The 57,234-nt window shown below is 73.9% G+C and carries 50 protein-coding genes; 25 read left to right on the forward strand and 25 right to left on the reverse strand.

Annotated elements, in window-relative coordinates:
• Positions 1–122: 122 nt before the first annotated feature.
• Positions 123–626 (reverse strand): hypothetical protein, encoded by a 504-nt coding sequence (locus ACTEI_RS10605; protein ID WP_145830848.1) that lies wholly within the window; start codon positions 624–626, stop codon positions 123–125.
• 586 nt (positions 627–1,212) lie between these two features.
• On the opposite strand from ACTEI_RS10605, the gene ACTEI_RS10610 reads away from it, so the two are divergent.
• The 3 genes from ACTEI_RS10610 (at position 1,213) to ACTEI_RS10620 (ending at position 3,857) form a co-directional block, all read left to right on the forward strand.
• Positions 1,213–1,590 (forward strand): nuclear transport factor 2 family protein, encoded by a 378-nt coding sequence (locus ACTEI_RS10610; RefSeq protein ID WP_122977495.1) that lies wholly within the window; start codon positions 1,213–1,215, stop codon positions 1,588–1,590.
• Positions 1,591–1,953: 363 nt separating this feature from the next.
• The gene (locus ACTEI_RS10615; protein WP_122977496.1) at positions 1,954–2,994 is read left to right on the forward strand and encodes a LacI family DNA-binding transcriptional regulator; all 1,041 of its coding nucleotides are present in this window, start codon (positions 1,954–1,956) and stop codon (positions 2,992–2,994) included.
• A 515-nt stretch (positions 2,995–3,509) separates the two neighbouring features.
• Positions 3,510–3,857 (forward strand): hypothetical protein, encoded by a 348-nt coding sequence (locus ACTEI_RS10620; protein ID WP_122977497.1) that lies wholly within the window; start codon positions 3,510–3,512, stop codon positions 3,855–3,857.
• Between the two features lie 239 nt (positions 3,858–4,096).
• Here ACTEI_RS10620 and ACTEI_RS10625 read toward each other — a convergent pair whose 3' ends face one another.
• Complete coding sequence (locus ACTEI_RS10625) at positions 4,097–4,966, reverse strand: poly(ethylene terephthalate) hydrolase family protein (RefSeq protein WP_122977498.1); 870 nt, start codon at positions 4,964–4,966, stop codon at positions 4,097–4,099.
• Between the two features lie 116 nt (positions 4,967–5,082).
• Positions 5,083–6,042: an Lrp/AsnC family transcriptional regulator gene (locus ACTEI_RS10630; protein WP_122977499.1), complete on the reverse strand. Its 960-nt coding sequence runs from the start codon at positions 6,040–6,042 to the stop codon at positions 5,083–5,085.
• A 17-nt stretch (positions 6,043–6,059) separates the two neighbouring features.
• Between ACTEI_RS10630 and ACTEI_RS10635 the strand changes: the two genes are divergently transcribed.
• The gene (locus ACTEI_RS10635) at positions 6,060–7,565 is read left to right on the forward strand and encodes an MFS transporter (RefSeq protein ID WP_239082308.1); all 1,506 of its coding nucleotides are present in this window, start codon (positions 6,060–6,062) and stop codon (positions 7,563–7,565) included.
• 258 nt (positions 7,566–7,823) lie between these two features.
• The gene (locus ACTEI_RS10640; protein WP_122977500.1) at positions 7,824–8,384 is read left to right on the forward strand and encodes a DoxX family membrane protein; all 561 of its coding nucleotides are present in this window, start codon (positions 7,824–7,826) and stop codon (positions 8,382–8,384) included.
• A gap of 235 nt (positions 8,385–8,619) precedes the next feature.
• On the opposite strand, the gene ACTEI_RS10645 is transcribed toward ACTEI_RS10640, so the two are convergent.
• A complete protein-coding gene (locus ACTEI_RS10645) occupies positions 8,620–9,273 on the reverse strand; it encodes a TetR/AcrR family transcriptional regulator (protein ID WP_122977501.1) in 654 nt (217 codons plus the stop codon).
• 104 nt (positions 9,274–9,377) lie between these two features.
• On the opposite strand from ACTEI_RS10645, the gene ACTEI_RS10650 reads away from it, so the two are divergent.
• The 4 genes from ACTEI_RS10650 (at position 9,378) to ACTEI_RS10670 (ending at position 13,387) form a co-directional block, all read left to right on the forward strand.
• A complete protein-coding gene (locus ACTEI_RS10650) occupies positions 9,378–10,424 on the forward strand; it encodes a hypothetical protein (RefSeq protein WP_122977502.1) in 1,047 nt (348 codons plus the stop codon).
• 193 nt (positions 10,425–10,617) lie between these two features.
• Positions 10,618–11,352, forward strand: a complete 735-nt coding sequence (locus ACTEI_RS10660) for a (Fe-S)-binding protein (RefSeq protein ID WP_122982055.1) — start codon at positions 10,618–10,620, stop codon at positions 11,350–11,352.
• Positions 11,349–12,797: a lactate utilization protein B gene (locus ACTEI_RS10665; protein ID WP_122977503.1), complete on the forward strand. Its 1,449-nt coding sequence runs from the start codon at positions 11,349–11,351 to the stop codon at positions 12,795–12,797. The genes ACTEI_RS10660 and ACTEI_RS10665 overlap by 4 nt, the downstream gene beginning before the upstream one ends.
• Entirely contained in the window at positions 12,797–13,387 is a 591-nt protein-coding gene (locus tag ACTEI_RS10670) for a LutC/YkgG family protein (RefSeq protein ID WP_122982056.1), read from the forward strand. The genes ACTEI_RS10665 and ACTEI_RS10670 overlap by 1 nt, the downstream gene beginning before the upstream one ends.
• A 293-nt stretch (positions 13,388–13,680) precedes the next feature.
• Here ACTEI_RS10670 and ACTEI_RS10675 read toward each other — a convergent pair whose 3' ends face one another.
• Positions 13,681–14,097 (reverse strand): hypothetical protein, encoded by a 417-nt coding sequence (locus tag ACTEI_RS10675; RefSeq protein WP_122977504.1) that lies wholly within the window; start codon positions 14,095–14,097, stop codon positions 13,681–13,683.
• Positions 14,098–14,155: 58 nt separating this feature from the next.
• Here ACTEI_RS10675 and ACTEI_RS10680 point away from each other — a divergent pair, with 58 nt between their 5' ends.
• Genes ACTEI_RS10680 through ACTEI_RS10700 form a run of 5 tightly spaced genes read left to right on the forward strand, consistent with a single transcriptional unit; the run spans position 14,156 to position 18,988 of the window.
• A complete protein-coding gene (locus ACTEI_RS10680; protein ID WP_122977505.1) occupies positions 14,156–15,274 on the forward strand; it encodes an efflux RND transporter periplasmic adaptor subunit in 1,119 nt (372 codons plus the stop codon).
• A gap of 58 nt (positions 15,275–15,332) precedes the next feature.
• Positions 15,333–16,499, forward strand: coding sequence for an efflux RND transporter periplasmic adaptor subunit (locus ACTEI_RS10685; RefSeq protein ID WP_122977506.1), 1,167 nt, complete (start codon positions 15,333–15,335; stop codon positions 16,497–16,499).
• Positions 16,500–16,502: 3 nt separating this feature from the next.
• Positions 16,503–17,219, forward strand: a complete 717-nt coding sequence (locus tag ACTEI_RS10690; protein WP_122977507.1) for an ABC transporter ATP-binding protein — start codon at positions 16,503–16,505, stop codon at positions 17,217–17,219.
• Positions 17,216–18,400 carry an ABC transporter permease gene (locus tag ACTEI_RS10695; RefSeq protein ID WP_122977508.1) on the forward strand — a complete coding sequence of 395 codons (1,185 nt, stop codon included), beginning with the start codon at positions 17,216–17,218 and terminating at the stop codon, positions 18,398–18,400. Before ACTEI_RS10690 ends, ACTEI_RS10695 begins: the two co-directional genes overlap by 4 nt.
• Before the next feature lie 12 nt (positions 18,401–18,412).
• A complete protein-coding gene (locus tag ACTEI_RS10700) occupies positions 18,413–18,988 on the forward strand; it encodes a hypothetical protein (protein WP_122977509.1) in 576 nt (191 codons plus the stop codon).
• 1,382 nt (positions 18,989–20,370) lie between these two features.
• Here the strand turns inward: ACTEI_RS10700 and ACTEI_RS10705 are convergent.
• The 3 genes from ACTEI_RS10705 to ACTEI_RS10715 all read right to left on the reverse strand — a co-directional run bounded on the left by ACTEI_RS10705 (position 20,371) and on the right by ACTEI_RS10715 (position 22,241).
• On the reverse strand, positions 20,371–20,754 hold the full coding sequence (locus tag ACTEI_RS10705) for an MMPL family transporter (protein ID WP_122977510.1): 384 nt from the start codon (positions 20,752–20,754) through the stop codon (positions 20,371–20,373).
• Positions 20,755–20,805: 51 nt separating this feature from the next.
• A complete protein-coding gene (locus tag ACTEI_RS10710) occupies positions 20,806–21,066 on the reverse strand; it encodes a DUF3040 domain-containing protein (protein ID WP_122982057.1) in 261 nt (86 codons plus the stop codon).
• Positions 21,067–21,137: 71 nt separating this feature from the next.
• Entirely contained in the window at positions 21,138–22,241 is a 1,104-nt protein-coding gene (locus ACTEI_RS10715) for a M20/M25/M40 family metallo-hydrolase (RefSeq protein ID WP_122977511.1), read from the reverse strand.
• A 162-nt stretch (positions 22,242–22,403) separates the two neighbouring features.
• On the opposite strand from ACTEI_RS10715, the gene ACTEI_RS10720 reads away from it, so the two are divergent.
• From ACTEI_RS10720 to ACTEI_RS10740, 5 genes are read left to right on the forward strand one after another with little or no spacing between them, the layout of a single operon-like run.
• A complete protein-coding gene (locus ACTEI_RS10720; RefSeq protein ID WP_239082307.1) occupies positions 22,404–23,105 on the forward strand; it encodes a GNAT family N-acetyltransferase in 702 nt (233 codons plus the stop codon).
• Positions 23,102–23,746: a MurR/RpiR family transcriptional regulator gene (locus ACTEI_RS10725; protein WP_122977513.1), complete on the forward strand. Its 645-nt coding sequence runs from the start codon at positions 23,102–23,104 to the stop codon at positions 23,744–23,746. The genes ACTEI_RS10720 and ACTEI_RS10725 overlap by 4 nt, the downstream gene beginning before the upstream one ends.
• Positions 23,743–24,843: an o-succinylbenzoate synthase gene (gene menC / locus ACTEI_RS10730; RefSeq protein WP_122977514.1), complete on the forward strand. Its 1,101-nt coding sequence runs from the start codon at positions 23,743–23,745 to the stop codon at positions 24,841–24,843. The genes ACTEI_RS10725 and menC overlap by 4 nt, the downstream gene beginning before the upstream one ends.
• Positions 24,844–24,888: 45 nt before the next feature.
• The gene (locus ACTEI_RS10735) at positions 24,889–25,179 is read left to right on the forward strand and encodes a DUF4956 domain-containing protein (RefSeq protein ID WP_122977515.1); all 291 of its coding nucleotides are present in this window, start codon (positions 24,889–24,891) and stop codon (positions 25,177–25,179) included.
• A gap of 50 nt (positions 25,180–25,229) precedes the next feature.
• Positions 25,230–26,600 (forward strand): hypothetical protein, encoded by a 1,371-nt coding sequence (locus tag ACTEI_RS10740; protein ID WP_122977516.1) that lies wholly within the window; start codon positions 25,230–25,232, stop codon positions 26,598–26,600.
• A gap of 117 nt (positions 26,601–26,717) precedes the next feature.
• Here ACTEI_RS10740 and ACTEI_RS10745 read toward each other — a convergent pair whose 3' ends face one another.
• From ACTEI_RS10745 to ACTEI_RS10760, 4 genes are all read right to left on the reverse strand, one after another.
• A complete protein-coding gene (locus ACTEI_RS10745; protein ID WP_122977517.1) occupies positions 26,718–27,248 on the reverse strand; it encodes a NifU family protein in 531 nt (176 codons plus the stop codon).
• Complete coding sequence (gene feoB / locus ACTEI_RS10750; RefSeq protein ID WP_239082305.1) at positions 27,248–29,161, reverse strand: ferrous iron transporter B; 1,914 nt, start codon at positions 29,159–29,161, stop codon at positions 27,248–27,250. Before feoB ends, ACTEI_RS10745 begins: the two co-directional genes overlap by 1 nt.
• A gap of 38 nt (positions 29,162–29,199) precedes the next feature.
• On the reverse strand, positions 29,200–29,388 hold the full coding sequence (locus ACTEI_RS10755) for a FeoA family protein (RefSeq protein WP_239082304.1): 189 nt from the start codon (positions 29,386–29,388) through the stop codon (positions 29,200–29,202).
• 363 nt (positions 29,389–29,751) lie between these two features.
• Positions 29,752–30,315, reverse strand: coding sequence for a TetR/AcrR family transcriptional regulator (locus tag ACTEI_RS10760; RefSeq protein WP_122977519.1), 564 nt, complete (start codon positions 30,313–30,315; stop codon positions 29,752–29,754).
• A 120-nt stretch (positions 30,316–30,435) separates the two neighbouring features.
• On the opposite strand from ACTEI_RS10760, the gene ACTEI_RS10765 reads away from it, so the two are divergent.
• Positions 30,436–31,344 (forward strand): SDR family oxidoreductase, encoded by a 909-nt coding sequence (locus ACTEI_RS10765; protein WP_122977520.1) that lies wholly within the window; start codon positions 30,436–30,438, stop codon positions 31,342–31,344.
• Positions 31,345–31,651: 307 nt separating this feature from the next.
• Here ACTEI_RS10765 and ACTEI_RS36890 read toward each other — a convergent pair whose 3' ends face one another.
• On the reverse strand, positions 31,652–32,641 hold the full coding sequence (locus ACTEI_RS36890) for a YncE family protein (protein WP_164465908.1): 990 nt from the start codon (positions 32,639–32,641) through the stop codon (positions 31,652–31,654).
• Positions 32,642–36,790: 4,149 nt separating this feature from the next.
• On the opposite strand from ACTEI_RS36890, the gene ACTEI_RS10780 reads away from it, so the two are divergent.
• A complete protein-coding gene (locus ACTEI_RS10780; protein WP_164465909.1) occupies positions 36,791–37,753 on the forward strand; it encodes a hypothetical protein in 963 nt (320 codons plus the stop codon).
• A 474-nt stretch (positions 37,754–38,227) separates the two neighbouring features.
• Positions 38,228–39,142 carry a DUF389 domain-containing protein gene (locus tag ACTEI_RS10785; RefSeq protein WP_122977524.1) on the forward strand — a complete coding sequence of 305 codons (915 nt, stop codon included), beginning with the start codon at positions 38,228–38,230 and terminating at the stop codon, positions 39,140–39,142.
• Positions 39,143–39,330: 188 nt separating this feature from the next.
• On the opposite strand, the gene ACTEI_RS10790 is transcribed toward ACTEI_RS10785, so the two are convergent.
• From ACTEI_RS10790 to ACTEI_RS10825, 8 genes are all read right to left on the reverse strand, one after another.
• Positions 39,331–39,594, reverse strand: a complete 264-nt coding sequence (locus ACTEI_RS10790) for a hypothetical protein (RefSeq protein WP_122977525.1) — start codon at positions 39,592–39,594, stop codon at positions 39,331–39,333.
• A gap of 148 nt (positions 39,595–39,742) precedes the next feature.
• Complete coding sequence (locus ACTEI_RS10795; protein WP_145830850.1) at positions 39,743–41,170, reverse strand: helix-hairpin-helix domain-containing protein; 1,428 nt, start codon at positions 41,168–41,170, stop codon at positions 39,743–39,745.
• 11 nt (positions 41,171–41,181) lie between these two features.
• Positions 41,182–42,558, reverse strand: a complete 1,377-nt coding sequence (locus ACTEI_RS10800; RefSeq protein WP_122977527.1) for an APC family permease — start codon at positions 42,556–42,558, stop codon at positions 41,182–41,184.
• Between the two features lie 98 nt (positions 42,559–42,656).
• Positions 42,657–44,528, reverse strand: a complete 1,872-nt coding sequence (locus ACTEI_RS10805) for a glycosyl hydrolase family 28-related protein (RefSeq protein ID WP_122977528.1) — start codon at positions 44,526–44,528, stop codon at positions 42,657–42,659.
• Positions 44,529–44,698: 170 nt separating this feature from the next.
• The gene (locus tag ACTEI_RS10810; protein WP_122977529.1) at positions 44,699–45,382 is read right to left on the reverse strand and encodes a class F sortase; all 684 of its coding nucleotides are present in this window, start codon (positions 45,380–45,382) and stop codon (positions 44,699–44,701) included.
• Between the two features lie 12 nt (positions 45,383–45,394).
• Entirely contained in the window at positions 45,395–45,826 is a 432-nt protein-coding gene (locus tag ACTEI_RS10815) for a hypothetical protein (protein ID WP_145830851.1), read from the reverse strand.
• 198 nt (positions 45,827–46,024) lie between these two features.
• Positions 46,025–46,615, reverse strand: coding sequence for a DUF2510 domain-containing protein (locus ACTEI_RS37735; RefSeq protein WP_211344347.1), 591 nt, complete (start codon positions 46,613–46,615; stop codon positions 46,025–46,027).
• A gap of 195 nt (positions 46,616–46,810) precedes the next feature.
• Complete coding sequence (locus ACTEI_RS10825; protein ID WP_122977531.1) at positions 46,811–48,313, reverse strand: M28 family peptidase; 1,503 nt, start codon at positions 48,311–48,313, stop codon at positions 46,811–46,813.
• A gap of 239 nt (positions 48,314–48,552) precedes the next feature.
• On the opposite strand from ACTEI_RS10825, the gene ACTEI_RS10830 reads away from it, so the two are divergent.
• A complete protein-coding gene (locus tag ACTEI_RS10830) occupies positions 48,553–50,160 on the forward strand; it encodes an alpha/beta hydrolase (protein ID WP_122977532.1) in 1,608 nt (535 codons plus the stop codon).
• A 55-nt stretch (positions 50,161–50,215) separates the two neighbouring features.
• Here the strand turns inward: ACTEI_RS10830 and ACTEI_RS10835 are convergent, their stop codons facing one another.
• The 4 genes from ACTEI_RS10835 to ACTEI_RS10850 are packed head-to-tail and all read right to left on the reverse strand — an operon-like array spanning position 50,216 to position 53,529.
• On the reverse strand, positions 50,216–50,992 hold the full coding sequence (locus tag ACTEI_RS10835; RefSeq protein ID WP_122977533.1) for an ABC transporter ATP-binding protein: 777 nt from the start codon (positions 50,990–50,992) through the stop codon (positions 50,216–50,218).
• A gap of 10 nt (positions 50,993–51,002) precedes the next feature.
• Positions 51,003–51,779: an ABC transporter permease gene (locus ACTEI_RS10840; protein WP_122977534.1), complete on the reverse strand. Its 777-nt coding sequence runs from the start codon at positions 51,777–51,779 to the stop codon at positions 51,003–51,005.
• Positions 51,779–52,564 carry an ABC transporter permease gene (locus tag ACTEI_RS10845; protein WP_122977535.1) on the reverse strand — a complete coding sequence of 262 codons (786 nt, stop codon included), beginning with the start codon at positions 52,562–52,564 and terminating at the stop codon, positions 51,779–51,781. The genes ACTEI_RS10840 and ACTEI_RS10845 overlap by 1 nt, the downstream gene beginning before the upstream one ends.
• Positions 52,561–53,529: an ABC transporter substrate-binding protein gene (locus tag ACTEI_RS10850; protein WP_122977536.1), complete on the reverse strand. Its 969-nt coding sequence runs from the start codon at positions 53,527–53,529 to the stop codon at positions 52,561–52,563. Before ACTEI_RS10850 ends, ACTEI_RS10845 begins: the two co-directional genes overlap by 4 nt.
• Positions 53,530–53,630: 101 nt before the next feature.
• Between ACTEI_RS10850 and ACTEI_RS10855 the strand changes: the two genes are divergently transcribed.
• On the forward strand, positions 53,631–54,413 hold the full coding sequence (locus ACTEI_RS10855) for an IclR family transcriptional regulator domain-containing protein (protein ID WP_122977537.1): 783 nt from the start codon (positions 53,631–53,633) through the stop codon (positions 54,411–54,413).
• 34 nt (positions 54,414–54,447) lie between these two features.
• The gene (locus ACTEI_RS10860) at positions 54,448–55,830 is read left to right on the forward strand and encodes a WD40 repeat domain-containing protein (RefSeq protein WP_145830852.1); all 1,383 of its coding nucleotides are present in this window, start codon (positions 54,448–54,450) and stop codon (positions 55,828–55,830) included.
• The last annotated feature ends 1,404 nt before the right edge of the window (positions 55,831–57,234 follow it).

Here is a 57,234-nt window from a genome sequence, read left to right on the forward strand (position 1 = left end):
CGGTTGACCAGGTCGCTCATCCCGGACGGCGACGCGCCCCGCGGCCCGTGCGCGATCCCCGCGCGAGCGGCGGCACCCGGTGCGGCGGGCTGCCCGCCGGGGAGCGCGGTCGACGCCGGCGATCAGAAGTCGATGGTGGCGCCGGCGGCCTTGCAGGCGTCGGTCAGGGTGCTGCCGAGGCCCGCGAAGCCGGAGTCGGCGGCCGTGCCGATCGGGTCGTCGGCCGCGGCCGCCTTGGCGATCTCGTCGGCGACCGCCCGCGTCGCGGTGGCCACGTCGGTGTCGGGGGCGAAGACGAGCGCCTCGGTCACCGCGCGGTGGAACGTCGTGAAGGCGTCCTTCGCGTCGGCCGGGGCCACCGCGCCGTTCGCCTGCTGCGCGTCCGAGATGCTGCCCTTCATGGCGGCCGCCGCCGCGTTCACCGTGTCGCAGAGCGCCTTGTCGCCGGTGGCGCCCCCGGCGGACGGCGTCGTGGCGGAGGGTGTCGTGGTGGACGGTGTCGTGGTGGACGGGGAGGGCGCCGTGGCGCGCGTGCCGCCGGCTTCGGCATCCGCGTCGCCGCAGGCGGCGAGACCCGCCAGGCAGGCGCACAGCAGGACGGCGGGTACGAGACGGAAACGCATCACGACCACGGACGGTAGCCGACGACCCTGTGCGGGCGCGAGCGACGACGATCGGTGCGCTGCGCCCGGCGGGCTTGTCAGCGTTGCCCGGCGCGGTCCGGCGGGGCTGCCCGGCGCGGTCCGGCGGGGCTGCCCAGCGCGGTCCGGCGGGGCGGTCCGGCGTGGTCCGGCGGGGCTGCCCAGCGCGGTCCGGCGGGGCGGTCCGGCGTGGCTCGGCGCAGCCCGCGGGGCGGTCCGGCGTGGCTCGGTGCGGCCCTGCGGCGTGGTCCGGCGTGGCTCGGTGCGGCCCTGCGGCGCGGTCCGGGGCGGCCCGGCGGGCTGGCCAGTGGGGCCCTGCGGGGCTCCCGAGTGCCGAACCGGCGGGCTGGCCACTGACGAACCGGTGGGGCTCGATGACGTGGATTCCGGCGGTGTGGCGCTCCGCCACCGCGAGACCGTCGCAACTGGACGGGCGGTTGTTCGGATCGCTGGCCGGCGGGTCCGTGTCCGTCGGAATCATGCTGGCCGCCACGACGCCGGTGGGAGCGCCCCTGGGGTGTCTTCGCCCCGAGGTGGCGTGGGGCCGGCCGGGGCTTCCTATCCTGGGCGGATGAGTGAGCGTGATCGGGGCGGCGACCTGCTCGCCGCGGAGCGGCGCCTGCAGGACGCGCAACGCGCCGGCGACGTCGACGAGCTGGACCGGCTGCTGGACGACCGGCTGGTGGCCATCGGGCCGGACGGCGGGCGTTACACCAAGGCCGACGACCTGGACGCCTACCGGTCGGGCAGCTCGGTGATCGGCGAGCTGGCCCAGGTGAGCCTGGAGTCGCTGGTGGTGGGGACGACCGGGGTCACGTTCGTGGTGTGTGACGTGGCGGGGACCTTCGAGGGCGCGCCGTTCGGGGCGCGGGTGCGGTACACGCGTACCTGGGCGTACCAGGAAGGTGTCGGGTGGCGGGTGGTGGCCGCCCACATCGCGCAGGTCTGAGCGGCGCGCCCGGCGCGGGTGCGGGTGCCGTGGGTGGCGGTGCGCCCGCGGTGCGGTGCACTCGGGTGACGCGGCCTTCGCCGGTGGGGGCGCCGTAGGCGGTGCGGGCGCCGCGAGTGGGCGGAGCGGCCGGAGTGATGCCGCGCCGGGTATCGCGCGGGCTCGGCGCTATGCCGACCCTGGTGCGGCGCCTGGGTCTGGGGAGGTGCCGCCCCTGGTGCGGCGCGTGGACCCGGAGAGGTGCCGACTCGGGCGGTCGCTGGTTGAAATGTTTCATTCATGGTGTGACGCTGACGTTCCCGGGTCGGAGTGCTGGTCCTAGAATGCGTTTCAACGCACCGTTCAAGCGAGAGGGCAACGGGGTTGGCTCAGCAGCCGCGCAACGGCCGCGCGCCGTCGGTCAAGGACGTGGCGGCGGTCGCGGGCGTCTCCCTCGGCACGGTGTCCAACGTGCTCAACCGGCCCGCCGTGGTGAGCACCACCACCCGGGAGCGGGTCGAGCGGGCGATGGCCGAGCTCGGGTTCGTCCGCAACGAGTCGGCCCGCCAGCTGCGCGCGGGCACCAGCCGGGCGTTGGCGTACGTGATGCTCGACGGCGGCAACCCCTTCTTCCAGGATGTCGCGGAGGGTATCGAGATCGCCGCGGACGCCGCCGACCTGTCGCTGTTCGTCTGCAACAGCGGCGGCCGCGTCCAGCGCGAGTCCAAGCACCTCGACCGCCTGGTCCAGCAGCGGGTCCAGGGCATCCTGATCACCCCGGTCGATCCGGACGCGCCGCACCTGGCCGAGTTCGCCCGGCGCGGCATCCCGTTCGTCATGGTGGACCGGCTCAGCGGCTCCGGCGGGCACTGCTCGGTCGCCGTCGACGATGTGCTGGGTGGGCGGATCGCGGTCGAGCATCTGATCGATCGGGGTCACGAGCGGGTGGCGTTCATCGGTGGGCCGGACCGTATCGGTCAGGTCCGCGAGCGCTATCAGGGCGCCCGTGAGGTGTGGGCGGAGTTCGGCCGGCCGGCCGAGGACCTGATCCACCTCGCCACCGAGGCGCTCACCGTGAGCGAGGGCCGCTCCGCCGGGGAACGCCTGGCCGGGCTGCCGTCGCGGCGGCGGCCGACCGCCGCGTTCTGCGCCAACGACCTGCTCGCGCTCGGGCTGCTGCAGCACGCGGTGACCGCGGGACTGCGGGTGCCGGACGACCTGGCCATCGTCGGCTTCGACGACATCGATTTCGCGGCGGCTGCCGCGGTGCCGCTGACCTCGGTGCGGCAGCCGCGGCAGGAACTCGGCCGGACCGCGGCGCGCCTGGTGCTGGACGAGGCGACCAACCCGGATCACCGGCACGAGCAGGCGACCTTCGTGCCGGCGCTGGTCGCCCGCGCCTCGACGGGCACGGTGCGCCGCTGATCGGGTGCCGGGGCGGACGGGCGTTGCCCAGGCGTCGCGGGCGGCTTCGGCGACCGGCTGGAGGCGGCTTCGGTACTCCTGCCACCGGGATGGGGCGGCGGGCTCCGGGGTGTCGTTGCTCCACATGCCGGCGGCCCTGTCGACGGGGCGCGGTCCGAGGCGGGCCGCGCCTCTTCGAGGGGGCGCGGTCCAGGGCGAGCCACATGCGGTCCGGGACGAGTCGCGCCTCTTCGAGGGGGCGCGGTCCAGGGCGAGCCGCGTGCGGTCCGGGACGAGCCGGGCGGACCGGGACGGGCACGGGCCGGGACGGGCGCGGGCCGGGACGGGCGCGGGCCGGGACGGGCGCGGGCCGGGACGGGCGCGGACCGGGACGGGCACGGGCCGGGACGGGCGGGGCGTGGTCACGGACGGGGGTGGGCCGGTCGTACCGGGAAGGATGAAGCGTGCCGTGCCGAAAAGCGCCCACCCCGGCCCCGGTTGATCCGGTGTTTGCGGTGCTGGCAAGCTTTCCGGCTGTGGAAGCTCTCCGGTTGATCCTGCTTTTCGTGCATCTTGTCGGCTTTGCCCTGCTGTTGGGCGGGGCGATCACGCAGTTGTTGTCCGGGACGTTCCGGATCGGTCCAGCGGTGCTCTGGGGCTCGATCATTCAGCTGGTCAGCGGGCTCGGGCTGGCCGCGCCGCTGCGGGGCGGCGGTGACCACGAGCCGGACCCGATCAAGCTGGGCGTCAAGCTGCTGCTGGCCGTTCTGATCTTCATCATGGTGTTCGTTCCGCGGAAGCGGGAGGCGGTCAACAAGGGCCACTACATCGGCATCGTCGCGCTGACGCTGGCGAACGCGGCGGTCGCGGTCTTCTGGCGCTGAGTCGGCGCGGGCATCGCGCGTCGGGTTCGGGCATCGCGGGCCGGGCCCGGACGTCACGTCCCACGGCGCGGGCATCGCATCCCACGCCCCGGGCATCGCGGGCCGTGGCCGGATCCGGCGAGCCGCCGGATCCGGCCCGGACACAGGCGGTTGCCCGGGGTCGTGGGACACGGGCGGGTCGCCGGCGGCTCGCGCGAGCCGCCGGCGCCGGTCGTGCAGCGGTGTCTGTCCGCGTCGGATCAGGAGTGCGGGCAGGTGTCGCGGTACTCCTGGATGGCCGAGCCGGACGGGGCCGGGCAGAGGAACTGCTCGTAACGGGTGTCGTTGTCGATGAACCGCTTGAGCCAGGAGATGCTGTACTTGGCCACGGTGACGTTCGCCGATGTCGGCGCGGAGTGCGAGGCGTTGTTCAGCTCCAGGTAGGCCTTGTCGAGGGTGCTCGGCAGGCTGGTGTAGAACGGCTCGGCGTGTGACGCGACCGGGGCGACGGTGTCGCTCTCCGCGCCGATGATCAGGGTCGGCACCCGGTCGGTCGACCAGCTCTTGGTGGTGTGCCACGGGGCGAGCGGCACCGCCGCCTGCAGTGCCGGGCGGGTGCGGGAGGCGGCCAGGCTGCCACCACCGCCCATCGAGTGCCCCATCACGCCGAGCCGGGTGGCGTCGATGCGGGTGCGCACCGCGCTGGAGCCGGTCAGGTAGTCCAGGGCGGCCAGCAGTTGCGTGCCGCGGGCGTCGGGCTGGTCGTAGACGCTCAGCGTGTCGATGGTGATCACCACGAAGCCCTGCGAGGCGATCCGCGGGCCCAGCCAGGAGACCGAGGACTGGGACGCGGTGAAGCCGGGGGAGATGGCGACCGCGCCGAACGTGCCCGCGCTGGTGTCGGTGGGGTAGTAGACCGTGCCGCCGCCGAACCCGCTGACGCTGGAGCGGGCGACGGTGAGCTGGGCGATGGCGAACGGTCCGCGGGTGGCCTCGATGCTCGCGGTGGTCGGCGCCGGGCCCCTCTCGTACGGGTTGGCGGCCCGCGCCGGCGCTCCCAGGAGCGTGACGATCGCCGCGATCAGGGTGGTGGCTAGTGCGGATCTCCAGGTCTGGTGGAGGACGGACACAGGGGTACTCCCAGGGGGTAGGGGATGGGAGACCGATCTAGATCGACGTCTGTGAATATTTTTAACGGGTTGGTCATCGCTGGGTAATCCCGGTGGATACCTGTCGCGGCGGTATGTCAGCGCACCGCGCCCAGCTGCTTGACGTGCCGCAGCACCGGCGCCGACTCGATCCGCTGCACCCCGTGCAGCGAACCCAGCCGCTCGGTCACGTACCGGTAGAACGCCGGCATGTCCCGGCAGAGCGCGGTGACGTGCAGGTTCGTCGGACCGGTGGTGGCCGCCGCGAAGACCACCTCCTCATGCTCGCGCAGCGCCGCGCCGACCGGGGCGACCCGCGACGGCGTGACCGACAGCCAGAGCAGCACCGCCGCGCGGAAGCCGAGCAGCTCCGGCTCGATCTCCACGTCGGTGTAGAGCGAGCCGGAGTCGAACAGCTCCTGCATCCGGCGGCGCGCGGTCGACTCCGGCCACCCGGTCGCCGCGGCCAGCTCGGTGTAGCTGAGCCGCCCGTCCCGGGAGAGCGCCTCGATCAGCGGCGCGTCCGCGTCGGTCAGGTGCGCCGCGGCCCGGGCGCCGCCCGCCCGGGCCGGGCTCAGCGCGGCGATCTGCTCCGCGGTGAGGGCGTCGTCGCGGCGGTCCGGCCCGACCGCGCCACCGACGTAGTGATGGATCACGCAGTGCGCGCTGACCGCGACCAGGCGCGGCGTCCGCGGGAGCTTCTGCAGCAGCAGCGACTCGCGGTCGGTGGACGCCGGGACGCGGACGTTGCAGGCGATCTCCGTGCCGCCGGAGGTGATCGACACCCATCCGGTGTCCGGCCGGCGGGCCAGCGCCCCGGCGATCGCCACGGCGGCGTCCGGCGCGGCGCGCAGGCGCAGCACCCAGGTCTCGTACCCCAGCTCGATGGGGTTGGGCAGGCCGACCACCCGCAGGCCCGCCTCGTCGCGCAACCGGCGGTAGCGCCGGGCGACGGTCTGGTCGGAGACGCCGAGCACCGCGCCGATCTCGCGGTACCCGGCCCGCCCGTTGATCCGCAGCGCGTGCGTCACCTTCCGGTCCAGCTCGTCGATTCCCACCGGGCGAGGCTATCCGCATGTCGAGATCCGCAAGGATGGTCGCGCTGGTTCGTTACCCGGACGCGCCGGTCGGCATCCTGCTGGTCATGCGCAAATGGTCACCACTGATCGCCGTCTGCCTCGGCACCTTCCTGTTGCTGGTGGACGTCACCATCGTCGTCGTCGCCCTGCCGGCCATCGCCGGCAAGTTCGGAGCCGGCTACGCCGACCTGCAGTGGGTGCTCGACGGGTACGCCCTCGCCCTCGCCGCCCTGCTGCTGGGCGCCGGTTCCCTGGCCGACCGGTACGGCCGCCGCCGCACCTACCTGGTCGGCATCGGCATCTTCGCCGCCTCCTCGCTGCTGTGCGCGATCGCCCCGAACGAGCAGGCGCTGATCGCCGCCCGGGTGCTGCAGGGCGCCGGCGGCGCGGCCATGTTCGCCACCACGGCCGCCCTGCTCAACGTCACGTACCACGGCCACGACCGGGGCGTCGCGTTCGGCGTCTGGGGCGCGGTCAACGGCGCCGCCGCGGCCGCCGGCCCACTCGCCGGCGGCCTGCTCACCGAGCACTTCGGCTGGCGCTGGATCTTCCTGGTCAACCTGCCGATCTGCCTGGCCGCCGTCTGGTTCACGGTGCGCGGGGTGACCGAGTCCCGGGCGCCGTGGGGCGGCCGCTTCGACCTGCCCGGCACGGTCACCTTCACGGTGGCGGCGGGGGCCGCGACGTACGGGCTGATCCGCGCCGGCGACGCCGGCTGGAGCGACGGCGTGGCGCTGGCCGCGCTCGCCGCCGGCCTGCTCGCCCTGATCGCGTTCGTCGGGGCCGAGCTGCGCTCCGACCATCCGATGCTGGACCTGAAGCTGTTCCGCCGGACCCCGTTCACCGTGCTGATCATCGCCGCGTTCCTGACCCAGGCGGCCGCGTTCGGCTACCTGCCGTTCGCCACGGTGTGGCTGCAGCAGGTGCTCGGCAACGGCCCGGTCGACGCCGGCCTGGTGGGCGCGCTGCCGATGGCCGCCGCGTCCCTGCTCGTCGGCGCGGCCGCCGGGCGGATGCTGCAGCGGATCGCGCCGCGCTGGACGGTCGGCGCCGGCCTGCTGCTGATCGCGGCCGGTGACCTGATGCAGGCCCGGCTCGGCGCGGACAGCACCGGCAAGGCGCTGATCCCCGGCCTGATCGTGGTCGGCATCGGGGTCGGCTCGGTGCTGCCGTCGCTGTCGTCGGCGGTGCTCGGCCAGGTGCCGCGCGAGCGCAGCGGGATGGCCGGCGGGGCGCTGAACACGTTCCGGCAGCTCGGGTTCGCGCTCGGGGTGGCGGTGTTCGGCACGATCTTCGCCGACCACGTGGCGGACGGGCACGGGCAGCCGGCCGGGTTCGCCGCCGGGCTGAACGCGACACTGCTGGTCGCCGCGGGGACCGCCGCGCTGGCCGGGGTGCTGGTGCTGCTGTTCGTGCGGCACCGTCCGGCGTCCGTGGTGCACGGCGGGTCGCCGGCGGGCGCTTCCGCGCCGGGGGCGGTGGCCGCCCCGGCAGCCTCCTGATTCGTACCGCCTCGCCCGGGCCAGGCACCCGCCTCGCCCGGGCCAGGCACCCGCCTCGCCCGGGCCAGGCGCCCGCTGTGCCTGGGCGAGGCGCCCGCTGTGCCCGGCCCGGGCGCCCGTCGCGCCCGGGAAGGCGGGCGGCGGAAAAAGATGCGCTGATCGGGACCTTCGTCCTGCCCGATCAGGTGGTCGGACCCGGGCGCCCGGACCCGCGCCGGAGGAGTCTTGGAGCCAGAGAGATTGATGGAGGAGGAAGCGATGACAACCATCGGCCGCAGCCACGCAGCCCACCTGGAGCAGGTTGAGGCGCCGGGCTCGATGCTCACCAAGACCGCCGAGAGGGCGCTGGCCGTTCTGCGGGTGGCGACCGGATTCGTCTTCCTGTGGGCGTTCCTGGACAAGGTCTTCGGCTTCGGCTACGCCACCCCGTCGGCCAAGGCCTGGATCAACGGTGGCTCGCCGACCAAGGGCTTCCTGTCCAACGTCGAGGCCGGCCCGCTCAAGGGCATGTTCCACAGCCTGGCCGGGACCACCTTCGCCAACTGGGCCTTCATGATCGGCCTGCTCGGCATCGGCCTCGCCATGATCCTCGGCATCGGCCTGCGCGTCGCCTCGGTCTCCGCGGCCCTGATGATGGCCATGATGTGGCTCGCCGAGTGGCCCCTCGCCAGCGGCTCCAGCAACCCGATCGTCGACTACCACGTCGTCTACGCGATCAGCGGCGTCATCTTCGCCCTGACCTACGCGGGCCACACCTGGGGCCTGGGCCGCGTCTGGGCCAAGCTCCCGATCGTCCAGAAGAACCGCTGGCTGATCTGAGTTGACCGGCGCCGCGACCGACAACGTCAAAAGCAGACCGCCCGGGCCTTTCGGCCCGGGCGGTTCCGTCTGCGCCGGGCCTTCCCGGTACGCCTCGGTGGCCGGCGCGTGTGAGCACGCCCCACCCCTGCCGCTGGTCGTCGGGCGGGGGAGTGGTGCGGTGGGCGCTGCCCGCGGCGGTTCTGCCGCTCGTCGGGCCGGGCGAGTGGTGCGGTGAGCGCCGCCCGCACGAGTTCTACCGCTCCTCGCCGGGCCGCGCGTCCGGTGTGGTGAGCGCATCCAGCGCGGGTGCGAGCGCGGTCAGCGCCGCCCGCACGAGATGCGGCAGCGACCCGGACGGCACGACGAAACCGGGCATCGACGGTGTTGTGCCCGGCGACTGCAGCCACTGGGCGAGCGCCACCCTGGCCGCCGCGACGACGCCGGCCGACAGCGCCCGGACGGTCAGCGGCTCGACGCCCGGGCACCGTGCGGTGATCGCTTCGGCGAGCGGCTCCTCCATCGCGGTGACGGTGTCGACGTAGCAGGCGCGCAGGGCGGGGCTCGTGGCGATCATCAGCAGCGTGTCGCGCGGCTGCGCGCCCGCATCGGTGTACGCCGCCACGACGGCGTCGATGACGGCGTCGCCGAGGCCGACGCCGGCCGGGCGGGCCACCACGGCCGACGCGACCTGCGCCGCGCGATCCGCGGCGATCGCGGCGACGATCGCCTGCTCGCGGCTGGAGAAATAGTTGTTGTAGGTGCGGGGTGAGACCCCGGCGGCCTCGGCGATGTCCTCGACGCGCACGTTGCGCGGACCGCGCTCCAGCGCGAGGCGCAGCGCCGCGGCCTGCAGGGCCTCGCGGGTGGCCCGCTTCTTCCGCTCCCGCAGACTCGTCGCGCCGGTCATGCCCGGCACTCTGCCACAAATCATGCACGCTCGCAAAATTGCGTGCACGCAAGTTTTCGGTACGGTGATGGCGTACCTCACTCACCCGACCGGAAGGAACCGGCATGCGCGCCAAGGGCATCGCCTACAGCACCGGCTTCGTCAGCGACGGCGTCAACTCGCTGGACCGCCTCGACCCCGGATCGGTGCGGCGGGAGCTGACCGTCATCCGCGACGACCTGCACTGCACCGCGGTTCAGGTGATCGGTGGTGACGCCGATCGTCTGGAGACCGCCGCCCGCATCGCCGCCGAGCTGGGTCTGGAGGTCTGGTTCTCGCCGTACCCGCTGGACCTGACGCCGGAGCGGATCCTGACCCTGCTCCTGGACTGCGCCGAACGCGCCGAGCGGCTGCGCGCGGCGGGCGCCGAGATCGTGTTCGTGGCGGGCGTGGAACTGAGCATCATGAACCGCGGATTCGTCGACGGCGACCGGCTCGGCGACCGCCTCGGCCACCTGTTCGCCGATCCGCCGCGCCGCGCCGAGCGGATCGCCGAGACGCGCTCGCGCCTGGACGGGTTCCTGCGCCGGGCCGTGCCGGCGATCCGCGCGCGCTTCCACGGCAAGGTCACCTGTGCCGCGATCCCGTTCGAGGACGTCGACGGGGACCTGTTCGACTTCGTGACCCTGGAACTCATCCGGTCCGCCGAGGTCGCGGACGGCTTCCGCGACGCCGTGCGGGCTCTCGCCGCCGGGCCCAAGCCGGTCGCCATCACCGGTTTCGGCGTCGCGACCTGGCACGGCGCGGGCGCTGTCGCGCCGCGCAGCATGGACATCCTGGAGTACGACCCGGTCACCCGCGTGCCGTTGCGGCTCGACGGGGTGTACCGGCGCGACGAGGCCGGCCAGGCGGCGTACCTGCGTGAGCTGCTCGACGTCTTCGACAGCGAGGGGGTCGACAGCGCCTTCGTGTATCTGTTCGCGCTCCACGACTTCCCGCACCGGCCGGATGGCGACCCCCGTGCCGATCTGGACCTGGCCAGCCCCGGGATCGTCAAGGTCCTCGACGGTCGCACCGGCGACACGTATCCCGGTATGCCGTGGGAGCCGAAGGCCGCGTTCGCGGCGGTCGCCGAGCACTACTCCGGCCGGAACGCGCGGGCGAACCCGTAGCGCCCCGGCGGCGCCGGGCGGGCGCGCGCGCCCGCGTCGGCGACGTGCTCGTGCCGGCCCGCGCCGCCGTCGCCGTTCCGGCCCGGCTCGATGCGAGGCGCGCGCTGGTACGGCAGACTCAACGGATCGTGCGCTACGAGCCGCACGGCGACGCCGCCTGGCGGGCCGCCGCCGCGCGGGTGGGGAGGTGACCGTGCGGATCGCGCTGTTCGCGACCTGCCTCGCCGACACCCTGTTCCCGGAGGCGGCCAAGGCCACCGTGCGGCTGCTGGAGCGGCTCGGGCACGAGGTGGTGTTCCCCCTCGAGCAGACCTGCTGCGGGCAGATGCACGTCAACACCGGCTACCAGCGCGAGGCGTTGCCGCTGGTGCGGCGCTACGTGTCGGTCTTCGGCGGATTCGACGTGATCGTGGCGCCGTCCGGATCGTGCGTCGGATCGATCCGGCACCAGCACGAGACGGTGGCCGCCCGGGCCGGCGAGCGCGGGCTCGCCGAGCGGGCGCGCGACGTCGGCTCGCGCACCTACGAACTGTCCGAGCTGCTGGTCGACGTGCTCGGGGTGGAGGACGTGGGCGCGTACTACCCGCACCGGGTCACCTACCACCCGACCTGCCACAGCCTGCGGACGACCCGGGTCGGCGACAAGCCGCTGCGGCTGCTGCGGCGGGTCCGCGGCCTGCAGCTTGTCGACCTGCCGGCGGCCGAGCAGTGCTGCGGCTTCGGCGGGACGTTCGCGCTCAAGAACGCCGAGACGTCCACGGCGATGCTCGCCGACAAGATCAGCGGCATCCTGTCCACCGGGGCGCGGGTGTGCACCGCCGGGGACGTGTCCTGCCTGATGCACATCGGCGGCGGGCTGTCCCGGCGCGGCGCCGACGTGCGCACCGTGCACCTGGCCGAGATCCTGGCCGCGACGGAGGCGCCATGACCACCTTCCTCGGCATGCCGGCGACCGCGCCGCGTGGCGTCGGGCAGCTACGCGGCGACCGGACGTTCCCGCAGGCGGCGCACGCGGCGCTGGGCGACGCCCAGCTGCGGCGCAACCTGCGGCACGCCACCGCGACGATCCGCAGCAGGTCGGGCCGGGTGATCGCCGAGCTGCCGGACTGGCAGCAGCTGCGCGCGGCCGGTTCGGCGCTCAAGGCCGACGTCATGGCCCGCCTGCCGCAGCTGCTGCAGCAGCTGGAGGCCCGGGTGAGCGAGGCCGGCGGCGTCGTGCACTGGGCCGCCGACGCCCACGAGGCCAACGCGATCGTCACCGATCTGGTCCGGCGCACCGGCAGCGACCGGGTCATCAAGGTGAAGTCGATGGCGACCCAGGAGATCGGCCTCAACGAGGCCCTGGAAGCGGCCGGGATCACCCCGGTGGAGACCGACCTCGCCGAGCTGATCGTGCAGCTGGGCGACGACCGGCCCAGCCACATCCTGGTCCCGGCCATCCACCGCAACCGCTCGGAGATCCGCGACATCTTCCGGCGTTCGATGCCCGGCGTCGACCCGGACCTCACCGACGACCCGCCGGTGCTGGCCGCCGCCGCCCGCAAGTACCTGCGCGAGACGTTCCTGTCCACCACGGTCGCGGTCAGCGGGGCCAACTTCGCCGTCGCCGAGACCGGCACGCTCGCCGTGGTCGAGTCGGAGGGCAACGGCCGGATGTGCCTGACCCTGCCGGACACCCTGATCACCGTGATGGGCCTGGAGAAGGTGGTGCCCACCTGGGCGGACCTGGAGGTGTTCCTGCAACTGCTGCCGCGCTCGTCGACCGGGGAGCGGATGAACCCGTACACCAGCATGTGGACCGGGGTGACCCCCGGCGACGGGCCGCAGAACTTCCACCTCGTGCTGCTCGACAACGGGCGCAGCGCGGTCCTGGCCGACCCGGTCGGGCGGCAGGCGTTGCACTGCATCCGCTGCTCGGCCTGCCTCAACGTGTGCCCGGTCTACGAACGCACCGGCGGGCACGCGTACGGGTCGGTGTACCCGGGACCGATCGGCGCGGTGCTGTCGCCGCAGCTGACCGGGGTGGCCGACAACGCGTCGCTGCCGTACGCCTCGTCGCTGTGCGGGGCCTGCTTCGACGCCTGCCCGGTGAAGATCGACATCCCGTCGCTGCTGGTGCACCTGCGCAACCGGGCGCCGCACCCGCGCGCCGAGCGGGCCATGATGCGGGCCGCGGCGTACCTGATGGACCGTCCGCGGGCGTACGCGCGGGCGCAGCGGGCGGCGAAGCTGGCCCGCATCGCCGGGCGCCGGGGCCGCGGGCTGCCGCCGCCGCTGTCCGGGTGGACCGCGGGACGCGACCTGCCGCCACTGCCGGAGCAGACCTTCCGGGACTGGTGGGCGCGCCGCGCGCGGGCGGCCGAGGAGGCGTGATGAGCTCACGGGAGCTGATCCTGGGCCGGGTGCGGGCGGCGCTGCGGGACCGGCCGCGGCCCGGGCCGGTCCCCCGGGAGTACCGGCGCACCTTCCCGGCCGCCGACCTGGACCTGCTGGTGGACCGGCTGGTCGACTACCGCGCCGAGGTGCACCGGGTCGGCGAGGCGGACATCGCGGCGACGGTGGCGCGGATCGTGACCGGGGCGGTGCTCGTACCGGAAGGGTTGCCGGCGGCCTGGCGCCCGGCCGGCGCCGTCGTCGACGACCGCCTGGCGCCGGACCGGATCGCCGCGGCCGCCGCGGTGCTGACCGCCGCGGCGGTGGCCGTGGCCGAGACCGGCACCATCGTCCTGGACGCCTCGCCCGACCAGGGCCGGCGGATCATCAGCCTGCTGCCGGACGTGCACGTCGTGGTGCTGCGCCCGGCACAGGTCGTCGCGTCGGTGTCGCAGGCGCTCGCCCGGCTCGACCCGGCACGGCCGCTGACCTGGATCAGCGGGCCGTCGGCGACCAGCGACATCGAGCTGAACCGGGTGGAGGGCGTGCACGGGCCCCGCCACCTGCACGTCCTGCTGCTGGATCGGTAGCCGGCTCGCGGCGCGCACGGGAGGCGGCCGGGCCCGCCCGCAACGGCGGTGACCGCCGCGCCCCCGTTGCGTTGCCGCCGTCGCCGTCGCCGTCGCCGTCGCCGTCGCCGCCCCGCGGTCGTGGTCGCCGCCTGCGCCATCCGGCCGGGACCGCCGTGGTCGCCGCGCCCCGGCTACGCGGCTGCGGGCGCCGGCTCCGCACGCGGCCGTGGCGGCCGCCTCCGCCGCGCGGCCGCCTCCGCCACGCGGCCGGGGCCGCCGGCTTCGTCATGCGGCCGGGGCCGCCGGCTTCGTCATTCGGCCGGGACCGGCTGCGAGCCGGAGGGGACGCCGCCGGGCGTGCCGGGGGCATACCCGTGCAGGTTGGTGCCGCGCGGGATGAACGTGGGGCTGCCGGCCGGGGCGAGGGTGATGTCGCCGCCGCCGGAGCCGGAAGGCGGCGGCTCGTCGCAGTCGCGGCCCGCTCCGCTCGCTCCGGGATCCGCGGACCGCTCGCCGGGCCCCGTGCCGGACGGTTCGCCGCCGGGCGCGGCCGGTCGGGACACGCCGGTGGGCGGGCAGTGGGTGGGGGAGAACCGCGTACCGGCCGGGACGTCGCCGGTCGTGCCGCCGCCGGAGGAGTCGCCGCACGCGCCGGTCCACAGGGCCACCAGCGCGATCAGGGCGAGCGCGGCGTGGCGCGGATGCGGGGCGGGCTGCGGGCTCGGCACGGGGCTGCTCCTCGGATTCGGGTCCGTCCGGGTGGATGAACAGCCACAATCTACGATCATGAGCAAGTTGTCGGGCCAAAGCAGGTCGAAAGCACGCATTCGGTGGACAGGCGCCGCCATCGTCCTGACCGGGGTGGCCGCCGGCGTGCTGCTCGCCGTCGTGCAGGGGCGGCAGGACACCGACCGGGACGCCGCGGTGGTCGCGGTCGCCGTGGAGAAAGGCGAGGTCACCCTGGACGTGGCCACCACCGGCACGGTGCGGCCGGCCACCACCCGGGCGCTCGGGTTCGCGGTGACCGGCACGGTCCGGGACGTCGCCGTGCGGGCCGGCACCCGGGTCCGCGCCGGGCAGACCCTGGCCACCGTCGACGACCGCGAGGCGGCCGGCGACGTCAACGACGCCGAGGCGAGCCTGGGCGACGCGCGGGCCCGCCTGGACGCGGCCGAGGACGCCGCCGCCCGGGTCACCGCCTCCGCGACCGCCTGCGCCACCACCGGCCCCCGCGCGCCCGGCGCCCAGGTGGCCGCGGTCGGCTGCCCCACCCGGGGCTACCCGGACACCGGCGGCGACGCAATCCTCACCGCTGAGCAGGCCGTCAACCGTGCCGCGCGGGCGGTCGCGCAGGCCCGGGCGGCCCTGGACGGCACCGTGCTCAAGGCGCCGATCGCCGGCACCGTGGTCGCCGTCGCCGGCAGCGTCGGCGACCGGGTGACCGGTGGGCAGACCTTCGTCACCCTGGCCGACACGTACGCCATGCAGGTGCGGGCGGAGTTCCCGGAGGCCGACGCCGGCGCGCTGCGAGCCGGCCAGAGCGCCACGGTCACCCTGGGCGGCCACGACGACGCGCTCAACGCCACCGTGGTGCAGGTCGACCCGGTCGGCGCCGCCGACGGCGCCCTGGTCCGCTACGGCGCGCTGCTGTCGTTCGCCACGCCGCCGGGCGACCTGCTGGTCGGGCAGAGCGCGCAGGTGCGGGTCCGCGTCGGCCAGGCCACCGGCGTGCTGCGCGTGCCGTCGACCGCGGTGCACGACATCTCCGGCGGCAGCGGCACCGTGCTGGTGCACGGCGGCACGACCTCGGCGCGACGGACGGTGACCGTCGGCCTGCGCGGCGACCGATACACCCAGGTGACCGGCGGGCTCACCGCCGGGGAGCAGGTCGTACGTTCCTGGTGATCCGGGAATACCGCCGAACACCCCACCACGAACCGGTCGCACCGGACATGATGGCACTGTGAAAGCCCTTCGCAGGCCCAGCACGGTAGTGAACGCCCTGCTGGCGCTACTGATCGTCGGCGCCGCGATCTGGGGCGTCAACCTGGTCCGGGACACCTCGTCGGGGAACGGGGCGAACGCTACCGGCGTACGCACCGTCACCGTCTCGCAGGGCACGGTCACCCGCAGCGTCACCGCCGACGGCGCGGTGGAGAGCGCCGCCACCGCGGCCGCCACCTTCGCCACCCCCGGCACGGTCACCGCCATCGACGTCAAGGTCGGCGACCGGGTCGCCAAGGGTCGGCTGCTGGCCCGGATCGACGCCGCCCCCGCCCAGCGCGACCTGGCGCTGGCCCGGGCCGACCTGGACGCGGCCGAGGACGCCCTGGCCCGGGCGCAGGCCGCGGGCACCGACCCCACCATCGCGCAGAACGAGGTCACCTCGGCCCGGCTGGCCGTGGCCGACGCGCAGGCCGCGGTCGCCGGCACCCGGCTGACCGCCCCGATGGCCGGCACGGTCACCGCGATCAACGGCTCGCTCGGCGGCTCGTCGAGCCCGGCCGGCTCCGCACCGTCCCCGGCGACGCCCTCCGGCGGCGCCGGCGGATCGGCGGCCACCACCGCGTCCGGCGGCTTCATCGACCTGGCCGACCTGAGCAGGCTGCAGATCGGCGCGGCGTTCGCGGAGGACGACGCCACCGCGCTCAAGCCCGGGCAGTCCGCCACCATCATCTTCAACGCCCTCGACGGCGCGGAGACCACCGGCCGGGTGGTGGCCGTCGACCCGACCGCGACCACCACCGGCGGCGTGGTCACCTACGGCGTGACGGTCAGCCTGCCGGCCCCGCCGGACGGCGCCAGGCCCGGCCAGACGGTCAGCGTCTCGGTGGTCACCGGCAGCGTGGACAACGCCGTCAAGGTCAACCCGGCGGCGGTCGTGGTCAGCGGCCGGCGGTCCACCGTCACCGTGCTGACCGCGGCCGGGCAGCCGGAGACCCGGCCGGTGCAGGTCGGGCTGGAGGGCGACGACGCGTACCAGATCACCGCCGGGCTCACCGCGGGTGAGCGGGTGGTGATCCCGGTCGGCGCCGGACCCGGACCCGGCTCGCGCGGCGGCGCCGGGTCCGGCGCCGGCGGCAACCTCCGTGACGGCGGCGCGCCGCCCGGCGGTCAGGGCGGTCGTTGAACCATGCGGGCGACCCGGCCGGTCCTCGACGTCCGTGACCTGACCAAGGTGTACGGCGAGGGCGAGACCGCGGTACGCGCCCTCGACGGCGTGTCGCTGCGGGCCGACCGCGGCGACTACGTGGCCGTCATGGGGCCGTCCGGGTCGGGCAAGTCCACCCTGCTGAACATCCTCGGCTGCCTGGACGCGCCGACCAGCGGCACGTACCTGCTCGACGGCGTGGACGTCGGCCGGCTCGGCGACAGCCAGCTCGCGCTGGTGCGCAACCGGCTGATCGGGTTCGTGTTCCAGGCGTTCAACCTGATCCCGCGTACGTCGGCGGTGGCCAACGTCGAGCTGCCGCTGACGTACTGCGGGATGCGCGCCGCCGAGCGGCGCCGGCGCGCCATGTTCGCCCTGGACGTGGTCGGTCTCGCCAACCGCGCCGACCACGAGCCGAACCGGCTCTCCGGCGGCCAGCAGCAGCGCGTCGCGATCGCCCGGGCGCTGGTCACCGAACCGGCCCTGCTGCTCGCCGACGAGCCGACCGGGAACCTGGACAGCCACGCGACCGAGGAGGTGCTCAGTGTGTTCGACGACCTGCACGCGGTCGGCCGCACCATCGTCCTGATCACCCACGAGGCGGACGTCGGCGCCCGCGCGGACCGGCTGATCAGGCTGCTGGACGGGCGGATCGTCGCCGACGTCCGGCAGCACCGCCTCGGGCGGCACGCCGCATGAGACTCGCCGAGATCGTCCGTTCCGCGCTGCGTGGACTGGCCGCCGACAAGCTCCGCTCGGCGCTCACCATGCTGGGCATCCTGATCGGCGTGGCCGCGGTGATCCTGCTGGTCGCGGTCGGCAACGGCTCGGCGCGTTCGGTCGCCGAGCGGATCTCCGCGCTGGGCACCGACACGCTGACCGTGCTGAGCACCAGCCGGGGTGGCGGCCTCACCTTGCAGGACGCCGAGGCGCTGCACGACCCGGTGCTCGCCCCCGACGTCAGATCGGTGTCGCCGGTGGTCAGCACGCCCGCCACGCTCACCTACGAGGGCAGCGACCACGACGTCGGCTCGTTCGTCGGCACCACCCCGGACTGGTTCGGCGCCTCGAACTTCCCGGTCCGTACCGGCGCGCTGTTCACCGCCGACGACCAGGCGCAGGCGCGCCGGGTGGTGGTGCTCGGTCAGACCGTCGCCGAGGAGCTGTTCGGCGGCGTCGACCCGGTCGGCGAGCAGGTCACCGTGAGCGGCGCGCTGTTCACCGTGATCGGGGTGCTGGACGAGAGGAGCTCCAGCGGTGTCGCCGACGCCAACGACACCGCGGTCGCGCCGATCTCCGCGGTCCGCCAGGTCCTCGCCGGGTACGGCCCGCTCAGCTCGATCCTGGTCGAGGCCCGTGACTCCGATCGGGTGGACACCGTGGAGAGCGAGATCGCCACCATCCTGGACCACCGGGTACCGGCGACCGACGACGGGACCGCCGCGTACCGGATCCAGAACGCCGCCCAGCTGCTGGCGACGCAGACCGGGACCGCCGACACGTTCACCGCCCTGCTCGGGACGGTGGCCGCGATCAGCCTGCTGGTCGGCGGCCTCGGCATCACCAACATCATGCTGGTCACGGTGACCGAGCGGACCCGGGAGATCGGCATCCGCAAGGCCCTCGGCGCGCCCCGCCGGGTGGTGCTGAGCCAGTTCCTGATCGAGGCGACGCTGCTGAGCGTCGTCGGCGGCGGGCTCGGGGTGGCCGCCGCGCTGATCGGCAGCCGGTTCGAGATCGCCGGTGTGCAGCCGGTGGTGGTACCCAGCTCGGTCGCGCTCGCCCTGGGCGTCTCCGTGCTCATCGGACTCTTCTTCGGCGGACTGCCGGCGGCCCGCGCGGCCCGGCTGCGGCCGATCGACGCCCTGCGCTACGAGTGAGGACATCTCCGCATGAACGACAACACCGAGGTCCTGCCCCGCACCCCGGCCGAGGCCGAACAACAGGACCTGACCGGCGCCCTCGCACAGGCCGCCCCGAGGCGGTGGTGGAACCGCACCACGCTGGTGCTGGCCGGCGTGGTGCTGCTGGCCGGCGGCTTCCTCGGCGGGGTGCAGACGCACAAGCGGTGGGGCGCCACCGGCACCGCGGCGCCCGCCGGCTCCTCCGGCGGGGCCGGCATCGAGGCGCCCGCCGGCTCCTCCGGCGCGGCCGGCATCGAGGCGCCCGCCGGCTCCTCCGGCGTCGCCGGGCCGGGTGGGATGCCCAGCCCGGGGACCGGCTTCGGGCCGGACCGTCCGGCGGCGCCGGGCATCACCGCCGGCACCCTCACCCGGGTCGACGGCCACATCCTGTACGTGCAGACCGCGGCAGGCGAGACGATCACGGTACGGGCGTCCGGCACCACCGCGGTCAGCCGCACCGTGCCCGCGACCGTGACGGACCTGACCACCGGCGCGAAGGTGACGGTGCAGGGCGCCGCGGACTCGGAGGGCGTGATCACCGCGACCGCCATCACCGCCGGCTGACCGCCCGTGTGGTGAGCGCGAGCGGCGTTCAGCGGTCGCTTGTCGGAGTGAACGCAGCGGTGGTCAGCCGTCGCTTGTCGGAGTGAACGCAGCGGTGGTCAGCCGTCGCTTGTCGGAGTGAACGCGAGTGGTGTTCAGTGGTCGCTTGTCGGGGTGGCCGCGAGTGGTGTTCAGTGGTCGCTTGTCGGGTGGCCGCGATTACTGCTCACCGCTCGTTTGTAGGTGACCCTTTGCTGTGCCGCACGGGAAATACCTTCGGTTCGGGCTCATCATTCCTCTTGTCCGGCGCGAATTCGCCGAGTCCGACGGCCTCGGGAGGTTCCGCGCATGGTCGTCATGCGTCGGGAGAACGTTCACGAATGCGCGCCGGGTCACGGCCGTTCTTCAATCTCACCGTCGGGAGCGAGACCACGGGGACTTCCTCGGCGGTGTCGCCGGAAGTGCCGAAGCAGCGGCGATTTCATCGGCAATCAGCTACGTCGGAGGACCGCCTGGCGTGGCTTTCACCGGTGGCTTCGCCGCACGGGGCGGATCTGCGCGGCTGATGTCCGCGCGTTCACGACGTCGGGTCAGCCCGGTGCTGCTCCGCCGGGGTGGTTCCGCCGCCGGCCGTGGTGAGCGCGGCTGCGCTTGCGCCGGCTGGCGGGTGACGGGTCGGCGCGGCGGGCTGTGAGCGGGTGGGTACGGCGGGCTGTGGGTGGGCCGGTGCGGCGGGCTGTGGGTGGGTGGACACGGCGGGCTGTGGATGGGACGGCTGCTGCGAGGCCGGGACACGTGCCCGGGCCCGTCGCTCGGCCAAGGTCTGGTCGTCGCTGCCCTGGTCGTCGCCGGCGCGCGCGGTCCGGACCTGGGCGTGGGGCGGTCTGCTCGAGGCGGCGGGTTGTCAATGCCGCGTGTTGTTCCGCATCGATCATGGTGGGAGTCTGCTGGGTGCGCCGGGTTGGCGGGGGGTGTCGTCTGGGGCGCGGTGCGGTGAGGATCCGCGGGCCGCGTCCGGTTGTTGGTGGTGGCGGGCGCCGCCGGAGCCCCGGCGTGGTGCGGATCCGCTCGGCGCAGCCGGTCGGCGTGGCGGCGCTGCAAACCCCAGGCGCGGCGACACTCGTGCTCGCGGCGGAATGCGTCACCGGCGGCCGAATGCCTGCGAGACCTGGTCCGGTCGCGCATTTCTTGCAGCTCGGTCCTGCCGAACAACGATAACTGCCGCATGAATTCATTGTCCCGGGCCGAGGTCGCGCTCGACGGTATTCGATCATGCCATTCTGGGAAGCCGGCTCGGCCGTCGACGACGTCATATTCGCCGTGGTTGTCAACGCAATTCCGAGCGTCTTGTGCCATTCAGGTGGGTAATCGGTTCCGCGCTGGGCCCGGTGTTGTGCTGTCGATCATGCTGACGTGCGCCGGTGGCTGGCTGCGGGGCGTGGCGGCCAGCGCCCGCGAGAGGCGTCACGCGACGCCGTGCGGCCGGTCGTAGGTGGGGCCGGGTCGGCTTCGATTGAGATCTTCGGCAGCAGGGCGTGGAGCGGGCCCGGCAGCCGCCACTGCCGTTGCCCGATCAGGATCATCACGGCCGGGGCGAGCAGGCAGCGTACGACCGTGGCGTCGACCGCCACCGGCCGGCCCGGGCCGCACATCTTGACGATCGGGTTCGCGTTGATCAGGAAGCTCGCGAAGACCGCGACCATGATCAGCGCCGCGCTGCTGAGGATCTTTCCGGTGTCGGCCAGGCCCCGGCGTACCTCGCGGGTCGTGTGCCCGCACGGCCGGATGAGAGCAGCCCGACGACGGTGGCGGCTCCGGGGCGCCCGGACCGGCGGGGCTCAACGAGCCCGGCGGCGGAGCATGACGATGGCCATCGCGGCGGCGAACAGATCGACCACGACCAGCACGCCCGGCCAGCCGAACAGGAGCATGACCAGTGGAACGAGGATGAACAGCAGCGCGCACAGGACCGGCACGGCCGGGAAGACCGGCTCCGACCCGCCGCCGGCCGGGGCGGCCATCCGCGCGACGAAGTCGGCGTCGCCCTGCAGGTGGTGTTCCAGCTCGGCCAGGGTCCGGCGTTCGTGGTCGTTCAGCATCGACGTCACTCCCGAGGGTCGGCTCACCGGATTTACCCCGGGCCGCGGTCGGCGAAACGCGCTGCGAACAGTCACCAACGGGACAGGCCGCTCGCGGTGATCAGGGCGGTCAGCAGAGCGGTCCGTTCGGCGATGCCGGCCGCCGACACCCACTCGGTGCGGGCGTGCGCGCCGCCGCCGCGCGGGCCGAGGCCGTCCACGGTGGGCCGGCCCAGCGCGCCGGTGGTGTTGGTGTCGGCGGCGCCGTCGGCCGGGCGGCCGCTCAGGGTCTGTCCGAGCCCGGCCGCGACCGCCACGATCCGGTCCAGCAGCCGGTCACCGGCGGCGTCCGGCCGCCACGTCGGGCGGTGCGAGAGCAGCCGGGTGCGGACCGTGGCCCTCTCGCGGACCGGCCGCAGCGCGGCCAGCTCGCCGAGCACGGCCCGCTCGTCGTCCGGGTCGGCGAAGCGCAGGCCCAGATCGGCGTACGCCTGACCGGCCACCACGTTGGTGCGCCCGCCGCCGGCGACGGCGCCGGTGTTGACCAGCACCGGCCGCCCGGCGCCGATCCGCCGGACCCGCAGCAGCTGGTCGACCAGCTCGTCGATGGCGTTCACCCCGGCCTGCGGGTCGAGGGCGGCGTGCGCCTCCACCCCGGTCACCTCGATCCGGGCCCGGGTGCTGCCGCGCCGGCCGGTCTTCAGGTCGCCGCCCGGGTGCGGCGGCTCCAGCCCGAGCACCGCCGCCGCCCGCCGCGCCTCCGCCTCGACCAGGCCGGTCGCGGTGGGCGAGCCGATCTCCTCGTCGGCGACCACCACGACGCGGATCTCCGGGTGCGGTCGCGCCGCCGCGGCGACCGCCGCGAGCAGGGCCGCGATCCCGGATTTCGCGTCGTAGACGCCTGGGCCCCGCAGCACGTCGCCGGTCTGGGTCCAGGGCATCTCGGCCAGGGTGCCGACCGGCCAGACGGTGTCGTAGTGGGTGAGGAACAGCAGCGGGCCACCCGGTGCGCCGCCGGCCGGCAGGGTCCAGATCAGGTGATCGCCGGTCGGGTGGCGCTCGCGCGCGGTGTGCAGGCCGGCCGTGGCCGCGTCCGCCTCCAGCATCTCGGCCAGGGCCGCGAGAGCCGCCGGGTCACCGGTCGGCGACTCGGCCAGCGTGTAGCGGCGCAGCGCCGCGACCACGGGTGACGGCATATGTGAACGCTAAGTAGTGCCAACTTCGTTGTCAACGAGGCCGGATCTCGTCAGGATGACCGTTATGCGCGCGCTATCTTCGGCGCGCCGGATCCTGGCACGCCGGATCCTGGCGGGTCGGACCGGGCCGGGCCGGGTCGGGGAGGCGGAATGGATTGGACGGTGCGCGAGCTGGATCGGCTCGCCGAGTGGACGGCGGGCGCCCGGCTCTACCGCGCGGTGTTCGGGTACACCGAGCCCGAGTTCGGCCTCAGCCCGCGCCTGCTGGCCGGGCTGCGGGACAACGGCGGCACGGTGCTCGGCGCGTTCCGCGGCGACGGCGAGCTGGTCGGGTTCTGCTTCGGTTTCAGCGCGGTCTCCGGCGGCGAGCTCTACCACTACTCGCAGGCCGCGGTGGTCGCCGCCGGTGCGCGCGGCGCCGGGGTGGGCCGGCTGCTCAAGTACGCCCAGGCCGCCGCGGCCCGGCGCACCGGGGCGCGCACCATGCGGTGGGTCTTCGATCCGTACGCGCTGCGCAACGCGCACTTCAATCTCGCCGTCCTGGGCGCCACCGGCGTCGGCTTCCAGCCGGACTTCTACGCCGAGCCGGGCACCGACCGGGTCGTGGTGAGCTGGGACCTCGACCGCGCCGTCCCGGACGTGACCGGTCCGGCCCCGCTCGTGCGGGTGCCGACGGAGGCGCGCTGCTCGATCGTCGTCGCGGCGGGACAGCGGTACGCCGCCCCCGACCCGGCTGACCGGGCCTGGCTGCGGCAGGAGTTGCTGGCGCGGTTCGCGGCCGGCGCGCGGCTGGTCGGGGTGGTCCGGCTGGAGGCCGAACCCGGGCGGGCCGCCTACCTGTTCGAGCCCGGGGAGGCGGCGTGACCACGTCCGGAACACCCGCCGGCCGGTTCGCCCGCAACGTGCAGCGGCGGTCCGCGCGGGTCCTCAAGCAGCGAGTCCTGGAACAGCAGCGGGCCGAATTCGATCAGGCGCTGCGCTGGGCCGCGGAGCAGGATGCGATCGAGCGGGCCGCGGCGCTGATCGTGTCGGCGCGGCGGCGGTTCCTGATCGGCTACGGCAAGTCGCTGAGCTACGCGTCGCTGCTGGCCGCCGACCTGAGCGCCGGGCTGTCCGGGGTGCACCTGGTGGACGGGACGCCGATGCGGGCGCTCGACGTGCTCAGCGACATCCGGCGCGGTGATCTGCTGGTCGCCGTCTCGCTGGAGCGCTACCGCCGGGAGACCGTGGAGGTGGCCTCGGCGTACGCGCGACACGGCGGCGAGCTGGTGCTGGTCACCGATGCCGAGGACGCGCCGCTGGCCGGGATCGCCACGGCGCGGATCGTGGTGGGGGCCGGCAGCGCGTCGTACGTCAATTCGCCGACCTCGATCGCGCTGGCCCTGCACCTGCTCGCCACCCTGACCATCGCCAGTTCCAAGGGCGCCGGACGGCGCCTGCGCGAGCGTGACGCGCTCGCCGCCGAGCTGGGTCTGCACATCGGGCACCGGGCGGGCCGGGCGTGATCCGGATCCGGCACGTCGAGCTGCGGCGAGTGCGCCTGCCGCTGATCCACCGCTTCCGGACCAGCTCGCACGTCAAGCACGAGCTGGAGCACATCCTGGTCGGCGTCACCGACGCGTCCGGGGTGACCGGCTGGGGCGAGATCGCCTCGCCGAGCGGGCCGTACTACGGCGCGGAGACGGTGCAGAGTTGCTGGGCGGTGGCGCGGGATCACCTGCGGCCGCTGGTGCTGGCGGCGGCCTGGGAGCATCCGGCGGAGCTGGCCGCGGTGATGGGCCGGGTCCGGGGCAACCACTTCGCCCGGGCCGGGTTCGACATGGCGGCCTGGGCGCTGTGGTCCGCGCTGGACGGCTCGCCGCTGGCGGCGGCGCTGGGCGGGACCCGGACCCGGGTGGCGGCCGGGGTGTCGCTGGGCATCGAGGAGACCATCGACGAGCTGCTGGAACAGGTGGCGCTGCGGGTCGCCGAGGGATACCACCGGATCAAGCTCAAGATCGCGCCGGGGTGGGACGTCGAGCCGGTACGGGCGGTGCGGGCGGCGTTCCCGCGGATCCCGCTGCACGTCGACGCCAACGGCGCCTATCCGGCCTCGGAGCGGGCCGTGTTCGGCGAGCTGGACCGGGCCGGGCTGCTGATGATCGAGCAGCCGTTCGCGCCGCGCGCCCTGGTCGCGCACGCCGAGCTGCAGGAGACGCTGGCGACGCCGATCTGCCTGGACGAATCGGTCGAGGACGTGGACGACCTGGTCACCGCGCTGCGCCTGCGGGCCGGCCGGGTGCTCAACATCAAGGTGTCCCGGATGGGCGGCCTCACCCCCGCGGTCCGCGCGCACGACCTGGCCCACGCCGAGGGCCTGCCGGTGTGGTGCGGCGGGATGCACGAGTTCGGCATCGGCCGCGCCGCGAACGTGGCGCTGAGCTCGCTGCCCGGCTTCACCATGCCGTCCGACGTGTCCGGCTCGGACAAGTACTACGCCCGTGACATCACCACCTCGCCGGTGACCTGCCGCAACGGTTTCGTCGCCGTCCCGCGCACGCCGGGGCTGGGCTGGGAGCCGGACCTGCCGTTCGTGGCCGAGCGTACCGTCGCCCGGCTCTGACAGCTTCCGCACAGCACTCTGTGAGGTGTCTCTGAGGCCCCCACCATGCACCGGATCGCAGTGTTCGGGATGGATCTGCTGGCGGTCGGTCTGCTGGTCTTCGGACTGTACTTTCCACGGCACCGGCGACGGAATCTCATCGTCGCGTACCTCGGGGTGAACGTCGGGGTGCTCGCCGTCGCCGGGTCGCTCAGCTCCAGCGCGGTCGGCGCCGGCCTCGGTCCCGGGCTGCTCGGCGTGCTGTCACCACGGTCACCGCGGGCACCCGGTCCGGCGCCCGTCCGTGACCGTGCGGGTGGCCCCGGACCGTCGGGGCCACCCGCTCCTGGCTGGTGAGATGCCCTTCGATACATTCGACCGGCATTTCGCGATCGGAAGGAACAGACGTGACCGGCACGGGGGCTGACACCGGCGGCGACAACACGCCGGAGCCGACTTCGCAACCATCCAGCGGCCCACTGCCGGACCCGACGTTCGCGGCGCCGGACCGGCCGGTCGCGCCCGCCGCCGACCCGACCACTCCGCAGGACCAGGTGGTTGCGGGCGGCCCGGCCGTTGCCGGTGGCCCGGTGGTTGCGGGCGGCCCGGTCGGTCAGCCGGGGGAGGCCGTTTCCGAATGGGCTCGTCCGGCGGAGGGACCGCAGCCGCCGGTCCCGGCCGGACCGCCGACCCACCCGTTCCCGCCCTCCGGGCCGACCGCGGCGGGCGCGCCGACCCACCCGTTCCCGCAGCCGCCCCCGCCCTTCGCCGGCCCGTCCGCGGCCGGGCAGCCGGGCGCCTACCCACCGCCCGCGGGTCACCCCGTCCCGGGCGGTTACCCGCCGGCCGGCGGCCATCCGGCTCCGGGCGCGTACCCCGCCGGTTCCTACCCGGCTCCGGGCGCGTACCCCGCCGGCCCCTATCCGGCGCCCGGCGCGTACCCCGCCGGCCCCTATCCGGCGCCCGGCGCGTACCCCGCCGGCCCCTATCCGGCGCCCGACCCGCACACCGCGGCCGGCTGGCCGCAGCCCGGCGCCGCTCCCTCCACCGGCCCGCGTCGAGGCGCCGCCGCGGTCATCGCGGCCGTCATCGCCGTCGCCCTCCTCACCGTCGGCGGCCTCTACGCCCTGGCCCGCGACGACGACCCGCCGGCGACCGCGGACCGGCGCGCCGACCTGCCGTTCAGCCTGCCCTCCGACTTTCCCGCCTTCCCCACCGTGACCCCGGGCGTCCCGGGCATCAGCGAGGAGGCGGTCGACGAGGGCCCGCAGGCCAGCTCGTACCCGGCCGAGGACGCCGACGACCTGGACCGCGTCTGCGACGAGAACGTCTACTTCCCGGACTCGCCGAAGCGGTCCGGCAAGGCCCCGCACCCGGTGGTCCTGCTGAAGAAGGAGAGCCCCGACGACGTGCGCTACCAGGACCGCGTCTTCTACTTCCGGGACGAGGGCACCTCGGACGCGGACGAGCGGGTGTGGGGCAGCGACGACGCCAGCAAGGTGCAGATGGTCGCCTGCCTGGACCGCACCGGCACCGGTACGAAGATCCGCAACTGCAAGTACGACGACCCGAAGCCGGAGACCGTCGCCCTCTACCGGGCGAGCTGGCGCCTGCGGGTCTACGAGGTCGCCACCCGCCGCCTGCTGCTGGACAGGAAGCTGCCCGGCGACGAGCAGCAGTGCCCGTTCTCGGTCCTGATCGGCCCGGACCGCAAGACCTACGCCAAGGTCAGCGACCGCGCGGTGCTCGCCAAGCTGCGCAAGCTGGTCAAACAGTAGTCCCGGCAGGACGGCCCGCCACGGGCACCGCGCGCGCCGTCCCTGCCGGTCCGGATCGCGGGTCCGTGGAGGTTCGTGGTGGCGACGCGCACCGCCGGTCCTCCGGCGCGGGCTGTCTCAGCGTGCCGGACCGGCGTCGACGACGGCGCGCAGGCCGGGACACCGGCGGCGCAGCTGCTCCTCGACGCGCTGCCACAACGTGGACGCCGCCGCCGGGCATCCGCGGCAGGCGCCCAGCATCCGTACGGTGACGACTCCGTCCCGGGCGTCGACCAGCTCCATGCGGCCGCCGTGGGAGCGGGCGAAGGCGCCGGCCGAGCCGTCGAGCAGCTCCGCGGCGGCGGCATGCAGCCGTTGGTCGCCGTGCGGGTCGGCGGGCGCCGTCCAGCCGGCCGGTTCGTCCAGGGCGGCGTGCAGCGCGGACCGGATCCGGGCGCCGTCCCGGCCCCAGGCCCGCCCGGCGGCCAGGGTGGTGAGCACGGCCCCCGGCTCCACCCGTACCTCGGCCAGCGTGCCGTCGCGCAGCAGCGCGGCCAGCGGCGCGGGCACCGCGGCGGCGACGCCGGTGCCGGACAGCACGCCCGGCGGCAGGATCCAGCGGAGCCGGTCGGGGCGGCCCGGGCAGGACTGGGGGTGGACGGGGACCATCAGCCGCCCCCGGCCAGCAGGGCGGTGACCGTGTGCGCGGCGAACGCCATCACCCACGCCAGGGCGGTCAGGTACGTGAACGCCACGAGCGGCCACTTCCAGGTGCCGGTCTCGCGGCGGATGATGCCGACCGTGGCCATGCACTGCAACGCGAACGCGAAGTAGACCAGCAGCGCGGCGATCGTGGGCGCGGTGAAGACGCGCCGGCCGGCGTGCGGGCCGTCGGGGTACGTCATCGAGCGCAACGCCTGCGCCGGCTGTTCCGGGTCCTCGGCGGCGGCGACCTGGCCGAGGGTGGCGACGAAGGTCTCCCGCGCCGACTGCGCGGACAGCACCGCGATGTTGATGCGCCAGTCGAAGCCCAGCGGCGCGAAGACCGGCGCGACCAGGCGGCCCAGCCCGGCCGCGTAGCTGTGGTCGGCGGCGTACGCGGTCACGGCCGTCCCGTCACCCGGGTCGACACCGTGCGCGCGCAGGTCGGCGGCGGAGTGCAGGGGCAGGTTGAGCAGCAGCCACAGCCCGGCGGTGGTGACCGCGATGATGGTCGTGCACTTGCGGAGGAACGAGCGTGCCGAGTCACTCATCGCGATCAGCACCGAACGGGCGGTCGGCAGCCGGTACGGCGGCATCTCCATGTAGAACGGCAGCGTCGCGCCACGACCCCGGCCGATCCGCTGGAACGCCCAGGCGGCCAGCATCGCCGACACCGCGCCGAGCAGGTACATCGCCAGCATGATCAGGCCCTGCAGCCCGAACGGCCCGACGCGCGCCGCCGGGTCCACCAGCAGGCCGATCAGCAGCACGTACACCGGCAGGCGGGCGGAGCAGGTCATCAGCGGGGCGGCCATCATCGTGGCCAGCCGGTCCCGCGACGACGGCAGCGTCCGGGTCGCCATGATGCCCGGGATGGCACAGGCGAACGAGGACAGCAGCGAGACGAACGCACGCCCCTCCAGGCCGGCGCGGGCCATCACCCGGTCCATCAGGAATGCCGCCCGGGACATGTAGCCGACCCCTTCGAGCAGCGCGATCAGCAGGAACAGCAGCATGATCTGCGGCACGAAGACCAGCACCCCGCCGACCCCGCCGAGGAGCGCGTCGCCGAGCAGCCCGGCCAGCCACGGGCTGCGTACGTGTTCGGACACCATGCCCGACAGCCGGGCGAACAGCGTCTCGACGTAACCCTGCAACGGTGCGGCCAGGCCGAAGATGGTCTGGAAGAACAGCACCATCACCGCGAAGAAGACGACGGTGCCCCACACCGGGTGCAGCAGGACGGCGTCGACCCGCCGGGTGACGGTGTGCCGGCCGGGCGGGCGGTAGGCGGCGTACGTCAGCACCGATTCGATCCAGGCGTCCAGCTCGGCCGGGTCGGACGGGGGCGCCAGCACCGGCATCGGCCACGACTGCCAGCCGGCGAGCAGTTCCCGCAGGCGGTCGATGCCCTCGCCGCGGTTGCCCACCACCCGCACCACGGGCACGCCGAGCGCCTGCCCGAACGCGTCCAGGTCGAGACCGCCCTGGCGGGTGGCCAGCTCGTCGGTGAAGGTGACCGCGACGGCGGCCGGCAGCCCACGGCCGAGCACCTGCGCGACGAACCGCAGCGAACGCCGCAGCGTGGTGGCGTCGACCGCGATCAGCACGGCGTCGGGGCGCTGCTCGCCGTCGACCCGGCCGTCCAGCACGTCCACCATGATCTGCTCGTCCGGGCTGATCGGCTCCAGACTGTACGTGCCCGGCAGGTCCTCGATGACCAGGTCAAGCCGGCCGGTCCGGGCCGTGCCGACGAACCGGGACACCGTCACCCCGGGGTAGTTGCCGGTTTTCGCGCGCAGGCCGGTCAGCGTGTTGAAGATGCTGGTCTTGCCGGCGTTGGGGCTGCCGCAGAGCACGATGCGCGGTGCGCTGGTCACGACGGCGCCGGACCCTGCACCGTCGTGGCAGGACGCGCTCACCGTGCCGTCTCCGCGACCCGCAGGAGCGCGGCCTGCTCCCGGCGCAGGCACACCTCGTAGTCGCGGACCCGGTAGATCACCGGATTGCGCAGCGGCGCCCGGCGTACCACCTCGACCGCCGTGCCGGGCGTGAAACCGAGATCCGCCAGACGGCGCGCGGTGGTCTCCGGCGCGCCCGAGGTCACGCCGAGCACGGTGGTGCGGCTGCCCGGCCGCAGGTCCGCCAGAACGGCGCAACCGGGCGGGTCCTGCCGAGGGAACCGGGCGTGCCGAGGGAACGGAGCCTGCCGGGAGGACGGATCCTGGCGAGGGAACGGAGCCTGCCGAGAGGACGGGGCCTGCCGAGAGATTCGTGGTGCCACGCGCCCACCGTAAGTAAGGCTTTCCTAACCTGCCACGGCCGTTCGGCCCTGCGCGCCGGTGCGGCGAACTCCGCCTCACGCGGTCAGCCCGCCAGCCGGCTGACCGCCGCGACCGCCGGCGCGCCGGAGCGCCCGGCCGTCGCGCCGGCTACCGGCGATCCCGCGGTCTCCGGGTCGCAGACCTCCCTAGGCCGCCGACGTCACCGCCCGCAGCTCGGCGGTGACCTCGGCGATCAGGTCCGCCAGCGGCTCGGCGCCGGGCTCGGACACCCATCGGGCGAACGCCACCCGGAAGACCGTGCAGCCCGATTCCGCGGCCAGGGTCGCCGCGGTGTCGCCGACACCCTTCGCCCGCAGGGCCGCGGCCACCGCGGCCGCCAGCGAGGCCATCTTGTGCAGCTCCCGCTCGGTCAGCTCGGGGCTGGCCGCGATGATCGACTGACGGGCCCGGGCGAACTCGAGCCGATCGGCGAAGATCTCCCGCGCGACCCGGTCGAAGCCCGCCACGACGGCGTCGAACGGCGCGGCGTCCGACTCGGTCAGCGCCTCGACCACCATGTCCTGCAGCATCTGGCCGCCGCTGAACAACGCTTCCCGCTTGTCGCCGAAGAGCCGGTAGAAGGTGCGCTTGTCCAGCCCGGCGCGGGTGGCGATGTCGGTGACCGTGGTCTGGTCGAACCCCCGCTCGCGGAACAACTCCAGGGCGGCCGCCGCGAGGCGGTCGCGCGTTCCGGGCTGCCAGCGGGCCATGCGCGTGACAGTACTCACCGTCACTTCGCGACATCAAATCCGCCGCCGGGATGTCGCATGGTGACATCACGGGATATGGTGATGTCACAAGGTGACATCACGGTTCAGGAAGGAACCACCATGCAGGTATTCGTGACCGGCGCCTCCGGCCACCTCGGGTCCGCGGTCGTGCCGGAACTGCTCGACGCCGGGCACCGCGTCGTCGGCCTGGCCCGCTCCGACGCGTCCGCCGCCGCGATCGAGAAACTGGGCGCGGTGGCGTGCCGCGGTGATCTGTCCGACGGCGACCTGTTGCGCGCCCAGGCCGGCGCGTCCGACGGCGTCATCCACCTGGCGTTCCGCCACGACCTCATGCTCAGCGGGGACCTCGCCGGCGCCGCCGAGGCCGACCGGGCAGCGCTGGAGGCGCTGGCCGCGGGCCTGGAGGGATCCGGAAAACCCCTGATCAACACGTCCGGCACGGCCGTGCTCGGGCAAGGTGGCATCGCCGGGCGTACCAGCACCGAGCACGACGTGCTGGCCGGCGGCTACCGGACCGACGCGGAGAACTTCGTGGCGGGGCTGGCCGCACGCGGGATCCGTTCCGTCAGCATCCGGCTCACCCCCACGGTGCACAGCTCGCTGGACCACCACGGTTTCCTGCCCAGCATCATCGCCGCGGCCCGCGCCCACGGCTACGCCGCCTACGTCGGCGACGGCGCCAACCGCTGGCCCGCCGTGCACACCCGGGACGCCGCCGCCCTCTACCGGCTCGCCGTGGAGAAGGCCCCGGCCGGCTGCCGTCTGCACGCCGTCGACGACGAGGGCGTCCCGTTCGCCGAGATCGCCGCGGCGATCGGGCGCCACCTGAACCTTCCGGTTCGCAGCATCACCCCGGACGAGGCGGGCGCCTTCTTCGGCTTCCTCGCCGGCTTGGTCCAGCTGGACAACCCGACATCCGCCGCCGTGACCCGCGAGCTGCTCGGCTGGGCCCCCCGCCACCCGAACCTCATCGCCGACCTCGACGAGGGCCACTACTTCCGCGCCTGACCGCAGGCGCGGGACCGCGTCCCGAGCGGCCGCGGCGCCCGCTGTGGCGGATCATCCCGGCGCGGCGGGCGCCCGCTGTGGCGGAACATCGGGGCGCGGCGGGCGCCCGCTGTGGCGGATCATCCGGGCGCGGCGGGCGGCCCCGCCACCCCGGTCGGCGTGGCCTCGCCCGGCTCCGGTGGCTCAGTGCCCGGCCAGGCTCCGGTGGCTCAGTGCCCGGCCGCTGTCAGTCCGCGGTGTCCTCACTACCCGGCCGCTGTCAGTTCCCGGTGGCTCACTGTGCGGCTGCTGTCAGCCCCCGGTGGCCTCACTGCTCGGCCGCCTTCAGCACGGTGACCGCGCCGTCCCGTCCCGCGGTCACGTAGAGCCGGCGGCCGTCCGGGGAGACCGCGATCACCCGTGGACTGTCGCCGACCCGGACCGTGGCGGTCACCTGCTTCTCGATCAGGTTCAGCACCGAGACGGTGTCCGAGCCCTCATTCACGACGTACGCATGGACGCCGTCCGCCGACACGATCACCGCCTGCGGCAGTTTGCCGACCCGGTAGCGTTTCGTCAGTTTCAGGGTCTTGGTGTCGTAGGTCTCCACGGTGTTGACGTCATAGTTGGTGACCACCACGGTCGCCCCGTCCGGGGTGACCGCGACACTGTGCGGCGACCGGCCGACCGGGATGTTCGACAGCACCTTCTCACTCTTCGTGTCGATCACCGACACTCGGTTCGACTCGTGATCCGAGGTGTACGCCCGCGAGCCGTCCGGCGCGAAATCCACCCAGTGCGGATTCGGCGGCACGCTGATCTGCGACAGTTTGGCCAGCGTGCCGCCGTCGTAGATCTCCACCCGCGCGCCGTTGTGGATGGGCAGCCACACCCGCCCGTCCGGCGCGACCCCGGGCTCGAACGGCCGGGGGCCGGTCGTCACCGACATGACCACACTGCGTTTCGCGGTGTCGATCAGCGCCATCCCGTTGGCGCTGTAGTCGTTCTCGAACATCGACACGTACAGCCGCCCGCCGTCCTCGGACAGGGCCATGAACCGCGGCGTGATCGGCACCTCCAGGGCGGTGACCTTCCGGCTGCTCGCGTCGATGAAGAACACCCGCCGGGCGCCCTGGTCGGCGACGTAGACGGTCCGGTTGTCCGGGGCGACCACCACGCCCTCCGGCTCCCGCCCGACCCCCTCGATCGTGTCCACCACGACCGGTACGGCCAGGCTCGCCGGCACGGCCGGCGCCGACTCCGCCGGGCCGGCCGGCCCCGGCACGCTCCCGCCCTGCTGCGACGCTGGCGTCGGCACGCTCCCGCGCTGCTGCGGCGCGGCCGTCGTCGGAGCCGCACTTGGCTTGTCCTTCCCGGACACGTACCGGATGCCCAGATAGGCCCCCGCCGCGAGAACCAACGCCAGGATGAGGACGCCGGCAACGCGCAGGCGCCGCCGGCCCGCCGAGGGACTTTCCGCGTACGCCGCATCCCCGCCCGCCCCGGGCGGCGCCCCTCCCGGCGGCTGCCAGCTGGGCGAACTCGGCCATCCGGCCGGTGACGTGGGCCAGGCGGCATTGCCCCCGCCCTCCTGCCACGGGGGTGCCCCGGCCCAGCCGGCCCCGCGCCCACCGCCGGCAGGCCCCGGCCCGGTGGCGTTGTCGCCGGCAAGGCCGCCGCTCGCGGCCGGGCCGGAACCCGCCAAGCGTCCGCCCGCGAGGTTGCCGCCCGCCGGCGCGTCTCCGGCCGGCCAGGTCTCGGTCGGGTGGCTGCCCGCGAGGTTGCCGCCCGCCGGCGCGTCTCCGGCCGGCCAGGTCTCGGTCGGGTGGCCGCCCGCGAGGTTGCCGCCCGCCGGCCCGCCCCCGCCCGGCCACGTCTCGGCCCAGTGACCGCCCGACGGGTCGTTATCGGTCGGCCACGGCTGCGTGGTATGCCCGGCGGCAAAATCTTCGTTCGCCGGGCTGCCGCCGGCGGGTCCTGGCGCTGCGAAGTGTCCGCCCGCGAGGTCGCCGCCTGCCGGGCCGGGGAACGCGGGCCCCACGGCGTCGCGCTGCCCGCCGGTTCCATGTTCGCCGGGCCAGCCGGTCGCCCCGGCCGATGTCTCCCGGGGTCCGGCCGTGCCGGGGCCATGCTGGTCGGCCGCACCCGGCCACCGGCCCGCGCCGGGATGCGCGCCCGGCCATTCGCCCCCGCCCGCCGGCTGCGACCACCCGCTGCTGGCGGGCTGCGGCGGCCAGGCACTCGTGTCCTGCGGCCATCCCGGGTGCCCCGCTACTCCGGCGGGACCCTGTGCCCAGTCGTCCGCACCGTTCCACCCGCCGTGCCCGGGCAGCACTCCGGCCGGTCCCGTTCCCGGCGCGCCCAGCTCGACGCCGGATCCGGATGCCGCGACCGGTTCGTCACGTGTCCCCGGCGCCGCCGGTCCCGGCTGCTGACGTGGCCAGCCCCCGGCTGCGGCTGCCGCGGATCCGGCCTCCCACGGAAGCCCCGGCTGCCCACCCGCGTCCGCGACTTCTGGGCGGCCCGGCCAGGAGCCCCCCGGGACCCCGCGGCCGGGATCAGCCATTCCACCGTGACCGGGAACAGATCCCGCCGGCCATCCGGCATCGGGCTGGGTCTGCTCGGGGAAGCGGGCTCCGGCAGTCCGGTCATCGGGCTGGGTCTGCTCGGGGAAGCGGCCCCCAGCAGTCCGGTCACCCGGCCACGGCCCCGCAGGACTGCCTGAAGTCGGTGCCACATGCTCCGCGTCGCCCACCGGTTGCCCTCCACCCGCGATTGGATGAGCCGGCGCCGTGTCTCGGGTGCCACCGGGCCCGCGCATGCGGGCCGGATCCGGCACCGGAGACGCCGCCGTCTCCGCTCTCTCGGAGACCGGACCGGCACCCGGTTCCGGTCGGGAAACGTTGCGAGAATCGCTACCGCCCGCCGACTCGCCCGGGGACGAACCGGGGCGCGCCCCGCCGGTACCACCGCCGACGGCAGTGCCACCGCGGGTGGCAGTGCCACCGCTGGCCGGAGTGCCACCACGGGCGGGAGTGCCACCACGGGCGGGAGTGCCACCACGGGCGGGAGTGCCACCGTCGGAGGCATTGCCACCGCCACGGCCGCTGCCAGTGACGCTGCCGCTGCCGTTGTTCGTGACGGGGTGGGTGGCTTCCGTGTCGTGCCCGCCGTCGGTGGGCTGTCCGGCCTCCGGCGTGGCGGAACGCTTCTGCCGCTCTGATGGCGAGTGAAGCCAGCTGCCGATCAGCCCCCCGACGAATCCACCCGCCGCGGCTCCGGCCGTGGGGCCGCCACCAGCGCCGCTGTGCGGGAGGTCATCGCCCGCGGATCCCTCTCCCGGCGGCTCGCGTCGTACCGGAGTGCTCCCATTGCTTCCAGAATCCTCTGGTACGCCGGTAGCCGGTCCGCGCGCCGACGCATCCGACCGGGCCGGTGTGGCATCCGCCCGCGTCGCGGCGTCGTCGGCCCGGCGCCTGTCGGCCTCCGCCGGCTCGACGAACTCTGCGGCCGGGCAGCTGTCGGCCTCCGCCGGCTCGACGAACTGTGCGGAGTGGTCAATTCCGGTCAGCCCCGCGGTCGCCTCGGGATCGCTCCCACCCGCACCGTCCGCGGCGGCGCTGTTCACCGAACTTCGGAACGTGCCCCCGCCGTCGGCCTCGCCCGGGCTGTCCTCCCCGGCCGAGCGGTGAGGTTCGACCCCGCCGCTGGCTTGGACCGGTTCGCCGGGTCTCACGTTCCGGGTGGTGGGCGGGTGAAGCGGCTCGGCGTTTGGATCCGGCTCGGCCAGCGGCGACATCGGAGAGCTTGGCCACGGCCCGAAACTCTCCGCGCGTGTGGATGGTTCCGCCGGTGTACCGGGCCAGATGTCCGCGGACCGCTTCCCCGCAGATCCGGCCGCTTCGGAATCTGTGGTCCGCCTGACGTGCCGATCGGCTGCCTGCGTGGCGTCGGGAACCCCAAGGTGCGGCTGCGTGCTCCCGGGATCGCCGGTGGGCGGTGGGAATGCGGGCCCTGCGTTGCCGGGAGCGCTTGCGGACTGCGGGGATATGGGTTGCGTGTTCCGGGGATCGCTCGAGAGTGGTGAGGAAGTGGATCGCGTGCTCCGGGGATCGCTCGGGGGTGGTGGGGATGTGGGTTGCGTGCTCCGGGGATCGCTCGGGGGTGGTGGGGAAGTGGATCGCGTGCTCCGGGAATCCCTCGCGGGCGGTGAAGATGTGGGCTGCGTGCTCCGGGGATCGCCCGCGGGCGCTGCGGACGATGCGTGGCTTGGATCGTCGCTGGGCGGCCTGGACATCGGTGTGACCTGACCACTATCGCCAGTCACTGGGAGCCGGTCAGGATCGGTGCTGCCGCCGGTGGTGGTTCGCTGCGGGGTGGGGGAGCCGCTGGGCGTTCCCACCGGACCGCGGGCCGGGGACGCCGGATTCCGGTCCCGCGCGGTCTCCGGGGCCGGCGTCCACCACGTGCCGCTCAGCTGGTCCGGCAGGTCCTCAGTGGCTTCGCCGGACCAGGAACTAGGCGCCGCGCCGGGTCGCTGCGGCGGGCCGGACCAGGGGCCCCGGGCGGTCTGTGCGGGGGTCTGTGCGTTCGTGCCGCCCACAGCGCCGGGCGCACCGGCGGCCGCCGTGTGCCCGCCGGTGCCGGCATGCCGCTGCGTGGGCGGACCATCCGGCCGACCCGTGGATGCGCGGGGTGGCTCAGCGAACGGGTGCTGCGGCGGCGTGGACGGGACCGGGCCGGGCTGCGTCTGGTGCGGCACAGCGTGCGGGTAGCCGGGCTCCACCCGCGGTGCCGTCGGCTGCGCGCCGCCGGGTGGCAAGGCAAGGCCCGGCGCTCCGGCGGGGGTGTGCGGTGGGCCGGGCGGTGCCGGAAAGCCTTGTGCGGCAGCGGGCAGCGTCGGGCCCGGCCGGGCCGGGAAGGCGTGTGGTGGGCCGGGCGGGGTGGCGGTGGCTGGTGGCGTTGCGGGGAAGGCGTGTGGTGGGCCGGGCGGGGTGGCGGTGGCTGGTGGTGTTGCGTGGGAGGCGTGTGGTGGGCCGGGCGGGGTGGCGGCGGCTGGTGGCGTTGCGGGGAAGGCGTGTGGTGGGCCCGGCGGCGTCGGGACGGGCGGCGGGACGCCGGGGGACGCGGCCGGGGTTTGCCGGGGTCCGGACGCCGCCGGGAAGGACTGCGGCGGTCCGGGTCGGGACTGCGGCGGTCCGGGTCGGGACTGCGGCGGTCCGGGTCGGGACTGCGGCGCCGGGGGCTGCTCGGTGACGTCGTCGGAGACCTCGCCGGTGACGGTCAGACCGGCGCTGCCGGCGGGACCGTCCACGATCACCGTGCCGGTGAGCCGGCCCACGGTCGGGAACCAGGAGACGCGCAGCTCGTCACCCTCCAGCTTGGCGCGCAGGCCGTCGCCCGAGGCGGTCACCGTGGAGCGGGCGAGCAGGGGCGGGCCGGTGAGCGGGACGCGTACCGTCAATTGGTGGGTGCCGGGCGCGACCCGGCCGAAGTCGACCGCCGGCTCGGCGAGCCGCAGCGAGGTGCGCCGCAACGCCGCGGACGCGGCGGCGGCGACCCGGTCGTTTCCGGTCGCCAGCCGGCTCAGCGCGGCCCGGGCCTGCGCGGCCCGGTCGAGGTCGGCGGCGGCCGCGGCCGCCGCCAGTTCGGCGATCCGGGCGATCTGGTCGCTGCCGGGCCGGCGGACCCTCGCCACATACGGCTGGCGGCCGGAGTCGAACACCCAGTGCCGTACGCTGGGATCGCGTTCTCGCAGGTGGGCGTAGACCTCGTCGATCCCTGCGTAACCGTCCCGGTCACGGTCGGCGGACCCGCCGCGGAGGGCGTCGGCGAGCAGACCGGCGAACGTGGGCGGCTCCGGCCGGGCCGCCGCGGTGATCACCACCCGGCTGCGGCCCTCCGCGGAGCGCGCCGCGCGGAAGTAGGCGCCGGCGTCGACCGGGCCGCCGGTGCGTCCGTCCAGCAGGACCACGATCTGCCCGGCCTGGCTGCGGTGCATCAGCGCGTCGATGCGGGTCACGTCGACCGCGGTGTCGGCCGGTCGCTGCATGACCGTGTCCGCGGTGGCGAGATAGAGACCGCCGCCCGGGCCGGTGAGCAGGATGCCACGGAAGTAGACCAGCAGGCAGTCCTGCGCGGTCCGGCCGTCGCACAGCGCCTGCAGCCGTTGATAGGTGTCCCAGGTCTCCGGGTCCTGCAGGAAGTCCACGTCGAAGCCGCCCAGACCCGGATCGCCGAGGACGGCGGCGAGCGACCGCACGTCCGCCGACGGCACCGCATATCTGTGCAGGACGGGATCGTCGTGGTGCTCGACCGTCACCACAACCGCCAGCCGTCGCCCGCTCATCGCATCACCCTTGGTCCATGGTGCGACGTTCCGGGCCGCCCCGGAAGGCCTGACGGATTACGAACTGTTCCGGTCCGGTGACCTTCCGTTGTTGATCTTTGTCGGGGTTCCGGGCGTTCTGCGACGATCTAGCAGGTCCGATGTGGTCTTGTGCGGAACATCGCCTGGACGCGGCGGGGCGTGCCGTTCTCCCGAACGGGGGTGTCGGGCATCCGTCAGCGCGCTCGCCGGGCGTACCGGAAACGGCCGGAGGCCGCGGCGCCGCTCACCGGACCGCCCGCTACCGGCCGCCGGATCGCCGCGTCGTGCGTCGTGCGTCGCCCGCCGCGGGATCGCCGCGCCGTGCGCCAGCTGCCGACCGGATCGCCGGGCCGTGCGCCACCTGCCGCCGGATCGCTGCGTCGTGCGCCACCTGCCGCCGGATCGCTGCGTCGTGCGTCGCCCGCCGCGGGATCGCCGGGCCGTGCGCCAGCTGCCGCCGGATCGCCGCGCCGCGTGCGGTCCGCCGGTCGCGCCGGCCGCCACCTAGACTGACGGTCCGAGGTGGGAGATCGAATGCTTCACGTACGGGTGATCGCACCGGTAGCGGTGTCCGGTCAGGCCCAACGGCTGCTCGCCGCTGAGAAGGCGGTCACGCACCTGGTCGTGCTGCCCGGGGTGGCCGTGTCGCCGCGCGGTGACCTGCTGGAGTTCGACGTGGTCCGGGAGGGCGCCAGCGCGGTCCTCGACCGGCTGCGCGGCCTCGGCCTGGACCGTGACGGCTCGATTGTGGTGGAACGCGTCGACGCCACCCTGAGCGCGGCCGCCGACCGGGCCGCCCGGCGCACCCCGGGACTCGGGGTGGACGCGGTCGTCTGGCACGAGATCGAGCAGCAGACCGGCGAGGAGACCGTGCTGTCCGCCTCGTTCCTGGCCTTCATGATCGTCGCCACCGTCATCGCCGCCATCGGGGTGCTGCTCGACCAGCCGATCCTGATCGTCGGCTCGATGGTGGTGGGTCCGGAGTTCGGGCCGCTCGCGGCCCTCTGCGTCGGCCTGGTCCAGGGCAAGTTCCGGCTGGTCCGGCGCTCAGTGATCGCGCTCGGCGTGGGCTTCCCGGTGGGGATGCTGGTCACCGTGGCCGCGGTGTGGTTGCTCACCGTGACCGGTCTCGTGAACCGGTCGATGCTGCTGGCGGACCGGCCGCTGACCGATTTCATCTGGCGGCCGGACGCACTGTCGTGGGTGATCGGTTTCCTCGGCGGCGTCGCCGGGATCCTGTCGCTGACCTCGGCCAAGGCCGGCACGCTGGTCGGCGTGCTGATCTCGGTGACCACGGTGCCGGCCGCCGCGAACGCCGCGGTGGCGCTCGCGTACGGGGTGGCCGACGAGGCCGCCGGTTCGGCACTGCAGTTGGTGATCAACCTGATCGCGATCGTCGTCGCCGGGGTGCTCACCCTGCTCGTCCAGCGGCACGCGTGGCGCCGATGACATCCCGGACCGGTGCGTGCGGCGGTGTCCTCAGACGGTGACGCCCTCGGCCGGGCCGTGTGGCGGTGTCGTCAGGCGGTGGCCCTCGGCCGGGCCGTGTGGCGGTGTCGTCAGGCGGTGGCCAGCGGCCGGGGCGTGTGGCGGTGTCGTCAGGCGGTGGCCAGCGGCCGGGGCGTGCGGCGGTGTCCTCAGACGGTGACGTCCAGGGCGCGGCCGCGCGGCAGTTGCTTGACCTGGGTGGCCGCGGCGGCCTGGGCGGCGCGGGCCGCTTCGACCCGGGCGACCTCGGCCTCCGCGCCGGCGACGGCCGCCCGGTCGGCGGCGATGATCTGGGCGCTGGCCTGCGGCGGGGTGAGGTCGGCGGTCAGCTGGCGCCGGTACGACTGCAGGCGCACCCACGCAGCGTGGCTGCCCCAGGAAGTCGCGGCGGTGCCGGTGGTGAGGGTGACCATCGGAGCTCCCGAAGAACGTGTTGGCAACCGGACAGCCACCTCCATCGGCCGGACCGCTCCCGAGTTGCTACTTTTCCGGGTGACCTGCACGACAGCCGCCGTTTCGGGCGAGGGTGGTCCGGCCTCCGGGGAGACCGGACCGCAACCTTCAGCTCGCGGTGCCGGCCAGTTCGCGAGCCTTCGCCGGCCAGCTCGGCAGGCTGGCCGAGCCGCGCATACCGGCCGCGGCGATCGCCTGCTTGAGGCCGGCCACATCGGTGTCGGCGAGCTTGGCGTAGGTGGTGATGCCGGCCGCGGCCAGCGCCATCGCGACCTTGGGGCCGATGCCGGGGATCTTGGTCAGGTCGTCCGGCTGTTCGACGTCGGCCGGGACCGGGTCGCCCGCGACGACCGGCTCGACGATCGGCGACGCCTCCTCGACGACCGGCGACGCCTCCTCGGCGACCGGCTCGACGATCGGGGACGCCTCCTCGGCGGTCTCGGCGAGCGGCTCGTCGACGACGGCCGGCTCGGCGACCGCGACGGGCGCCGGCTCGGCGGTCTCCGCGACCAGTTCCGGCTCCGCGACGTCGGCGTCCTGAGGCGGCTTCGTGGTGGCCGCGTCCTGAGCGGGCTCCGTGGCGACCGTGACCGGCGCGGGCTCGGCTGCCATCTCCGCGTCCGGGTCCGCGACCGGCTCCGCGACGGCGGTGACCGGCTCCGGCGTGCCGATGGCCTCGGCGCCGACCGGCTGGGGTTCGCCGACCGGCGCGGTGACCGGCTCGGGTGCCGCGACGGGCTCGGGAGCCGCGACGGGTTCGGGAGCCGCGACGGGTTCGGGGGCCGCGACGGGCTCGGGCGCGGGGACCGGCTCGGCGACGGGGATGGGCTCGGTGATCGGCTCGGCAACGGTGACCGGCTCGGCGGGCGCCTCGGCGAACGCGGTGGGTTCGGTGACCGCGGCAGGCTCGGCGGCGACGGTGCCCTCTTGGACGGTCACGGCCTCAACGGCGACGGGCTCGGCGGCGACGGTGCCCTCTTGGACGGTCACGGCCTCAACCGCGACGGGCTCGGCGGCGACCGGCTCAGCGACGACGGGCTCGTCAACGACGACCGGCTCGGCGGCGACCGGCTCAGCGACCACGGGCTCGGCAGCGACGGCGGGCTCGGCAGCGACGACGGGCTCGGCAGCGACGACGGGCTCGGCAGCGACGGGCTCGTCAACGGCGACCGGCTCGGCGGTGACCGGCTCGCCCGTGACGGGCTCGGGTGCGACCGGCGAAGCCGGGACCGGCGCGACGACCGCGGTGTCGGCAGCAGGCTCCGATGCCGTCTCGGCGGACGCGGCACCCGAGGCGGCGGCGGAGGTGGTCGCGGCGGAGGTGGTCGCGTCCGGGGCGGTGGCCCGGATCGCCGCTGCCGGCGGGGAGGCCGTGTGAGCAGCCGCGTCGCGGCGGCCCCGGAAGATCCATCCGGCTACCAGGCCGACCACGAGCCCGGCCACAAGGGAGAAAAATGATGCCATATCCGGCCTCCGGGCGGGAGATGTGGGTGCATGTGGTAGCGCGCAGCTTCGCACATCACCTTCCGTAGCCACGACGAGGGTGCTCAGTCCGGCAGGCGGGTGGGATCGAGACGCGCCCGCTCGTGCCGGTCGTAGCGATTGACGGCGTACGTGATGGCCCACAGCACCACTCCGATCAGTAGCAGGATGCCCGCCACCCGGTAGTCCGCGGCGGCCCGCCCGCTGAGCGGACTGGCCAGGAAGGCGCAGGCGAGCGCGCCGAGCACCGGGATCGCCGTCGGCGCCCGGAAGTGCCGGTGCCCGACCCGGTCCCGGCGCAGCACCAGCACCGCCACGTTGACCACGGTGAACACGCAGAGCAGCAGCAGCGCGGTGGTCCCGCCGAGCGCGGCCAGGTCGGCGAACCAGATCAGCCCGAAGGCGATCAGCGTGGTGAAGACGATCCCCACCCAGGGGGTACGCCGGGTCCGGTGCACCCGTCCGAGGACGCGCGGCAGCACGTGCTCGTTCGCCATGCCGTACAGCAGCCGGCTGGCCATCATCATGTTGATCAGCGCGCTGTTCGCCACGGCGAACATGGTGATCCAGGCGAACAGCCACAGCGGGAATCCGGGCGCGCCGGCCTGCACCACCTTGAGCAGCGGTGTCTCACCCTCGCCGAGCGCGGCCGGTGGGACCAGGGCCACCGCCGAGATCGCCACCAGCACGTAGATCAGCCCGGTCAGCGAGATCCCGGTCAGCATCACCCTCGGGAAGTCCCGCACCGGGTCCCGGGTCTCCTCGGCCATGTTCACCGAGTCCTCGAAGCCGACCATGGCGAAGAACGCCAGCGCGGTGCCCGCGGTCACCGACAGCGCCACGCTCTCGCCGGGCGGGGTGGCGAAGTCGCCGAGCCGGGACAGGTCGCCCTCGCCGCCGCTCAGCGCCCACACGCCGACCCCGATCACGATCAGCAGGCCGGTCAGCTCGATGCCGGTGAGCACCACGTTGGCCTTGACGCTCTCGCCGACGCCGCGGAAGTTGACCAGCGCGACCAGCGCCATGAACGCGAGCGCGACGGCGGTCAGCGCGAAACCCCGGCCCAGCGACAGGTGCACCGCGGAGCCGAAGTTGCCGGCGAACGCCTTGGCCGCGCTGGACGCCGAGGTCAGCCCGGAGCACACCACCGCGAACGCCACCATGAACGTGACGAAGTGCAGGCCGAACGCCTTGTGCGTGTAGAGCGCGGCGCCGGCCGCCTGCGGGTACTTGGTCACCAGTTCGAGGTAGCTGAACGCGGTCAGCAGCGCGACCACGAACGCCAGCAGGAACGGCAGCCACACCGCCCCGCCGACCTCGGTGGCGACCTTGCCGGTGAGCGCGTAGACCCCGGTGCCGAGGATGTCGCCGACCACGAACAGCAACAGCAGTCCCGGCCCGATCACCCGTTTCAGTGACGGTTCGTCGGTGGTCGCGCTCATCGCACCTCCTCGGGGATTCGGTGCATGTACCCGGGCGTACCGGAACAGCAAACGCGGTGGTCACCGTCCAGCGGACGGTGACCACCGCGCGGTTCTGCTTACGGTACGGGGTATTCGTTCACATAGACCGGAACGCCCACCTTCGTGGTGTCGGCCGCGTCGCCCACGCCGTTGACCACGTGGTCGATCACGCCGGCGCTCAGGTTGACCGTCATGATGTGGTGCAGCTTGACGCCCGGGGTCTGCGGTACCTCGAAGCCGTTCTCGGTGTGGATCGACGGGTTGTTCTGGTTGAACACGTAGACGCCACCGCCGTACAGGTTGTGGGTCTTGACCTTGGCGCCGACCTTGTAGCCGGCGTAGCCCTCGACCGAGCCGTTCATCCAGTCCGCCTGCGTCGGCGGGTCGTACGGCAGCTCGTTCTGGTAGAGCACGGTCGTGCCGCCGTTGCCGTTCCAGACCGTGTTGTACTTCTGGAAGTGCTCGACGAACAGGCCGGTCGCGGTCACGTCGTCACCGTTGATCACCGCGCCGTACAGGCCGGTGTTGGTCTTCCACCGCTCGGTGTCGCCGCCGGTGAAGCCCTCGACACCGTGGTCGCCGCGCCACACCCAGGTGTGGTCGATCAGCACGTCGTCGCTGTTGACCTCGAGCGCGGTGGTGGTCCGGCCCACGTGCGGGCCGCCGACGCGGAAGTACACGTCCTGCAGCGTGGTCGGGTTGCTCGGGGTGGTGAAGCCGTGGCCGTGGGAGCGGCCGACGCGCAGCAGCGCGGAGGACCTCTGCAGGCCGGCGTCGATGGTGACGCCCGCGACCACCACGCCCGGCACGTCCTCGATCTGCAGCGGGGTGGAGCCCTTGACCGCGGTCAGCGTGGCCTGGCCGAGGCCCAGCACCACGGTGTTCGGCCGCCACACGTCGATGCTGCGGTCGATGTCGTAGACGCCCGGGGTGAACAGCAGGTGCTTGCCCAGCGCCAGGGCCAGGTTGATCTTCTTGGCCGAGTCGCCCGGCTTCGCGACGTAGAAGTCGGACAGCGGGACGGTACGGCCCGGGGAGTCCCAGGTGACGCCGGACGTGCCGCGCTGCGCGGCCGGCACGCGGACCTGCCACCTGCCCTTGGCGTCGACGAACAGGAACGGCTTCTGCCGGCTGACCGGCGTCTTCGCCAGCGTGGTGTACGGCGGGTTCGGGAACGCCGAGTCGTCGGGCGCGCCCACCACGCCGGCGAACACCTGGTTCCACACGCCGTTGGACCAGCTGGCCACCTCGCTGTTGCGGGTCAGCCACTGCTGCTGCGAGCCGTTCGTGGTGGCCGGCAGCTTGGCGTCGGCGATGAAGCCGCCGCTGCCGTACTGCGGGCCGGCGGTGCAGTAGTCCATCAGCGACAGGGTGCCGCCGGTGAACTGCACCCGGCGCAGCGACACCGCCTGGGAGACCGCCCAGAAGTTGGCGGTCTGCCGGCAGCCGTCCTGCCCGGCGCCGTTGATGTTGACGGTCAGGTTGGAGACCGTCCGCCAGAAGTTGACCAGCGCCAGGCAGTTGCTGGTGCCGCCACCCTCCAGGCAGCGGTTGTACACCTCCACCTTGCCGTTGATCACCACGTCGCCGGGGTTCGCCCCCAGGCCGGTGAGCTCGGTGTAGTAGCCGACCTTGACCTGCAGCGGCTGCTCGGCGGTGCCGTAGGTGCCCGGCTTGAAGAGAAAGGCGTACCGGTCGGTGCCCATCTCGTTGTCGACCTGCTTGGCGTTGGCCGCGTCCAGGGTGGCCTGGATCTGGCTGACCGGCATGCTCGGGTCGAAGACGGTGACGTTCTTGCCCAGGTCCGGCGTGGCGGAACCGGGTTGTGCGGCGGCCGGCGCGGCCTGCGCCGCGACGCCCGCGAGGGCCAGGCCGAGCGCGAGCGCACCGGCGGTGGTGCGGCGCAGCGGGGTACGGGTACCCGCGCCGAGCCGGCGGATTCTCGTCATACGGAGGAGCCCCTTCCGAAACAAGATCGCAATGATCCAGGTCACCGAAGCAATCGGTTGAGCTCCATGTCAAGCCCGGTGAAACGGCATACGCCTGCCAACCTGGGCAAGCCACCCAGGTTCCGGAACCAGAACGGCCGATCGGGCCCCGGAACCGGTCCCGGAATCGCTTACGGAACCGCGTCCGCGTACACCACGATGTTGCTGCGATAGCTGCCCCGTTCCCGGTCGAAGGAGCCGCCACAGGTGATCAGGCGCAGAGCCGGGCCGGGCGTGTGGCCGTACACCTCGTCGGCCGGGAACGCCTTCTTCGGATAGCTGGCGACCCGGGTGACCCGGAAGCGGGCCACGGTGCGGTCGGCCCGGCGTACCGAGACGGTGTCGCCCGCGTGCAGCTCGCGCAACCGGAAGAAGACCGCCGGGCCGTCCCGCGCGGTGTCGACATGCCCGACGACGACCGCCGGGCCGGGCTCGCCCGGGGTCGGCGAGCCCCGGTACCACCCGGCCGGCGCGTCGGAGCGCAACGGCGGCACGTCCAGGGTCCCGTCGGCACGCAGGCCGATCGCGGAGAGCGAGGTGTGCACGCCGATCGCCGGGACGTCCAGCCGGACCGGGACGGAACGGTGTCGCCCGCCGGCGCCCGCGGGCCGTCCGGCAGTGACACCGCGTGCCGGCGCCGGAACGTTCTGCCAGGCCGGCGCGGACGGTGGCGGCATGGCGTCCTCGGTCCGCACGCCGATCGCGGTGACGGTGGCCCCGAGCGCGGCCAGCACGGCGGACAACGCCGCGGCGCGACGGTTGCGTATCCGCAGCCGCCGCTCCCGTCCGGACCCGGCAATGCCCGGTCGGCTCATCGTCGGCATCGATCAGTCGCGGGCCGTGCGGCCGACCGCGTACCGCGCGGTGAACAGCGCTGCCAGCAGCAGGAACACGCCGGTGACCAGCAGCGCCAGACGCCGCCCGGGCAATCCGGCGCCACCTCCGGCGTCCACCCCGCCGCTGGGCGTCCGCGACGGCCCGGCCGTCGCCCGGACCGGCGTGGAGGTGACCGCCGGGGCGCCGGCCGGATCCTCGGTGGCCGGCCGCGCGCCGGTCGAGCGGGGGGACAGGGTGCCCGGCGACCCCGGCCCGGTCACCGGCGGCAGGGTCGAGGCGACGGCCGGTCCCGGCTGCGCGGCGCCGGTGGTGTCCGCGTCGCTGCCGCACGACGACAGCACCAGACCCAGCAGGACCAGCAGCAACGCCGCCGCGCCCAGGGCGACCAGCCAGTTCCGGCGTGCCGCTGAGGATACGGCCATGGTGGTGACCTCCCGGGGGACGCCGGCCGGGTGGTGATGCGGGTGCGCGGAGGAACGTCGCATCACGGATGGAGCGCTACGCTAGCGGCCGGCCCGCCCGGCCCGCACCCTTCTATCCGTGATCGGTCACTTCGGACGCCCACCGGCCGCCCCGGCCGGGCGCCGTCGGGTGGACCGCCCGGCCGCCGGGTCCGGACGTCAGCGCGTCAGCGTGACGGCGGCGACGGCGGCCAGCAGCACCGCGATCAGGCACGCCAGCAGGAGCGGACGGGTCAGCGGGCCGCCGGCGTGGCGGGCGGCCGGCCGCCGGTCCGTGCCGGGCGGCGCGGCCGGCGGGGGCGTGGCGCCGAACGCCGACAGGGCCTCGGCCGCCGACACGTCGGTGGCCGGCGGTGCGGTCAGCGCGGCCGACGCTCCGCCGAAGCCGGTGGGCAACGAGGTGGTCGCGGCGTCGACCGGCGGCATGGCGTACTCGATCTGTTCGGCGGCCGGGGCGGGAAGCGCCCCGCCGGGCTGCGTCGCGGCGGGCGCGGCCCCGGCGGCGGTGCTCGACCGGCTCGCGAAGATCTCCGCGGCCGCCGGGTCGGCCGGTTCGACGGTGTGCGGGCCGGGCACCGGCGGCCCGCTCGGCGCGGCCGTCGGGTAGTAGCCGCCCAGCCCCGCGGTCGGCGGCAGCACCGCCGGGCCGGGCTGGATGTGGTCGGTCCACTGCCGGCCGTCCCACCAGCGGGTCGCGGGCAGGCCGCTCGGGTCGGCGTACCATCCGGCAGGCTGCGCGGGACTGGTCATCGGTGCAGATCCTCGTTTCGGTTCCGGCCAGGACGGGGGTGCTCATCGGGCCGGGGCCCGCGGTCCTGAGAACTCCTGACGCTTTGTGGCCCGCACCGCGGATCGGCGGCGGCCGGGCCGCCGCGCCGGCACACGGGCGGCGAAACGGCAGGACCCCCGGCGGGTGGCCGGGGGTCCTGTGCGCGGGCCGGGTGCTCAGGACTTGGTGATCACCACGTTGTCGACCGCGGCCTCGATCAGCGACGCCGTGCCGGTGTCGGCCGCCTCGACCTGCAGCCGCACGGTCTGGCCGGCGTACCCGGAGAGGTTGGCGCTGGCCGTGGTCCACGCCGCGGCCTTGTTGCTGGCCGCCGCGCTGAGGCTGAGCACCGTCGTGCTGCTCGTCGCGCCGACCACCCGGACCCGCAGGTAGTCCGCGCTGGTGGCGTTGTTGAGGTACGCGAGGTACCAGGACAGGCTCAGCGTGAGCGTGCCGCTGGGCAGGGTGATCTGCGGCGAGGTCAGGGTGGTGACGCCGCCGTCCAGGTCGTTGGCGCCCGCGCTGGCGCCCGCGGCCGCCCCGGTGATCAGGCTGTACGTGCCGCCGGCCGCGGTGCCCAGCTGCGTGGTGACGCCGGAGCTGCTGGTCGCCTCCGGGTCGCCGCGCTCCAGCCGGCCGGAGGTGGCGGTGTCCGCGGCGCCGGCGGTCCAGCCCTTCGCGGTCTCGAAGTCGTCCGACCAGACCGTCGTGCCGGTGGGCGGGGTGGTGCCGTCGTTCGCCAGGGTCCAGACGGCGTACGCGATGGCGTCGGAGTTGCGGTCCAGCGCGGTGTCGTTGATGTTGGCCGTGGTGTCGCAGGACGCGTGGTAGCACGGGTCGAACGCGGTCGCGGTGCCGCCCCAGAGCGCGACCTGCGCGGACGTCTTGCGGCCCTCGGCGCCGGTGAAGATGCCGCCGGCCGGGATGCCGGCGCTGATGAACGGCCCGTAGTCGCTGCGCCCGTCGAAGTCGGTGCCGCGGGTCGGCACGCCGATCGAGGTGAAGTACGCGGCGAGGGTCTGCTCGATCTGCGCGGAGCCGGCCGGGCCGGGGCCGGAGCCGGTGTTGTCCGAGTTGTCGCCGTCGTAGAGGAAGTAGCCCGGGTTGGGTGATGCGACCATGTCGAAGTTCAGGTAGCCGGTGATCGCCGACTTCTGCGCGCTGGTCAGCGAGTTGACGTACGCCGTGGACCCGCGCAGCCCGAGCTCTTCCGCGCCCCACCAGCCGAACCGCAGGTGCCGCCGCGGCTGGAAGCCGGACCGGGCCACCTGCAGCGCCACCTCCAGGTTCGCCGCCGAGCCGGAGCCGTTGTCGTTGATGCCCGGACCGGCCGTGACGCTGTCCAGGTGCGCGCCGATCATCAGGGTGTCGCCGGTGTCGCCGCCGGGCCAGTCGGCGATCAGGTTGTAGCCGGTGGCGCCGTTGTAGGTGAAGCTCTGCTGGGTGGTGGTGAAGCCGGCCGCGTCCAGCAGGCCCTTCACGTAGGTCACCGAGGCGAGGTAGCCGGGGCGGCCGTGCGCCCGGTTGCCGCCGTTGGCGGTGGCGATGCTCTGCAACTGGGCCAGGTGGGCCTTGACGTTCGCCACCGGGATGTCCGGGGTGGCGGCCGCGGCCTGAGCGGGGGCGGCGGCGAGGCCGGTGATCAGCACGGCGGCGCCGATGAGGGGGAGTGGTCGCACGGGGTGTTCCTTCCTGTCAATGCATCGACGAGCATCTCAGGGCGCGACCGGTCCGCCATCATATCAATCAGTACCTATCTCCAAATCTCGCATCCCTTGATCCGCTCGGAAAATAGCCGTAACGGGGGTGCCACATCTCCATGTCTGAATGGCTAGTCTGCGAAGATCGCCCCGGCCGCGCTGTGCGCGAAACGCGTCCACTCCGGCCGGTGCGGCGTATCGACAACGGAAGGCAAGGGATGCGGAAATTCCTGGCGGCCACCGTCGCCGCCTCGGCCGGTCTCCTGATCGGTGCCGGCACGATCCCGGCTGCCGCGGCGGCCCACGGGGGCCACGCGAGCGGCTACACCCCACCACCCATCGACTGGGGCACCTGCACGCGGCCGAGCCTGCAGGCTCGTAACGCCGAGTGCGGCTTCCTGGTCGTCCCGCTGGACTACGCCAAGCCGAACGGCACCAAGATCAAGATTGCGGTGTCCCGGATCAAGCACAAGTCCAGCGACGCCCAGTACCAGGGCGTCATGCTCACCAACCCGGGCGGCCCCGGCGGCTCCGGCCTCGGCCTGCCGGTGATCGGCGAGTCGGTGCCCAACGGCGCCGGCGACCTGTACGACTGGATCGGCTTCGACCCGCGCGGCGTCGGCTCCAGCGTGCCGGCCCTCTCCTGCGACACCGAGTACTTCGGCTACAACCGGCCGTACTTCGTGCCGGTCAACCGGAAGCTGGAGAAGACCTGGCGCGCCAAGGCCGCCGGGTACGCGAAGAAGTGCGACAAGGCCGGCGGCGCGCTGCTGGACCACGTCAAGACCACCGACTCGGTCGCCGACATGGAGAGCCTGCGCAAGGCCCTGGGCGCGAAGCAGATCAACTACTACGGCTTCTCGTACGGCACGTACCTCGGCCAGGTCTATGCCACGCTGCACCCGGAGCGGATCCGCCGGGCGGTCTTCGACGGCGTGGTCGACCCGACCCGGGTCTGGTACGACGCCAACCTGGACCAGGACGTCCAGTTCGACAAGAACATGGATGTCTACTTCGGCTGGATCGCCAAGTACGACTCGGTCTACCACCTGGGCAAGACCGGCAAGGCGGTCGAGGCCAAGTACTACGCGACGCTGCAGGCGCTGCGCAAGACCCCGGCCGCCGGCAAGATCGGCCCGGACGAGTGGAACGACATCTTCGTCTCGGCCGGCTACTACGTCTACGGCTGGCAGGACGTCGCCGACGCGTTCGCCGCCTGGGTGAACGACAGGGACCCGTCGCTGCTGCTGGCCAACTACGCCGAGCCCGGTGGGGTGGCCGCCGACAACAACTACGCGATGTACCTGGCCACCCAGTGCACCGACGTCAAGTGGCCGCAGAACTGGTCCAAGTGGCAGCGGGACAACTGGAAGATCTACGCCAAGCACCCGTTCATGACCTGGAACAACGCCTGGTACAACGCGCCCTGCCTGAACTGGGGCGCCAAGCCCGGCAAGCCGGTGCAGATCTCCGGGAAGAAGGCCCCCGGGATCCTGCTGATCGCCGAGACCAACGACGCGGCGACGCCGTTCACCGGCGCGCTGGAGGTGCGTAAGCGCTTCGGGAAGTCGGTGCTGATCGAGGGCGTCGGCGGTACCACGCACTCCGGCTCGCTGAGCGGGATCGCGTGCACCGACGACACCATCGCCACGTACCTCGCGACCGGCGTCCTGCCCAAGCGGGTGCCCGGCAACCGGTCCGACAAGCGGTGCGCGCCGGTGCCGCAGCCGGACCCGACGGCCGCCGCGGCGCTGCGTGCCGACGTGGCCGGCAAGCAGCCGGCCCGCCCGGTGCCGAGCGTCGGCCGCCCCGCGCTGGTCAAGTGAGACGGGACGGCCCGGACCTCCGCGCGGAGGTCCGGGCCGTCCCCGGCCGCGGCCGCTATTGCGGTACGGCCCTCTTCGCCAGCTGGATCTGCTCGTAGACCCGGGTCCGCAACTCGACGAACCGCGGATCCGCCCGGGTGTGCAACTGGTCGCGTTCCGCGGGCAGGTCCACCACCAGCTCGTCCTGCACCACGGTCGGCGACGACGACAGCATCACCACCCGCCGGCCCAGGTAGACCGCCTCGTCGATGTCGTGCGTCACGAACAGCACGGTCACCTTCAGTCGCTGCCACAGCGCCCGGACCAGGTCCTCCAGGTCGGCCCGGGTCTGCGCGTCGACGGCCGCGAACGGCTCGTCCATCAGCAGCGTCTCCGGCTCGTACGCCACCGCCCGGGCGATCGCCACCCGCTGCTGCATCCCGCCGGACAGCTGCCACGGGTACGCCGCCGCGGTCCCGGCCAGCCCGACCGCCTCCAGGGCGGAGTCGACCAGCTCCCGGCGGCGCGCGCGTGCGACCCGCTTCTGCCGCAGCGGCAGCTCCACGTTGTCGCGCACGCTCATCCACGGGAACAGGCTGCGGCCGTACTCCTGGAAGACCACCGCCATGCCCGGCGGCGGCCCGGTCACCACCTTGCGGTCCACCCGCACCTCACCCGAGGTCGGCGTCAGCAGGCCGGAGACGCATCGCAGCAGCGTGGTCTTGCCGCAGCCGGACGGCCCGACCAGGCACACCAGGTCGCCGCCCTCGACGGTGAAGGTGAGGTCGCGCAGCGCCTCCACCTCGCGGTTGCCGGCCCGGTAGACCTTGCGCAGACCCTTCACTTCGAGCATCGCGGCCCTCCTAGCCGGCCCGGCGCCGCGCCGCGCGCAGCCCCTCGTACCATCGCAGCGCCCGCCGCTCGGCGAGCCGGAACAGCAGCGAGAGCGCGAAGCCGAGCAGGCCGAGCAGGATGATCCCGCTCCACATCTCCGGGATCGCGAAGCTGCGCTGGAACTGCACGATGGCGAAGCCCAGACCGTTGCTGGACGCGAACATCTCGCTGATCACCATCAGGATGATCGCGATGGACAGCGCCTGGCGCAGCCCGGCCGCGATCCGCGGGGACGCCGACGGCAGCAGCACCCGGGTCAGCCGGGCCGGGCCGGTCACGCCGTACGCCCGGGCGGTGTCGAGCACCACGCTGTCGGTCGCACGCACCCCCTCGACCGTGTTGAGCAGGATCGGCCACACGCAGCCGAACACGATCACGATCACCTTCATGCCGTCGCCGATCCCGGCGAACAGCATGATCACCGGTACCAGGACCGGCGGCGGGATGGCCCGGAAGAACTCCAGGACCGGCTCCAGCACCGCGCGCAGCCGCGGGTGCAACCCGACCGCCACGCCCAGGCCGACGCCGATCAGCGCGGCCGACAGGTACCCGGCGACCAGCCGGAGCAGGCTGGGCGCCACGTCGGCGCGCAGCCGCTGCGGCCGCCAGGTGTCGGCGAACGCCTGGAGGATGGCGCGCAGCGGCGGCGCGTAGTAGCTCTCGCTGCCGGCGCTGAGCCAGTACCAGCCGGTGAACAGGACGATCGGCAGCGCGGTCGCCAGCACCACCCGTTTCAGCATGTTCATCAGACGGCCACCTCACCGCGGACCGACTGGTGCCAGGCGAGCAGGCGGCGCTCACCGGTCCGGGTCAGCAGGTTGATCACCACGCCGAGCGCGCCGGTCACCACGATCAGCGCGTACATGGTCGGCACCGCGTCCGAGTTCTGCGCGGTCGCGATCTCCCTGCCCAGTCCGGGCGCGCCGATCACCAGCTCGGCGGTGACCGCCAGGACCAGCGCCACCGAGGCGGCCAGCCGGATGCCGGTGAACACGTACGGCAGCGCGGTCGGCCAGAGCACGTGCCGGACCCGGCCCCAGGCGGAGAACCGGAAGCTGCGCGCGGTCTCCTCGGCGACCGGGTCGACGTCCGCCACGCCGTACAGCACCTGGACCAGCACCTGCCAGAACGCGGCGTAGCAGACCAGCAGCAGGGTGGAGCCCAGCTCGGTGCCGTAGAGCAGCACGGCCACCGGGATCAGCGCCACCGACGGGATCGGGCGCAGGAACTCCACCGTGGACGCGGTCAGCGCGCGCAGCACCGGCGCCGAGCCGATCACCAGGCCGGCCAGCACGCCGGCGACCACCGCGATGAGCAGGCCGGTCGCCCAGGCGTACAGGGTGTCGGCGACGGCCTGCCAGAACGCCGGGGTGGCCGCCTCGGCGGCGAGCGCGGTCGCGATCCGGCTGGCCGGCGGCAGGTACCGTGCGTCGACCAGGCCGAGCCGGGGCAGCGCCTCCACGATCAGGAGCAACCCGGCCGGCCCGGCGAGGGCGAGCGGGACCGGGTGGCCGCGGCGGGCCGTCGTCACGGCAGCAGCTTGTCCAGGTCCGGGGCGGTGGTGAAGATGCCGTCCGTGGTGCCCAGCTCGGCGATCTTCTGCACCGACGCCCGGTTGATCTGGGTCGGCCACTTCGGCAGCACCAGCTTCGCGCGCAGGCCGTCATCGATCTTGGTGTACGAGGTGAGGATCTGCCGTACCTCGTCCGGGTGGGCGTCGGCGTAGGCCAGGGATTCGTCGATCGCCTCGGTGAAGCGCTTCACCAGGCCGGGCTTGTCGGCGAGCAGCTTCTGCGAGGTGAAGTACGCCGCGATGGTGAGGTTCGGCGCCGCGTCGACGAACGTCGAGGCCACCTCCCGGCCGCCGGCCGCCTTGATCGTGGTGAGCTGCGGCTCGACCGCCCACGCCGCGTCGACCTGGCCGCCGGCCAGCGCGGCCGGCATGGCCGGGAACGGCATCTCGACGAACTCGATCCGGCTCGGGTCGCCGCCGGCCCTGCGCACCGACTCGCGGGTCACGGTGTCGCCGATGTTCTTCAGCGTGTTCACCGAGATCTTCTTGCCGGCCAGGTCCTTGGCGGTCCGGATCGGACTGTCCGCCCGGACCACCAGCGCGCCGAAGTCCCGGCCCCGCACACCGGTGGAGGCGACACCCGCCGCGACCGCCTTGACCGGCACGTTCTTGGTCTGCGCGATCATCAGCGAGGTCAGGTTGCTGAACCCGAACTGGAACTGGTTGCTGACCACGCCGGGCACGATGGCCGCGCCGCCCTGGCCGGCCTCCATCGTGACCGCGATGTTGCGCGCCGTGAAGAAGCCCTTCGCCTGGCCCAGGTAGATCGGGGCGACGTCGACGATCGGGATGACCCCGACCGTCACGTTGTCCACGCCGTCCGACGAGCCGCCGGAGCTGCCCGAGTCCTCGTCGGAGCTGCAGGCCCCGACCGTGCCGGCCACCAGGGCCAGGGTCAGGCCCGCGAGGGAGCGCCGCCGCATGTGTGTCCTCCGGTCAATCTGTGCGCACATCGAACAAAAGTTCTCAGAGAGAACGCTAGGATGTGGCTCGTGTCACGTCAACGATCTGTGTCGATCATCCGATGACGCGGGAACCGTACTACGTCCAGTCGCTGGAACGTGGACTTGCGGTGATCCGTGCATTTGACGCGGAACACCGGGAACTGACCCTCAGCGACGTCGCCCGGCAGTGCGGCCTCACCCGGGCCGCCGCGCGCCGGTTCCTGCTCACCCTCGCCGACCTGGGCTACGTCCGGACCGACGGGCGGCTGTTCTCGCTCACCCCACGGGTGCTGGAGCTCGGGTACGCGTTCCTCGACGGCCTGACCCTGCCCGAGGTCGCCGAACCGCACATGGATCGACTCGTCGGCGCGGTGCGCGAGTCGTCGTCGCTGTCCGTTCTGGACGGTGACGACATCGTCTACGTCAGCCGGGTGCCGACCAGCCGGATCATGCGGGTGGCGATCAACGTGGGCGCCCGCTTGCCGGCGTACGCCACCTCGATGGGCCGGGTCCTGCTCGCCGGCCTGCCCGGGCCCGAGCTGGACGCCTACCTCGCCCGGGTCCGGCTGGCGCCGCTCACCGGGCGCACCATCCGCTCCACCGGCGAGCTGCGCGCCGAGCTGGACCGGGTCCGCGCGGCCGGGCACGCGCTGGTCGACCAGGAGCTGGAGGAGGGGCTGCGGGCCATCGCCGCGCCGATCCGGGACCGCTCCGGCGCGCCGGCCGGAGCGCTCAACATCTCCGTGCACGCGGCCCGGGTGGACGTCGAGGCGATCCGGGAACGCCTGCTCCCGCCGCTGCTGAGCGCCACCGCGGCGATCGAGGCCGACCTGCGGATCGCCGCGCCGCGCCGGTCCGGCTAGCGCGCCGCGACCCGGTGCCGCGATGATGCGGTCCGTGCGGAAGAGCATGATCGCGTACCCCGTCGCCGTTTCGCTGCTCACCGGCGTGGCGTTCGCCGTCCTGGTCCACCCGGTGAGCGGCGGGCCGGTGCCCGGCGACCGGGTGCCCGGCGGGCTGACCCTGCCGTGGATGTGGCAGGCGACCGTCCAGCAGGACCCGCCCGGGCCGGCCTCCGTGCTGGTCGGTGGGGACAGCGTGGGCTTCGAGGGCACCGACCTCTTCGACTCGGAGGGCAAGGTCGCCGCGGTCGGCCGGGGCGGCGACTACCGGATGCTGCGCTACTCCGGCTGGAACGGTGTCACCCCCGGCGAGGACGTGCTGCTCTCCCCGGACGGCCGGTACGCCGCCCAGGAGTGGCTGGAGGGCTCGACCAGCGACGGCGACGGGCTGGACATCGTCGACCTGGCCACCGGGCGCAGCGTCACCTACGACGGCGGCCTGACGAGGATCAGCGACCAGTGGGGCAATGCGACCGTGCCGTGCTGCGCGCCGGCGGCCTGGGCACCGGACGGCAGATCGCTGCTGGTCGAGACGTTCGGCACGGACTACGAGGACCCGCAGACCTCGATCATCCAGGCCCGGCGCCGGCTCGGGCTGCTGGACCTGGCGACCAACCGGATCACTCCGATCGGCGCCGAGCGGCCGGGCGGGGCGGTGCGCAAGGCGTCGCGCGGGGCGTTCGCCCCGGACGGGCGGCACCTGGCGGTCACCGCGGGCGACCGGCTGGAGCTGATCGACCGTACCGGGAAGGTCGGCTGGACCACCGACCTCGGTGACCGGCGCCATCTCGCCGGAGCCGGCGCGTTCAGCCCGGACGGCTCCCGGATCGCCGTCGCCGAGCTGGACGGCTGCCTCGACGCGTGCGACCGGGCCGCCCTGGCGACCCGGCGCTGGCGCATCTCCTATCTGGACGCCGCCACCGGCCGCCCGGCCGACGGTCCGGACCTGCCGGTGGTGACCGCGATGAGCGTGCGCGCGCTGGGCTGGACCGCGGGCGGCGAGCTGGTGGTGACCCGGCACGAGCCGGAGCGGGACGCGCGGAAGCGGCCGGACCAGGAGTGGAGCGACACCGGCTGGGAGCAGACCGGGCACATCACGCTGGTCGCCCTCGGCGCGGGCGGCGCCGTCCGTACGCTGCTCGACCCGCCCGCCGACGTGCTCACCCTGGACGTGGCCGCGGACCTGATCCGCGCCGGGCGGTTCGGCGGGCCGACGCCGGTGGCCGGGGCGTTCCCGGCCCGGCCGATCATCGGGTTCGCGCTCGTGCCGGTGGCCCTCCTGGCCGCCGCGGCGCTGCTGGTCGTCCGGCTCGTCACCCGGCTCGTCGTGCGGCGCCGGCGCCGGGAGCCGCCGCGACCGATGCTGATCACCGGCTGACGTTGTGACGCGTCGATTGCAAGCGTTGTGACGCGTCGATAGTTGCAGCTAATCGAAGCTGGCCGAGGACGGGAGTCTGAGGGGAGACGCCCGCCATTTGCTTCTGTCCGCGCTCGACCGCCGCCGCACCGTGGCTCGGGCCGGCTTCGACCACTGGCTGATCCCGCCGGCTGCGCGCGCCGTGCACCCCCGCATCGGCCAGATCTACGCACCAGCATGTCCCGGCCTGGCAGGCCGCTGGCCGCCACCGCGCACGTGTCGGCGGCCAACGCGATCAGGGCCAAGGCGTTCCGGTATGCCTGTTTCGGCGACGGGGCGCCGTTTCCGTGTCCCGGGTCTGCCCGGTGTGCCTGTTTCCGGCGAGGGGCGCCGCTGTCCGCGGTCCCCGTGTGCCTGTTCCGGGAAGGACCGCTGCTTCCGTTGTTCCGGATCTGTTCGGTGTGCCCGGCTCGTCGGGGCATGCCGCCGGCTCCGCCCCCGGTCACCGCAAACCGCCCGGTCTGAGCGGAATCTCCCGGCCGGACACCACTTGGAGACGTCCGCCGAGCCACGGAGACTTCGCTATCGCCTTCGTGGAGGATTCCGTGGTCGGAATCCTTTGTCAATCTCCTTTCGTTGCCCCGCACAAACCCGGTGATTGCGGCGCTCAGGAATACCACTCCCGCCCGAACCGGCGCGGTGGATCCTGGCCGGTTTCCGCTCAGTCGTTTCATGACAATTTCATTCGTTGCCTCAGTCTTTCCGTTCGGCCCCTATCGGGGATCCGCCGACTCCGGCTCGGCCGCCTCTCCTCTGGCCCACTTCCGCTTGGCAGCCTCGGGCGTGGCCGGCTTCTGCTCGGCCGCCTATGGAGTGGTGGGCTCGTGCCGGTCTTCGGTGGGTGTGGCTGGGTCGCTGGTCTTCGGTGGGTGTGGCTGGGTCGTGCCGGTCTTCGGTGGGTGTGGCTGGATCGCGCTGGTCTTCGGTGGGTGTGGCCGGGTCGTGCCGGTCTTCGGTGGGTGTTGCTGGGTCGCGCTGGTCTTCGGTGGGTGTGGCCGGGTCGTGCCGGTCTTCGGTGGGTGTGGCTGGGTCGTGCCGGTCTTCGGTGGGTGTGGCTGGCTCGTGCCGGTCTTCGGTGGGTGTGGCTGGGTCGCGCTGGTCTTCGGTGGGTGTGGCGGGCTTGCGCTGGCCTTCGGCGGGCGTGCTGGCTCGGGCCGCACCGCGTATGGCTTGGCCGGCTCGTGCCGGCCTTCGTCCTGCCTGGCCTGGTTGCGGCTGGAGCTCGCCCCGCCTGGCTTCTCTCACCTCGGCCGCCGCCCGTCTCGGCCACCTGTGCTCGGCCGGACCCTGCCTGGCTGATCGTCGCAATTGCAGCCTGAGCCATGTCGGCTCGGCTGGCGTCCGTGGTGGCCGTCCCGCGGCCCG

It is taken from the genome of Actinoplanes teichomyceticus ATCC 31121 (genome assembly GCF_003711105.1).
GTDB classification, from domain to species: domain Bacteria; phylum Actinomycetota; class Actinomycetes; order Mycobacteriales; family Micromonosporaceae; genus Actinoplanes; species Actinoplanes teichomyceticus.

Bases quoted from the DNA above. Each gene is read 5' to 3' on its own strand.
- ACTEI_RS10855 (WP_122977537.1), top strand. From the start codon at position 53,631: ATGACGCGGGAACCGTACTACGTCCAGTCGCTGGAACGTGGACTTGCG.
- ACTEI_RS10805 (WP_122977528.1), bottom strand. From the start codon at position 44,528: ATGACGAGAATCCGCCGGCTCGGCGCGGGTACCCGTACCCCGCTGCGC.
- ACTEI_RS10710 (WP_122982057.1), bottom strand. From the start codon at position 21,066: ATGCTGAACGACCACGAACGCCGGACCCTGGCCGAGCTGGAACACCAC.
- ACTEI_RS10645 (WP_122977501.1), bottom strand. From the start codon at position 9,273: ATGACCGGCGCGACGAGTCTGCGGGAGCGGAAGAAGCGGGCCACCCGC.
- ACTEI_RS10700 (WP_122977509.1), top strand. From the start codon at position 18,413: ATGAACGACAACACCGAGGTCCTGCCCCGCACCCCGGCCGAGGCCGAA.
- ACTEI_RS10745 (WP_122977517.1), bottom strand. From the start codon at position 27,248: ATGGTCCCCGTCCACCCCCAGTCCTGCCCGGGCCGCCCCGACCGGCTC.
- ACTEI_RS10835 (WP_122977533.1), bottom strand. From the start codon at position 50,992: ATGCTCGAAGTGAAGGGTCTGCGCAAGGTCTACCGGGCCGGCAACCGC.
- ACTEI_RS10830 (WP_122977532.1), top strand. From the start codon at position 48,553: ATGCGGAAATTCCTGGCGGCCACCGTCGCCGCCTCGGCCGGTCTCCTG.
- ACTEI_RS10815 (WP_145830851.1), bottom strand. From the start codon at position 45,826: ATGGCCGTATCCTCAGCGGCACGCCGGAACTGGCTGGTCGCCCTGGGC.
- ACTEI_RS37735 (WP_211344347.1), bottom strand. From the start codon at position 46,615: ATGACCAGTCCCGCGCAGCCTGCCGGATGGTACGCCGACCCGAGCGGC.
- ACTEI_RS10680 (WP_122977505.1), top strand. From the start codon at position 14,156: ATGAGCAAGTTGTCGGGCCAAAGCAGGTCGAAAGCACGCATTCGGTGG.
- ACTEI_RS10690 (WP_122977507.1), top strand. From the start codon at position 16,503: ATGCGGGCGACCCGGCCGGTCCTCGACGTCCGTGACCTGACCAAGGTG.
- ACTEI_RS10735 (WP_122977515.1), top strand. From the start codon at position 24,889: ATGCACCGGATCGCAGTGTTCGGGATGGATCTGCTGGCGGTCGGTCTG.
- ACTEI_RS10635 (WP_239082308.1), top strand. From the start codon at position 6,060: ATGTCGAGATCCGCAAGGATGGTCGCGCTGGTTCGTTACCCGGACGCG.
- ACTEI_RS10765 (WP_122977520.1), top strand. From the start codon at position 30,436: ATGCAGGTATTCGTGACCGGCGCCTCCGGCCACCTCGGGTCCGCGGTC.
- ACTEI_RS10760 (WP_122977519.1), bottom strand. From the start codon at position 30,315: ATGGCCCGCTGGCAGCCCGGAACGCGCGACCGCCTCGCGGCGGCCGCC.
- ACTEI_RS10840 (WP_122977534.1), bottom strand. From the start codon at position 51,779: ATGAACATGCTGAAACGGGTGGTGCTGGCGACCGCGCTGCCGATCGTC.
- ACTEI_RS10665 (WP_122977503.1), top strand. From the start codon at position 11,349: ATGACCACCTTCCTCGGCATGCCGGCGACCGCGCCGCGTGGCGTCGGG.
- ACTEI_RS10810 (WP_122977529.1), bottom strand. From the start codon at position 45,382: ATGAGCCGACCGGGCATTGCCGGGTCCGGACGGGAGCGGCGGCTGCGG.
- ACTEI_RS10790 (WP_122977525.1), bottom strand. From the start codon at position 39,594: ATGGTCACCCTCACCACCGGCACCGCCGCGACTTCCTGGGGCAGCCAC.
- ACTEI_RS10785 (WP_122977524.1), top strand. From the start codon at position 38,228: ATGCTTCACGTACGGGTGATCGCACCGGTAGCGGTGTCCGGTCAGGCC.
- ACTEI_RS10670 (WP_122982056.1), top strand. From the start codon at position 12,797: ATGAGCTCACGGGAGCTGATCCTGGGCCGGGTGCGGGCGGCGCTGCGG.
- ACTEI_RS10610 (WP_122977495.1), top strand. From the start codon at position 1,213: ATGAGTGAGCGTGATCGGGGCGGCGACCTGCTCGCCGCGGAGCGGCGC.
- ACTEI_RS10800 (WP_122977527.1), bottom strand. From the start codon at position 42,558: ATGAGCGCGACCACCGACGAACCGTCACTGAAACGGGTGATCGGGCCG.
- ACTEI_RS10850 (WP_122977536.1), bottom strand. From the start codon at position 53,529: ATGCGGCGGCGCTCCCTCGCGGGCCTGACCCTGGCCCTGGTGGCCGGC.
- ACTEI_RS10715 (WP_122977511.1), bottom strand. From the start codon at position 22,241: ATGCCGTCACCCGTGGTCGCGGCGCTGCGCCGCTACACGCTGGCCGAG.
- ACTEI_RS10695 (WP_122977508.1), top strand. From the start codon at position 17,216: ATGAGACTCGCCGAGATCGTCCGTTCCGCGCTGCGTGGACTGGCCGCC.
- ACTEI_RS10640 (WP_122977500.1), top strand. From the start codon at position 7,824: ATGACAACCATCGGCCGCAGCCACGCAGCCCACCTGGAGCAGGTTGAG.
- ACTEI_RS10650 (WP_122977502.1), top strand. From the start codon at position 9,378: ATGCGCGCCAAGGGCATCGCCTACAGCACCGGCTTCGTCAGCGACGGC.